Annotated in this window: 36 protein-coding genes, 1 pseudogene and 1 riboswitch; of the genes and pseudogenes, 23 read left to right on the top strand and 14 right to left on the bottom strand. The window is 74.4% G+C overall.

From position 1 onward, the window contains the following. From HCN52_RS04635 to HCN52_RS04685, 11 genes are all read left to right on the top strand, one after another. Positions 1-878, top strand: an 878-nt coding sequence (locus HCN52_RS04635) for a CehA/McbA family metallohydrolase (RefSeq protein ID WP_168087074.1), incomplete at its 5' end; no start/stop codon positions are given. Further along, entirely contained in the window at positions 869-1,759 is an 891-nt protein-coding gene (locus tag HCN52_RS04640; protein ID WP_312876534.1) for a TIM barrel protein, read from the top strand. The genes HCN52_RS04635 and HCN52_RS04640, both read left to right, overlap by 10 nt. After that, on the top strand, positions 1,756-2,958 hold the full coding sequence (locus HCN52_RS04645; protein WP_312876535.1) for a Gfo/Idh/MocA family protein: 1,203 nt from the start codon (positions 1,756-1,758) through the stop codon (positions 2,956-2,958). The genes HCN52_RS04640 and HCN52_RS04645 overlap by 4 nt, the downstream gene beginning before the upstream one ends. Continuing rightward, positions 2,951-5,602, top strand: a complete 2,652-nt coding sequence (locus HCN52_RS04650; RefSeq protein ID WP_168087075.1) for a glycoside hydrolase family 38 N-terminal domain-containing protein — start codon at positions 2,951-2,953, stop codon at positions 5,600-5,602. The genes HCN52_RS04645 and HCN52_RS04650 overlap by 8 nt, the downstream gene beginning before the upstream one ends. A 101-nt stretch (positions 5,603-5,703) precedes the next feature. Continuing rightward, positions 5,704-6,711: a 5-dehydro-2-deoxygluconokinase gene (gene iolC, locus HCN52_RS04655; RefSeq protein WP_168087103.1), complete on the top strand. Its 1,008-nt coding sequence runs from the start codon at positions 5,704-5,706 to the stop codon at positions 6,709-6,711. Continuing rightward, a complete protein-coding gene (locus HCN52_RS04660) occupies positions 6,708-7,589 on the top strand; it encodes a Cgl0159 family (beta/alpha)8-fold protein (protein ID WP_168087076.1) in 882 nt (293 codons plus the stop codon). Before iolC ends, HCN52_RS04660 begins: the two co-directional genes overlap by 4 nt. Positions 7,590-7,899: 310 nt before the next feature. Continuing rightward, positions 7,900-8,886: a 5-deoxy-glucuronate isomerase gene (gene iolB / locus HCN52_RS04665; protein WP_168087077.1), complete on the top strand. Its 987-nt coding sequence runs from the start codon at positions 7,900-7,902 to the stop codon at positions 8,884-8,886. Next, positions 8,883-10,775 carry a 3D-(3,5/4)-trihydroxycyclohexane-1,2-dione acylhydrolase (decyclizing) gene (gene iolD, locus HCN52_RS04670; protein ID WP_168087078.1) on the top strand — a complete coding sequence of 631 codons (1,893 nt, stop codon included), beginning with the start codon at positions 8,883-8,885 and terminating at the stop codon, positions 10,773-10,775. The genes iolB and iolD overlap by 4 nt, the downstream gene beginning before the upstream one ends. Positions 10,776-10,812: 37 nt before the next feature. Further along, positions 10,813-12,309 (top strand): CoA-acylating methylmalonate-semialdehyde dehydrogenase, encoded by a 1,497-nt coding sequence (locus tag HCN52_RS04675; protein WP_168087079.1) that lies wholly within the window; start codon positions 10,813-10,815, stop codon positions 12,307-12,309. A 273-nt stretch (positions 12,310-12,582) separates the two neighbouring features. Further along, positions 12,583-12,783: a MerR family transcriptional regulator gene (locus HCN52_RS04680; RefSeq protein WP_168087080.1), complete on the top strand. Its 201-nt coding sequence runs from the start codon at positions 12,583-12,585 to the stop codon at positions 12,781-12,783. Positions 12,784-13,007: 224 nt separating this feature from the next. Beyond that, complete coding sequence (locus HCN52_RS04685) at positions 13,008-13,220, top strand: heavy-metal-associated domain-containing protein (protein WP_168087081.1); 213 nt, start codon at positions 13,008-13,010, stop codon at positions 13,218-13,220. Between the two features lie 593 nt (positions 13,221-13,813). Here the strand turns inward: HCN52_RS04685 and HCN52_RS04690 are convergent. From HCN52_RS04690 to HCN52_RS04700, 3 genes are all read right to left on the bottom strand, one after another. Beyond that, positions 13,814-15,118 carry a citrate synthase gene (locus HCN52_RS04690; protein ID WP_168087082.1) on the bottom strand — a complete coding sequence of 435 codons (1,305 nt, stop codon included), beginning with the start codon at positions 15,116-15,118 and terminating at the stop codon, positions 13,814-13,816. A gap of 218 nt (positions 15,119-15,336) precedes the next feature. Next, entirely contained in the window at positions 15,337-17,607 is a 2,271-nt protein-coding gene (gene recD2 / locus HCN52_RS04695) for an SF1B family DNA helicase RecD2 (protein WP_168087083.1), read from the bottom strand. 309 nt (positions 17,608-17,916) lie between these two features. Next, positions 17,917-18,291 (bottom strand): VOC family protein, encoded by a 375-nt coding sequence (locus tag HCN52_RS04700; RefSeq protein ID WP_168087084.1) that lies wholly within the window; start codon positions 18,289-18,291, stop codon positions 17,917-17,919. 150 nt (positions 18,292-18,441) lie between these two features. Here HCN52_RS04700 and HCN52_RS04705 point away from each other — a divergent pair, with 150 nt between their 5' ends. Then, positions 18,442-18,987 (top strand): CGNR zinc finger domain-containing protein, encoded by a 546-nt coding sequence (locus tag HCN52_RS04705; protein ID WP_168087085.1) that lies wholly within the window; start codon positions 18,442-18,444, stop codon positions 18,985-18,987. 94 nt (positions 18,988-19,081) lie between these two features. Here the strand turns inward: HCN52_RS04705 and HCN52_RS04710 are convergent, their stop codons facing one another. The 3 genes from HCN52_RS04710 to HCN52_RS04720 form a co-directional block, all read right to left on the bottom strand. After that, positions 19,082-19,690, bottom strand: coding sequence for a TetR/AcrR family transcriptional regulator (locus HCN52_RS04710; RefSeq protein ID WP_168087086.1), 609 nt, complete (start codon positions 19,688-19,690; stop codon positions 19,082-19,084). 77 nt (positions 19,691-19,767) lie between these two features. Beyond that, complete coding sequence (locus HCN52_RS04715) at positions 19,768-20,238, bottom strand: nuclear transport factor 2 family protein (protein ID WP_168087087.1); 471 nt, start codon at positions 20,236-20,238, stop codon at positions 19,768-19,770. Between the two features lie 467 nt (positions 20,239-20,705). Then, entirely contained in the window at positions 20,706-22,046 is a 1,341-nt protein-coding gene (locus tag HCN52_RS04720; protein ID WP_168087088.1) for a UDP-glucose dehydrogenase family protein, read from the bottom strand. 223 nt (positions 22,047-22,269) lie between these two features. Between HCN52_RS04720 and HCN52_RS04725 the strand changes: the two genes are divergently transcribed. Further along, positions 22,270-23,430 carry an acyl-CoA dehydrogenase family protein gene (locus HCN52_RS04725; RefSeq protein ID WP_168087089.1) on the top strand — a complete coding sequence of 387 codons (1,161 nt, stop codon included), beginning with the start codon at positions 22,270-22,272 and terminating at the stop codon, positions 23,428-23,430. A 90-nt stretch (positions 23,431-23,520) separates the two neighbouring features. Here HCN52_RS04725 and HCN52_RS04730 read toward each other — a convergent pair whose 3' ends face one another. Next, positions 23,521-24,954 carry an aminotransferase-like domain-containing protein gene (locus HCN52_RS04730; protein ID WP_168087090.1) on the bottom strand — a complete coding sequence of 478 codons (1,434 nt, stop codon included), beginning with the start codon at positions 24,952-24,954 and terminating at the stop codon, positions 23,521-23,523. On the opposite strand from HCN52_RS04730, the pseudogene HCN52_RS26345 reads away from it, so the two are divergent. Continuing rightward, positions 24,953-25,120: pseudogene (locus tag HCN52_RS26345) on the top strand (hypothetical protein); the annotation flags it as partial. The gene HCN52_RS04730 and the pseudogene HCN52_RS26345 sit on opposite strands and share 2 nt — an antisense overlap. A 316-nt stretch (positions 25,121-25,436) precedes the next feature. After that, positions 25,437-25,778 carry a DMT family transporter gene (locus tag HCN52_RS25195; RefSeq protein WP_312876537.1) on the top strand — a complete coding sequence of 114 codons (342 nt, stop codon included), beginning with the start codon at positions 25,437-25,439 and terminating at the stop codon, positions 25,776-25,778. A 112-nt stretch (positions 25,779-25,890) separates the two neighbouring features. Here HCN52_RS25195 and HCN52_RS04740 read toward each other — a convergent pair whose 3' ends face one another. Together HCN52_RS04740 and HCN52_RS04745 are read right to left on the bottom strand one after the other, a co-directional pair. After that, positions 25,891-26,835, bottom strand: coding sequence for a M23 family metallopeptidase (locus HCN52_RS04740; protein ID WP_168087091.1), 945 nt, complete (start codon positions 26,833-26,835; stop codon positions 25,891-25,893). A gap of 3 nt (positions 26,836-26,838) precedes the next feature. Beyond that, a riboswitch (cyclic di-AMP (ydaO/yuaA leader) is annotated at positions 26,839-27,021 on the bottom strand. 466 nt (positions 27,022-27,487) lie between these two features. Beyond that, positions 27,488-28,666 carry a dipeptidase gene (locus tag HCN52_RS04745; RefSeq protein ID WP_168087105.1) on the bottom strand — a complete coding sequence of 393 codons (1,179 nt, stop codon included), beginning with the start codon at positions 28,664-28,666 and terminating at the stop codon, positions 27,488-27,490. A 200-nt stretch (positions 28,667-28,866) separates the two neighbouring features. On the opposite strand from HCN52_RS04745, the gene HCN52_RS04750 reads away from it, so the two are divergent. Together HCN52_RS04750 and HCN52_RS04755 are read left to right on the top strand one after the other, a co-directional pair. Then, entirely contained in the window at positions 28,867-29,517 is a 651-nt protein-coding gene (locus HCN52_RS04750; protein WP_168087092.1) for a DUF1707 SHOCT-like domain-containing protein, read from the top strand. A 453-nt stretch (positions 29,518-29,970) separates the two neighbouring features. Beyond that, positions 29,971-30,303 carry a WhiB family transcriptional regulator gene (locus tag HCN52_RS04755; protein WP_312876538.1) on the top strand — a complete coding sequence of 111 codons (333 nt, stop codon included), beginning with the start codon at positions 29,971-29,973 and terminating at the stop codon, positions 30,301-30,303. Between the two features lie 109 nt (positions 30,304-30,412). Here the strand turns inward: HCN52_RS04755 and glpX are convergent, their stop codons facing one another. Beyond that, positions 30,413-31,444: a class II fructose-bisphosphatase gene (glpX, locus tag HCN52_RS04760; RefSeq protein WP_168087093.1), complete on the bottom strand. Its 1,032-nt coding sequence runs from the start codon at positions 31,442-31,444 to the stop codon at positions 30,413-30,415. A 169-nt stretch (positions 31,445-31,613) separates the two neighbouring features. Between glpX and HCN52_RS04765 the strand changes: the two genes are divergently transcribed. After that, the gene (locus HCN52_RS04765) at positions 31,614-32,312 is read left to right on the top strand and encodes a DUF4245 domain-containing protein (protein ID WP_312876539.1); all 699 of its coding nucleotides are present in this window, start codon (positions 31,614-31,616) and stop codon (positions 32,310-32,312) included. A 154-nt stretch (positions 32,313-32,466) separates the two neighbouring features. Here the strand turns inward: HCN52_RS04765 and HCN52_RS04770 are convergent, their stop codons facing one another. Both HCN52_RS04770 and xseA read right to left on the bottom strand, forming a co-directional pair. Continuing rightward, positions 32,467-32,715, bottom strand: a complete 249-nt coding sequence (locus HCN52_RS04770) for an exodeoxyribonuclease VII small subunit (RefSeq protein ID WP_168087094.1) — start codon at positions 32,713-32,715, stop codon at positions 32,467-32,469. Between the two features lie 10 nt (positions 32,716-32,725). Further along, positions 32,726-33,952: an exodeoxyribonuclease VII large subunit gene (xseA, locus tag HCN52_RS04775; RefSeq protein ID WP_168087095.1), complete on the bottom strand. Its 1,227-nt coding sequence runs from the start codon at positions 33,950-33,952 to the stop codon at positions 32,726-32,728. Between the two features lie 87 nt (positions 33,953-34,039). On the opposite strand from xseA, the gene HCN52_RS04780 reads away from it, so the two are divergent. Then, positions 34,040-35,035: a 4-hydroxy-3-methylbut-2-enyl diphosphate reductase gene (locus HCN52_RS04780; RefSeq protein ID WP_168087096.1), complete on the top strand. Its 996-nt coding sequence runs from the start codon at positions 34,040-34,042 to the stop codon at positions 35,033-35,035. A 173-nt stretch (positions 35,036-35,208) separates the two neighbouring features. Here HCN52_RS04780 and HCN52_RS04785 read toward each other — a convergent pair whose 3' ends face one another. Further along, the gene (locus HCN52_RS04785; protein WP_245174868.1) at positions 35,209-35,787 is read right to left on the bottom strand and encodes a DUF6542 domain-containing protein; all 579 of its coding nucleotides are present in this window, start codon (positions 35,785-35,787) and stop codon (positions 35,209-35,211) included. Between the two features lie 165 nt (positions 35,788-35,952). Between HCN52_RS04785 and ychF the strand changes: the two genes are divergently transcribed. Next, entirely contained in the window at positions 35,953-37,044 is a 1,092-nt protein-coding gene (ychF, locus tag HCN52_RS04790; protein ID WP_168087097.1) for a redox-regulated ATPase YchF, read from the top strand. Between the two features lie 100 nt (positions 37,045-37,144). Here the strand turns inward: ychF and HCN52_RS04795 are convergent, their stop codons facing one another. Beyond that, positions 37,145-38,182: a DMT family transporter gene (locus tag HCN52_RS04795; protein WP_168087098.1), complete on the bottom strand. Its 1,038-nt coding sequence runs from the start codon at positions 38,180-38,182 to the stop codon at positions 37,145-37,147. Positions 38,183-38,476: 294 nt separating this feature from the next. On the opposite strand from HCN52_RS04795, the gene HCN52_RS04800 reads away from it, so the two are divergent. From HCN52_RS04800 to HCN52_RS04810, 3 genes are all read left to right on the top strand, one after another. After that, positions 38,477-39,145 (top strand): ScbR family autoregulator-binding transcription factor, encoded by a 669-nt coding sequence (locus tag HCN52_RS04800; RefSeq protein ID WP_168087099.1) that lies wholly within the window; start codon positions 38,477-38,479, stop codon positions 39,143-39,145. 285 nt (positions 39,146-39,430) lie between these two features. After that, positions 39,431-39,622 carry a lysine biosynthesis protein LysW gene (locus tag HCN52_RS04805; protein WP_168087100.1) on the top strand — a complete coding sequence of 64 codons (192 nt, stop codon included), beginning with the start codon at positions 39,431-39,433 and terminating at the stop codon, positions 39,620-39,622. Beyond that, positions 39,619-40,503, top strand: a complete 885-nt coding sequence (locus tag HCN52_RS04810) for a RimK family alpha-L-glutamate ligase (protein ID WP_168087101.1) — start codon at positions 39,619-39,621, stop codon at positions 40,501-40,503. Before HCN52_RS04805 ends, HCN52_RS04810 begins: the two co-directional genes overlap by 4 nt. Positions 40,504-40,849 lie beyond the last annotated feature (346 nt).

The raw sequence follows: 40,849 nt of genomic DNA on the forward strand, positions 1-40,849 counted from the left end.
CGCCGAAGACGTTGGCGTGCCCGTCGTCCCGGGTCACCTCCTGCCCGGGGACCAGCACGATGCCGTGCCGGGCGCCCGCGGCGGGCGGGGAGCTCCGCTGGTACGCGGGGGACTTCCACGCCCACACCGTGCACAGCGACGGCGCGCTGACCATCGACCACCTGGCGTCGCTCGCCGCCGGCCAGGGGCTGGACTTCCTCGCCGTCACCGACCACAACACCACCAGCCACCATCCCCACCTGCCCGCCGCGGGCGCCCGGCACGGCATCGTGCTGGTCCCCGGGCAGGAGGTGACCCGGGACGACGGGCACGCCAACGTCTTCGGCGACACCGGCTTCGTCGACTTCCGCCGGCCGGCCGACGACTGGTACCGCGCCGCGCGGGAAGGCGGAGGGGTGATGTCGGTCAACCACCCGCTCAGCGGGGACTGCGCGTGGCGCCTGCCCGTCGAGGACCGGCCCCGCCACGCCGAGCTGTGGCATTCCAGCTGGACGGACCGCCGGTGGGGCGCGCCGCTGTCGTGGGGGCGCGCCTGGCGCCCCGACACGGTGGCCGTCGGCGGCAGTGACTTCCACCGCCCCGGGGAGGGCAAGACCCCCGGCGCCCCCACCACCTGGGTCCTGGCCGAGGACGCCTCCCCCGCCGCGGTGGTCGCGGCGCTGGCGGCCGGACGCACCGCGGTCAGCGCCGGTCCCGGCGCCCCGCTGCTGCTGCGCCTCGGCGACGAACTGCTCGCGCGGGACGCGGACGGCCTCGTCCTCGTCCGCCCCGACGGGACCCGCACCGTGGTGCGCGGCGACCGCGCCACCGCGCCGGCCGACGCCGGTCCCCACCGTCTGGAGACCTACGAGAACGAGGTGATCGCACTGTGTCAGTGACCATCCGGGTGGCCAACGCCCCCGTCAACTTCGGCATCTACCAGCCGGACAGCGCGCCGTTCACCGCCCCGGAGCTCCTCGCGGCACTCGCCGACGCCGGGTACGCGGGCGTCGACTCCGGCCCGATCGGCTACCTCGACACCGGCGACACGCTGCGCGCACGGCTCGCGGAGACCTCCCTGCACCTGGCCGGCGGCTGGGTGGACCTGCGGTTCACCGACGAGGACGGCTGGAGTGAGGACCTCGCCGGCCTCGACGCGGCCCTCGACGTCTTCACCGCCGCGGAGGTGGACGACCCCCGCTTCGCGCCCCGGCCCACCCTCTCGCTTCCCGCCGACCCGGAGCGGTTCGCCCGTCCGGGGCTGGCCCTGGGCGGCATCGAGGACTGGCACGGCTTCGCGCGGCGGTTGCAGGCCACCGCGGACCGCTGCCGGGACCGGGGGCTGGAGGCCGTCTACCACCACCACCTGGGGACGCTGGTGGAGAGCGAGGCCGAGGTGGACCGCGTCCTGGACTCCACCGACGTCTCGCTGTGCCTGGACACCGGGCACCTGTACCTCGCCGGCGGTGAACCGCTGGCCGCGCTGCGCCGTTGGGCGCCCCGGGTCAAGCAGGTCCACATCAAGGACGGTTCCCGCGCGCTGACCGAGCGCTCGCGCGACGCCGGGCTGGACTTCGACCGGCTCGTCGCGGCGGGCGGCTTCAGCGTCCTGGGCGAGGGCGACCTCGCCCCGGCCGAGACCGTCGCCGTGCTGCGCGAGATCGGCTACACCGGCTGGGTCGTGGTCGAGCAGGACGCGCCGGCCACCGGGCGCGCCCCGGCCGCGCTCCTCGCCGACCAGCGCACCAACCGCGAGGTGCTCCGGAAGGCCGGCCTGTGACGGCCCCCGCCACCGCCGCCGACCCCGCCGACGGCATCCGTCCGGGCCGGGTGCGGGTCGCCGTCGCGGGACTGGGCACCGTCGCGCAGACCGTCCACCTGCCGCTGCTGGAGAGGCTCGCCGACCGGTTCACCGTCGCCGCGCTCGCCGACCTCTCCCCCGGACTCCTGCGGCAGACCGGGGAGCGCCTCGGTGTCCCCGAGGCGCAGCGGTTCACCGAGGTCGGCACGATGCTGGACCACGGCGGGTTCGACGCGGTGATGCTGCTGACCTCCGGTTCGCACGTGCCGGACGCGCTGGACGCGCTGCGCCGGGGCCACACCGTGCTGGCGGAGAAGCCGCTCGGCTACGCCCACGGCGAGCTGGCCGGCCTGCTCGCCGCCGACGGCCCCGACGCGGGGCTGGCCGACCGGCTGATGGTCGGCTACATGAAGCAGTACGACCCGGCGACCCGGCGCCTCGTCGAGCTGCTGGCCGCGGCCGGCGGCCCGGAGGCGGTCCACAGCGTCGAGGTGACGGTCCTCCACCCCTCCGCCGAGGCGCAGTTGGCGTTCGCCCGGCTTCCCGCGCCGCCCGGCGACGTGGACCCCGCGACGCTGGCGGCGCTGGCCACCGCGCAGCAGCTGCCGCTGACCGCGGCGCTCGGTGCCGAGGCGGCTCCGGAGGTGCGGACCCTCTACGGCATCACCATGAACAGCGTCTGCCACGAGCTGTCGCTGATCCGGCTGCTGGCGGGGGCGCCGGCCGGCGTCGACCACGCGGCGCTCTGGCGCGCGCCCTCCGCCGGGGAGGGCGACCCGCCGTCGGTCGAGCTCGCCGGGACCCTCGCCCACGGCGGCCGGTTCGGCATCCGCTGGCTGTACCAACCCGACTACCCGGCCTACCGGGAGACGGTGACCGTGCACCACGCCACCGGCTCGCTGGAGCTGGTCTTCCCCTCGCCGTACCGGCTGAACGTCCCCACCACGCTCACCGTGACCGGGGGCGGCGAGGAGTCCGAGCACCGCACCGTCCACACCTCCCCCAGCGGGGGGTTCGAGGCCGAGCTCGTGGCGTTCCACGAGCTGGCCACCCGGGGCACGCCCCCGCTGTCCGGCGTCGACGAGGCCGCCGCCGACATCACGTTCGCCCAACAGGCCGTCGCGCGGCTCGCCGCCGTGCACGGCCACGCACTGACCGGGGAAGCCGCCCATGCGTGATCTCGTCATCGTTCCGCACACCCACTGGGACCGGGAGTGGTACCTGCCGTTCCAGCGTTTCCGGCTCCAACTGGTCAACCTGTTGGACGAGTTGCTGGATACGATGGAGAGGGACGACCGGCACCGGTTCACCCTGGACGGCCAACTCGCCGCCGTCGACGACTACCTGGAGGTGCGGCCCGAGGCTCGGGAGCGGATCGTCTCCCTGGTGAAGGCCGGCCGGCTGGCGATCGGGCCGTGGGACATCCTCATGGACGAGTTCCTCTGCTCGGGTGAGCAGATGGTCCGCAACCTGGAGCGCGGCATCCGCCGCTCCACGGAGCTGGGCGGCGTGATGCCGGTCGGCTACCTGCCGGACATGTTCGGCCACATCGCGCAGATGCCGCAGATCCTGCATCGCGCGGGACTGCGTCACGCCTGCGTCCACCGGGGTGTGCCGACCTCGGTCACCACCGACTCCTTCGCGTGGACGGCACCGGACGGCACCGCCGTGCGGACCCGGTACCTCGCCGCGGGCGGCTACGGCAACGCGGCCGGGCTGCTGGCCGACGCCGACTCCGTTGCGGAGCGGGTCGCCGAGCTGTCGCAGCGGATGACGCCCTGGGCGCTGCCCGGCACCAGCACGCCGCTGCTGGGGATGCTCGGCTCGGACCACACCGCGCCCGCCCCGCAGGCCCCGGACCAGTTGGCGGCGGCGACCGCCCTCACCGGGGTCCCGACCCGGCTGGAGACCCTGGCGGCGTTCTTCGCGGAGCTGCCGGAGTCGGTGGAGGGGTTGCCGGCGGTCCACGGCGAGCTGCGCTCGCACGCCCGCGCCAACATCCTGCCGGGGGTCAACTCGGTCCGGCCGCAGCTGAAGCGGGCGATGAGCCTCGCCGAGCGCGCCGTGGAGCGGTACGCGGAGCCGCTGGCCGCGCTGTACGGCGACGGCGGCGAGCAGCGGTTCCTCGACATGGCGTGGCAGCGGCTCATCGCGGTCTCCGGCCACGACTCGGTCACCGGGTGCGGCTGCGACGAGACGGCGGTGCAGGTCGCCGCGCGCATGGCGGAGGCCGAGCAACTGGGCCAGGCCGTCTGCGACATGATCGGCCGGCGGCTGGCCGCCGACGTGCCGCAGGACGCGGTGCTGGTGGTGAACCCCTCGCCGCACCCGCGCTCCGGCGTGGTGATGGTGGCGGCCGAGCGCGACGGCGGCGAGGTGCTGGCGGACGACCGCGTCCCCGGCGCGGTGGCGCTGGCGCGGGTGCACGGCACCGAGCTGTACGGGCGGCACATCACCGCCTGGGACATCACCGGCGACACCCTCACCTTCCGCGTCGCGCGCCACACCTCGCTGCCGTTCGACGTCTCCGAGGTGCGCGAGGCCTTGGTGCGGCGCGGCGGTGACTGGCGGGGCGACCCGGTCCGGGTGCGGATCCTGGCGCTGCCCGAGGAGGAGGTGCCGGTCTGGGTGGAGGTGCCGCCGCTGGGCCACGCGGCGGTGCGCGCCCCGGCCGCGGGTACGGTGCCGGTGCTGCCGCCGCACGACGTCCGGGCCGACGGCCGCACGCTGGACAACGGACTGCTCCGGGTGGAGGTGGCGTCCGACGGCACCCTGACGCTGGAGGCCGACGGCGTCCGCACCACGGGGGTCGGCACGCTCCAGGACGGCGGTGACCTCGGCGACACCTACAACTACGCGCCGCCGCAGGCGGACCTGCTGGTCGAGCAGCCCGACGAGGTCCGGGTCTCCGCGCTGCGCCGCTCGCCGCTGACCTCGGCGCTGCGGATCGAGCGCGACTACCGCTGGCCGGCGACGGGCGACTTCGCCACCGGCGGCCGCAGCGCGCGGACCGAGCCGGTCACCGTGGTCACCGAGGTGGAGCTGCGGGCGGGTGAGCGGTACGTGCGGCTGGCGGTGCGGTTCGACAACCGGTGCGAGGACCACCGGTTGCGGCTGCGGCTGCCGCTGCCGCGCCGTGCGCATTCCTCGTTCGCCGAGGGCCAGTTCGCCGTGGTGGAGCGGGGGCTCACCGCCGAGGGCGGCGGTGGCGAGGAGCCCGTCGCGACCTTCCCGGCCGCCGGGTTCGTCGCCGCCGGCGGGCTGGCGGTGCTGCTCCAGGAGTACAGCGAGTACGAACTCGTCGACGACGGAGACGAGTTGGCACTGACGCTGCTGCGGGCGGTGGGCAGCATCTCCCGCAACCGCCATGTGTACCGCGACGAGCCGGCCGGTCCGCAGGTCCCGACACCGGGCGCCCAGGTGCGCGGCGAGCGCGTCGTCACCCTCGCACTCGCGCCGTACGCGGGCGACTGGCAGGACGGCGACGTCCTGCGCTCCGCCGAGGAGTTCCGCCACGGGCTGTACGGCGTCCCGGGCCGCGCCCCGCGGGGCGGACGGCTGCCCGAGCCCGTCTCCGGGCTGTCGGTCACCGGGCCCGGCGTGGTGCTGACCGCGGTCCGCGCCCGGGACGAGGGGTGGACCGAGGTGCGGTTCGTCGCCGAGGCCGGGGCCGCGACCCGGGCCCGGATCACCGGCGACTTCACCCGCGCCCGCCGCACCGATCTGCTGGGACGTCCGGAAGAGGACCTGCCCGTCACCGACGGGGTGCTGACCGTCCCGGTCGGCGCGTGGGAGATCGCGACCGTGCAGCTGGCCCGGTGAGCGGGCCGGTGCCGGCGTCGGAAGGAGAAGCGGTGGGAGCACCACGGACCGACGGCGCCGGCCCCCGGCCGGCGGACGCCACCCGGTACGAGCTGATCACCATGGGACGCATCGGGGTGGACATCTACCCCTTGCAGACCGGGGTGTCGCTCGCGCGGGTGGAGACCTTCGCCAAGTACCTGGGCGGCTCCGCCACCAACGTGGCGGTGGCCGCCGCCCGGCTGGGCCGCCGCACCGCGGTGGTGAGCCGGACCGGCCGCGACCCGTTCGGGGCCTACTGCCGCCAGGCGCTGGCCGAGTTCGGGGTGGACGGCCGCTGGGTGACCGAGGTTCCCGACTACCCCACCCCGGTCACCTTCTGCGAGATCTTCCCGCCGGACCACTTCCCGCTGTACTTCTACCGGGAGCCGAAGGCGCCGGACCTGGAGATCCACGCGGCGGAGCTGGACCGGGCGGCGATCCGGGAGGCGGCGGTGTTCTGGATGACCGGCACCGGCCTCTGCGCGGAACCCAGCCGGGCCGCCACCCTGGCAGCGCTGGAGACCCGGCGCGCCGACCGGTCGGGGCAGGTCGCCACCGTCTTCGACCTGGACTGGCGGCCGATGTTCTGGGAGGCGGGCCCCGACGGCGCCCGGACCCACTACGAGCAGGCGCTCGCACACGCCACCGTCGCCGTGGGCAATCTGGAGGAGTGCGAGGTCGCCACCGGGGAGCGCGAACCGGAGGCCTGCGCCCAGGCGTTGCTGGAGCGCGGCGTGGAACTCGCCGTGGTCAAGCAGGGCCCGCGCGGGGTGCTGGCCGTGCACCGCGACGGCGAGCGCGCCGAGGTGCCACCGCACCCGGTGGAGGTGGTCAACGGCCTCGGCGCCGGCGACGCCTTCGGCGGCGCCCTCTGCCACGGCCTGCTGGCCGGCTGGGAGCTGGAGCGCACGATCCGCCACGCCAACGCGGCGGGCGCCCTGGTCGCCTCCCGGCTGTCCTGTTCCGCCGCGATGCCCACCGCCGAGGAGGTCGCCGCCCTGCTCGACGCGGACGGCCGCGGGGCACCCGGGGACGGCGCGGTTCCCGGCGCCCCCGCCGCGCACGACTCGAAGGGGGAGTCCCCGTGACCATCACCATCGCCGACCTGCCGCGCGTGCGCGCCCGCACCCCGGAGGCCATCGAGGAGGCCGCGCGCGGCCGGGCACGCCGCCCGCTGCTCGGGGAGAGCGGACGGCTGATGATCGTCGCCGCGGACCACCCCGCGCGGGGCGCGCTCGCCGCCGGCGGCCGGCCGCTGGCCATGGCCGACCGGGGCGAGCTGCTGCGCCGGCTGGTGCTGGCCCTCTCCCGCCCGGGGGTCGACGGGGTCCTGGCGACCGCGGACATCCTGGAGGACCTGCTGCTCCTCGGCGCCCTGGAGGGCAAGGTGGCGCTGGGGTCGATGAACCGCGGCGGCCTCGCCGGCTCGGCGTTCGAAGCGGACGACCGGTTCACCGGGCACCGCGCCGAGGACCTGGCGCGGATGCGGTTCGACGGCGGCAAACTGCTGCTGCGCATCGACCCCGGCGACCCCGGCTCGCTGAGCACGCTGCACGCCGCCGCGCGCGCGGTGGACGCGATGGCCGAGCGGCGGCTGCCGCTGTTCGTCGAGCCGTTCCTCTCGCGCCGGGACGACCGGGGACGGCTGGTCAACGACGTCTCCCCGGCGGCGGTGACCACCTCCGTCGCGATCGCCTCCGGGCTCGGCGGCACCTCCGCCTACACCTGGCTGAAGGTCCCGGTCACCGCAGACCCCGACGCGATGGGGCCGGTGCTGGAGACATCGACGCTGCCGGCCGTGCTGCTCGGCGGCGACCTGGGACCCGACCCGGGCGAGGTGTTCCACCGGTGGCGGCACGCGCTGCGGCTGCCGACCGTGCAGGGGCTGGTCGCGGGCCGGTCGCTGCTCTATCCGGCCGACGACGACGTGGCCCGTGCCGTGGACACGGCGGTCGGACTGCTGTGAGAGCGCGTTCGAGACCCCGCGTCGGATCGGCTCGCGGCGTCGGATGCGGTCAGCTGCACGGCGGAGGGGCGGCCTCGTACCGGGCGGTATGCGGGCGTCTTTCGACAACGCGGCAGATGGCCGTAGCCGGCGTCGCGGACCCGGCGTCGGGTCTCGAACACGCTCTGAGGTCCTCGCGCGGCGGCCGCGCCGCGGAGACAGTGGAGTGGGCCGGTACCCGCACCGGGACCGGCCCGGGTACCGGCGGGCGCCGGCGAGGCACCGGCGGAGCCGGTCCCCACCGGGAGCGCGCCAACGAGGAGAGCGGGCCATGACCTACCACCTTCCGGCGGGAACCACCGCCACCGGGCCGTACCACCTGGACATCAGCCCCGAGCGGGCCGGTTGGGCACACAGCGCGCTGCGCGTGCTCCACCTGGACGCCGGGGGCTCCCACACCTTCCGAACAGCCGACAGCGAGTGGATCGTGCTGCCGCTCGCCGGTGGCGCGACCGTCACCGCCGAGGGGCAGCGCCTGGAGCTGCGGGGCCGGCCGTCGGTCTTCGCCGGACCGTCCGACTTCGCCTACGTGCCGCGCGACACCGAGGTCACCCTCGTCTCGCCGGGCGGCGCCCGCCTGGCGCTGGCCGGCGCGCGCTGCGAGCGGCGGCTGCCGCTGCGGCTGGGCCGGGCGGAGGACGTCCCGGTGGAGCTGCGCGGCGGTGGCGTCTGCTCCCGGCAGGTCCACAACTTCGCGGCCGCCGACGTCTTCGAGGCGGACCGGCTGATCGCGGTGGAGGTCTTCACGCCGGGCGGCAACTGGTCGTCCTACCCGCCGCACAAGCACGACGAGGACCGGCCCGGCGAGGAGTCGGCGCTGGAGGAGATCTACTACTACGAGTTCACCGCCGACGACACCGCGGGCACCCCGCCGGGGACCCCGGGCTTCGGCTACCAGCGGGTGTCGTCCTCGGGGCACGGCCGGGGCACGGAGGTGCTGGCGGAGGTCCGGGACGGCGACGCCGTCGTCATCCCCGACGGCTGGCACGGCCCGTCCGTCGCGGCGCCCGGCCACCACATGTACTACCTGAACGTGATGGCCGGCCCGGGTCCGGAGCGGTCCTGGCTGATCAGCGACCACCCCGACCACACCTGGGTGCGTGCCACCTGGCCGGCGACGCCGGTCGACTTCCGACTGCCGCTGCCCACCGCGCCGGACGCGGGCGGGGACATGGGCGAGGGCGGGACCGGGGTCGGGACCGACAGCGGGGACGCGGCGGGCGACGGGCCCGCCGGGGAAGGGACGCGTGAGCCATGAGTGAGCTGTCACCCGGCACCGGCCCGGCCGTGGAGCGGCTGACGGTCGCCCAGGCACTGGTGCGTTTCCTCGCGGCGCAGTACACCGAACGGGACAGTGTGCGGCGCCGGTTCGTCGAGTCGATGTGGGGCGTCTTCGGCCACGGCAACGTCGCCGGGGTGGGGCAGGCCCTGGTGGAGTACCGCGATCGGATGCGGTACCTCCAGGGGCGGAACGAGCAGGCGATGGTGCACGCCGCCGTCGGGTTCGCCCGCCACTCCGGGCGGTTGCGCGCCCAGGCGGTCACCACCTCGATCGGGCCGGGCGCCACCAACCTGGTGACGGGCGCGGCGCTGGCGACGATCAACCGCATCCCGGTGCTGCTGCTGCCGGGCGACGTCTTCGCCACGCGGCCCGCCGACCCGGTGCTCCAGCAGCTGGAGCACCCGTCCGGCGGCGACGTCTCCGTCAACGACGCGCTGCGGCCCGTCAGCCGCTGGTTCGACCGGATCTCCCGGCCCGAGCAGCTGATCCCCGCCGCGCTCCAGGCGATGCGGGTGCTGACCGACCCGGCCGAGACCGGCGCGGTCACGCTGGCGCTGCCGCAGGACGTGCAGGCCGAGGCGCACGACTGGCCGGTGGAGTTCTTCGCCGAGCGGGTGTGGCGGGTCGGTCGGCCGGCGCCGGACCCCGACGCCCTGGCCGCGGCCGCGGCGGCGGTGCGGGCGGCGCGGCGGCCGCTGATCGTGGCGGGCGGCGGGGTGCACCACAGCGAGGCGCACGACGCGCTGCGGGAGCTGGTGGACGACACCGGCATCCCGGTGGCCGTCACCCAGGCCGGGACGGGCGCGCTGCGGCACGACCACACCTCGGAGACCGGCGGCATCGGGCACACCGGGACCGCCGTCGCCAACTCGCTGGCCCGGCACGCGGATCTGGTCATCGGTGTCGGCACCCGCTACACGGACTTCACCACCGCCTCCGGCACGCTGTTCGCCGCGGAGGACGTGCGGTTCCTCAACCTGAACATCACCTCCCACGACGCCCACAAGCTGGCGGCGCTGCCGCTGGTGGCCGACGCGCGCGCCGGGCTGGTCGCGCTGCGCGCCGCGTTGGAAGGCCACCACGTGGAGCCGGCCTACGAGGCGGAGTACGCCGCGGGCCGGGCCGACTGGGAGGCGGTCGCCGGCGCGGCGCTCGCGACCCCAGAGGACGCCTCCCGGCCCACCCAGGCGCAGGTCATCGGGTTGCTCGCGCAGACGGTGGGCGACGAGGACGTCGTCGTCAACGCCGCCGGGTCGCTCCCCGGGGACCTGCACAAGCTGTGGCGGCCCCGGTCGCCGCGCCAGTACCACCTGGAGTACGGCTACTCCTGCATGGGATACGAGATCCCCGCGGCGATCGGGGTCCGGCTGGCCGCGCCCGACACCCCGGTGTGGGCGCTCGTCGGCGACGGCACCTACCTGATGATGCCCACCGAGCTGGTGACCGCCGTGCAGGAGCGGCTGCCGGTCACGGTGGTGCTGGTGCAGAACCACGGCTACGCCTCGATCGGCGGGCTGTCGGAGGCCACCGGCGGCGAGCGGCTGGGCACCGCGTTCCGGTACCGGGCCCCCGACGGCACGTTCACCGGGGACCCGCTGCCCGTCGACCTGGCGGCCAACGCCGCCTCCCTGGGCCTGGCCGTGGAACGCGCCTCCACCGTGGGCGAGTTGCGGGCCGCGCTGGCGTGGGCGCGGACGGCGAAGGGGCCGACGTGCGTGTACGTGGAGACCGATCCGGAGCCGACCGTCCCGGCCGCGCAGGCGTGGTGGGACGTGCCGGTGGCCGAGGTCTCGCGCCGGCCCGCCGCCCGGGCGGCGGCGGCGGAGTACCGCCAGCTGCGGTCGACGCGCCGCCACCACCTGTGAACCGGGTCCGACCCGTCGAGAGAGAGGCCAACCGAGGATGACGCAGACCATCGGTCACTGGATCGACGGGGCCGCCGTACCCGGCGCCCCCGGCCGGACCCTGACGGTGCACGACCCGGCGACGGGTGCGCGGACCGCGCGGCTGGCCGTCGCCTCCGACGAGGAGGTCGACCGCGCGGTGGCCGCCGCCCGCGGGGCGCTGCCGGGGTGGGCGGGCAGCTCGCTGGCGCGGCGCAGCGCGGTGCTGTTCGCCTACCGGGCGCTGCTCGACGCCCGGCGGGAGGAGCTGGCGCGGCTGATCACGGCCGAGCACGGCAAGGTGTTCTCCGACGCGCTGGGCGAGGTGGCGCGCGGTCTGGAGATCGTGGACCTCGCCTGCGGGGTGCCGCAGCTGCTGAAGGGCGAGCTGTCCACGGAGGCGTCCGCCCGGGTCGACGTGGCCTCGCTGCGGCAGCCGGTCGGCGTCGTCGCCGGCGTGACGCCGTTCAACTTCCCGGCGATGGTGCCGCTGTGGATGTTCCCGCTCGCCGTCGCCTGCGGCAACACCTTCGTGCTGAAGCCGAGCGAGAAGGACCCGTCGGCGGCGATGCTGCTGGCGTCGCTGGCCTCCGAGGCCGGGCTGCCGGCCGGGGTGCTGAACGTCGTCAACGGCGACCGCGGGGCGGTGGAGCGCCTGCTGGACCACCCGGACGTGGCGGCCGTCTCCTTCGTGGGCTCCACGCCCGTGGCGCGTGAGGTGCAGCGCCGGGCCGTCGCCGCGGGGAAGCGGGTGCAGGCGCTGGGCGGGGCGAAGAACCACATGGTGGTGCTGCCCGACGCCGACCTGGACCTGGCGGCCGACGGCGCCGTCAACGCGGCGTACGGCTCGGCGGGTGAGCGGTGCATGGCCGTCTCCGTCGTCGTGGCCGTGGGCTCGATCGGGGACGACCTGGTGGCGCGGATCGCGGAGCGCGCACGGGCGGTCCGGGTGGGCCCGGGCGACGATCCGGCGTCGGAGATGGGGCCGCTGATCACCGCGGAGCACCGCGCGCGGGTGGCCGGGTACGTGGAGCGGGCGGCGGCCCAGGGCGCGGAGGTCGTGGTCGACGGCACCGGGCTGCGCGTGCCCGGCCACGAGCGGGGTTTCTTCCTCGGGGTCTCGCTGCTGGACCGGGTCCCGACGGAGTGCGACGCCTACCGGGACGAGATCTTCGGGCCGGTGCTGTGCGTGGTCCGCGCCGACAGCTACGAGGAGGCGATCGCGCTGGTCAACGCCTCGCCGTGGGGCAACGGCGCGGCGGTCTTCACCCGGGACGGCGGCGCGGCGCGCCGGTTCCAGCTGGAGGTGGAGGCGGGCATGGTCGGGGTCAACGTGCCGGTCCCGGTGCCGGTCGGCCACCACTCCTTCGGCGGGTGGAAGGACTCGCTCTTCGGCGACCACCACGTCTACGGGACGGAGGGCGTGCGGTTCTGCACCCGCGGCAAGGTGGTGACGACGCGTTGGCCGGACCCGGCGGACGCCGGCATCGACCTGGGGTTCCCCGGCAACCGCTGACCGCGGCACCGCACCGGTCGGCGCCTCGTGCGGACTCCCCGTCACCCGAAGCGGTGGGAGTCCGCACACCCGTCCCGCCACCTTGTGTGACAGCGCGGTCACCATTGTCACCGGATCACCGGCCGTGGGTCACAGAGCGACGACACGGCCGGGTCCGGCGCGAGCCGCACGCCGGGCCGCGGGTGAGGCTCTCGGACCACGAGCAGCCGCCGCCCGCGGCCCCCGGGCGGCCCCCACCCCCCGACGCGGCGCGGGGCGGGAGGTGGAACGACGTTGACGCATCGCCGCGAACTCTGGTCCTACCGCGAGATCGCCGCGCACATCGGGGTGCGACCGGACACCGTGCGCTCCTACCGCAAGCACGCGCTGCTGCCGGAGCCCGACGTGGTGGAGCGCGGGCGGCCCCTCTGGTACCCGGAGACGATCCGGGAATGGGTGAGCCGCCGCCCCGGTCACGGCTGGCGCCGCGGATAGCTCCACGAGGCCCCGGCAGCCCGCCGCGAGGCCCCGGGCGCGCCGGCCGACCGCGACACCTAGGCGGCGGATGCCGCCCTTGTCGCGCCCTCGAGGGAGGATACCCCGCGGGGGTATCATGAGCCCGCGGTGCCGCACCCTCGCCCACCGCCGAGCGGCCCCGCCCCCGGCCCGCCCCGCCCGCAACCGGGGGTGACCGGAGGCGCACACCCCGAAGGAGAGCCATGAGCACCATCACCTACCAGGTCACCGGAATGAGCTGCGGCCACTGCGAGAAGGCCGTCTCCGAGGAGCTGTCCGCCCTTCCCGGCGTCTCCGCGGTGATCGCGAAGGCCGACACCGGCCTGGTCACCGTGGAGTCGAGCGAGCCGCTCAGCGACGAGGCGGTACGGGCGGCCGTGGACGAGGCCGGGTACGAGGTCACCGGCCGGGCCTGACGAACCCCGACCGCCACCCGACGGCAGTCGCGGCACCCCCGCCGCCCACCCCAGGAGCACCGCGCCGCCCCGACCGCCCCGCGGCCCGCCCCGGACACCCCGGAGGCGGGCCGCGGCTGTACACGAGGGGGTGAACTGTCCGACGACAAGCGGCACATTCGGTGAACGAGCGTTTCCGCAGCCGGACATCGGGCAGACGCACCCATGGAGGCGATCGGCCCCTTGCACCGCGAGCGCGGACCGGGTCCGACTCACCCCCACCGAGACGGCGGGAGGCTTCCCGCGCGCGGCACGGCGGCGCCTCGACTCTGCCCGGACCCCTCCCCGGGCAAAGCGAAGCGCCCCGTGCCGGGTCCCCCCACAGGGCCCGACGCGAGGCGCTTCTGTGCCGTCTGTGCAGAGTGTCCCCCCACGGGACCCCGGCCACGACGGCCATCGTCACGGATCCAGCCGAAACCGCGACGATGTCACTCCATAAGACCTCTCCGCGAGCAAAAAGTTGCTCCCCCGCACGTGTGACCTGCGTCACATTTACGGGGGAGCGGTGAAGATCCTTCACCCGGTCGGCACCCCGAGGGGTGCCGACGGAGGAATCAGCGCTGCTCGACGGGGAGGTAGTCCCGCTCGACGACGCCGGTGTAGACCTGGCGCGGACGGCCGATCCGGGAGCCGGGCTCCTTGATCATCTCGTGCCACTGGGCGACCCAGCCGGGCAGCCGACCGAGCGCGAAGAGCACGGTGAACATGGAGTTCGGGAAGCCCATCGCCCGGTAGATGAGACCGGTGTAGAAGTCCACGTTCGGGTAGAGGTTGCGCGAGACGAAGTAGTCGTCGTTGAGCGCGCGCTCCTCCAGCGCCAGCGCGATGTCGAGCAGCTCGTCGGACTTGCCGAGCGCCGACAGCACGTCGTGCGCCGCCTCCTTGATGATCTTGGCGCGCGGGTCGAAGCTCTTGTACACCCGGTGGCCGAAGCCCATCAGGCGTACGCCGTCCTCCTTGTTCTTCACCTTGCGGATGAAGGTGTCCACGTCGCCGCCGGACTGCTGGATCTGCTCCAGCATCTCCAGCACGGCCTGGTTGGCGCCACCGTGGAGCGGACCCCACAGCGCGTTGATGCCGGCCGAGATGGAGGCGAAGAGGTTGGCCTGCGAGGAGCCCACCAGTCGCACGGTGGAGGTCGAACAGTTCTGCTCGTGGTCCGCGTGCAGGATGAGCAGCTTGTCCAGCGCGGCCACGACGACCGGGTCCGGTACGTACTCCTCCGCCGGGACGGAGAAGGTCATGCGGAGGAAGTTCTCCACGTAGCCGAGGTCGTTGCTGGGGTAGACCACGGGGTGGCCGACCGACTTCTTGTACGCGTACGCCGCGATCGTCGGCAGCTTGGCCAGCAGCCGGATCGTCGAGATGTGGCGCTGCCGCTCGTCGAACGGGTTGTGGCTGTCCTGGTAGAAGGTGGACAGCGCGCTCACGACCGAGGACAGCATGGCCATCGGGTGGGCGTCCCGGGGGAACCCGTCGTAGAAACGCTTCACGTCCTCGTGGAGGAGGGTGTGCTGCGTGATCTCGCCGCGGAACCCGGAGAGCTCGTCCGCCGAGGGCAGCTCACCGTTGATCAGCAGGTACGCCGTCTCCAGGAAGGTGCCGTGCTCGGCCAGCTGCTCGATCGGGTACCCGCGGTAGCGCAGGATGCCCTGTTCGCCGTCGAGATAGGTGACCCCCGACTTGTACGCGGCGGTGTTGCCGTAACCGGAGTCCAGGGTCACCAGACCGGTCTCGGCACGCAGCTTGCCGATGTCGAAACCACGGTCACCGACCGTCGAGTCCACCAGCGGGTAGCGGTACTCGCTGCCGGAGTACTTGACCACTACTGCGTCATCACTTGCGCGGTGTTCGCTCACGTCTATCCCTCACCGACGTCGTGCCTCTTCTTCGAGGTGCCCTGACTGTTTCCACTGTCCCCCATCAGAGGCCACTTAGTGCACTCGGGGTCGGCCGAACCCAAAAAATCTGGCACGCCGTGCCGGACAGTAGTACACAACCACGGGCATAGCGCTCACGTGCCCGGCCGTGAGTACCGTCACGTCCGCCACCCGGTGCCGGATGCACGCGGCGACATTCAGCCGATCGGCCCGCCCGCGGGGCCGCTGGCACCGGCGGGCGGACGGTCACCCGGACGGCCCACCAGCCGGCCGTCCAGCCGCGCGTCCAGCGCGGTGAACCGGCGCCCCGCGGAGACGGTGCGGACCGCCTGGCCCAGCGCGCGGCGCGAGCCGACGAGGACCACGAGCCGCTTCGCCCGGGTCACGGCGGTGTAGAGCAGGTTCCGCTGGAGCATCATCCAGGCGCTCGTCGTCACCGGCACCACCACGCACGGGTACTCGCTCCCCTGCGAGCGGTGGATGGTCACCGCGTAGGCGTGCGACAGCTCGTCCAGCTCGGTGAAGTCGTACCCGACCTCCTCGTCCTCCTCGGTCAGCACGGTCAGCCGCTGCTCGTCGAGGTCGAGAGCCGTCACCGTCCCGCCGGTGCCGTTGAAGACGCCGTTGGCGCCCTTGTCGTAGTTGTTGCGGATCTGGGTGACCTTGTCACCGACGCGGAAGATGCGGCCGCCGACGCGCTTCTCCGGCAGACCGGGCCGGGCGGGCGAGACCGCCTCCTGGAGGAGCCCGTTGAGGGCGCCCGCGCCGGCCGGGCCGCGGTGCATCGGCGTCAGCACCTGGATGTCGCGGCGCGGATCGAGCCCGAAGCGCCGAGGGATGCGCCGGGCGACGACGTCGACGGTCAGCAGCCCGGCCGCCTCCGCGTCGTCCTCCGCGAAGAGGAAGAAGTCGTCCAGCCCCCGGGTCAGCGGGTGCTCGCCGGCGTTGATCCGGTGCGCGTTGGTGACCACCCCGGACTGCTGCGCCTGCCGGAAGATCCGGGTCAGCCGCACCGCCGGGACCGGGCCGGGCTCGGCGAGCAGGTCGCGCAGCACCTCCCCGGCGCCGACGGACGGCAACTGGTCGACGTCCCCCACCAGCAGCAGGTGGGCGCCGGGCGCCACGGCCTTGGCCAGCTTGTTGGCCAGCAGCACGTCGAGCATGGACGCCTCGTCCACCACCACCAGGTCCGCGTCCAGCGGGCGGTCGCGGTCGTAGGCGGCGTCGCCACCGGGCTTGAGCTCCAACAGCCGGTGGACGGTGGACGCCTCCGCACCCGTCAGCTCCGCGAGGCGCTTGGCGGCACGCCCCGTGGGCGCGGCCAGTACCACCTTCGCCCGCTTGGCGCGGGCGAGCTCGACCACCGACCGCACGGTGAAGGACTTGCCGCAGCCGGGCCCGCCCGTCAGCACCGCGACCTTCCGGGTGAGCGCCAGCCGGACGGCGTCGCGCTGCTCAGCGGCCAGCTCCGCGCCGGTGCGGAGCGCCAACCAGCCCAGCGCCGCCTCCCAGTCGACGCCCTCGAACGCCGCCAGACGGTCGTCGGGGGCGCGCAGCAGCCGGGTCAGCTGCGCGGCGAGGGAGACCTCGGCCCGGTGGAACGGCGTCAGGTACACCACCGTCAACTCGTCGCCCGGGTCCTCGGGGTGCGGAACCTTCTCGCGGACCACGGCCTCGCCCTCCGCCGCCAGTTCGCCGAGGCACTCGATGACCAGCCCGGTGTCCACCTGGAGCAGCTTGACCGCGTCGGCGATCAGCCGCTCCTCGGGCAGGAAGCAGTGCCCCTGGTCGGTCGACTGCGACAGGGCGTGGCTCAGCCCGGCCTTGACCCGCTCGGGGCTGTCGTGGGGGATCCCGACGGCGCGGGCGATGCGGTCGGCGGTGAGGAAGCCGATGCCCCAGACGTCGGCCGCCAGCCGGTAGGGCTGGTCGCGGACGACCGCGATCGAGTCGTCGCCGTACTTCTTGTAGATGCGCACCGCGATGGAGGTGGAGACCTCCACGCTCTGCAGGAAGACCATGACCTCCTTGATCGCCTTCTGCTCCACCCACGCCTCGGCGATCCGCGCGGTGCGCTTGGGGCCGAGCCCGGGGACGGCGATCAGCTGCTTCGCGTCCTCCTCGATGACGTCGAGGGTGTCCGTACCGAAGTGGTCCACGATGCGTTCGGCGGTCTTCGGCCCGATGCCCTTGATCAGACCGGAGCCCAGGTAGCGGCGGATGCCCTGCACGGTCGCGGGGAGCACGGTGGTGTAGTTCTCGACGACGAACTGCTTGCCGTAGGTGGGGTGCGATCCCCACCTCCCCTCCAGCCGCAGGGACTCCCCAACCTGGGCGCCGAGCAGCGCGCCGACGACGGTGAGGAGGTCGCCACCGCGGCCGGTGTCGACCCGGGCGACCGTCCAGCCGTTCTCCTCGTTGGCGTAGGTGATCCGCTCCAGGACCGCTTCGACGACCGCGCGTGACATGTCTCGACGGTAGCGGGACGGACCGACAGGTCACCCCGGGGTTCGTCCTGGCCGGTTCGTCCTGGCGGTTCACCCTCGCCACGGCAGGCCCCGGCGGCGGCGAGGGCTGGGCCGGGAAACACCGAAGGGCCCGGTTCACGGGCCCTTCGATCCCCTCCTGCGTTCCCCCACTCACGGCCTAAGACACGAACGGGGCCGCGGCGGTTGCACCCCGAGACCGATTCGTTGCCGAAGTGACCGAGCGGGCACCGAGCGGGCCCGACGGGCCCGGGTCGGGCCGTCGTGCGGGCAGGCGGGCGCGTGCGGCCGTCAGCAGACGCAGAGGCAGAAGGGGTGCCCGGCGGGGTCGGCGTAGACCCGGAAGGTGCTGGTGGGCGTGGCGTTGCCCGCGAGCAGGACGGCGCCGAGTTCGATCACCCGGCGCTCCGCCTCGTCCGCGGTCCCCTGGGGGATCTCGAGGTCGAGATGGAACTGCTGCGGGTGCGCGGGGTCGGGCCACCGCGGCGGGCGGTGGTCCTCGACGCGCTGGAAGCCGAGGCGGCGGTCGTGGGGGCCGACGATCTCGACCCAGTCGTCGTCGCTGCCCGGGTCCTCGGGCCAGCCGAGGACGGCGGTGTAGAACGCCGCCAGGCCGCGGGGATCGGGGCAGTCCAGGACGACCGGACCCAGGGTGGCTACCGCCATGTCGACTCTCCGTCTGTCGTGGGTGGGTGGGCGCGGGCTCGGCAGGCGGGACCACCCGCAGCGTTACCCCTGCCCTGCGCGAACAAGTAACAGAGGTTACCCCTTCAAGGCAGTAAGAGGTAACGTCCGGCGCGGGTTACGGTTGCGGACGTGAGTGAGAGCGACGCCCCGGGGGAACTGGGGCTGGTCCAGCGGCTGGTCAACACCCTCGACGTGGAGACCGGCGAGGACCGGCTGACCGCCCCCGGCGGCGTGGCCCGCTTCGCCGACGCCAACGGAGTGGAGCTGCCGGGCGTCACGGCGTCGCAGCTCGGGGAGTTGCGCGAAGCGCTGCGCGCCGTGCTGCTGTGCCACGCGGGGGCCGAACCGCCTCCCGGCGGACTCGCGGACCTCACCCGGATGCTGCGGGAGGCACCCCTGGTGGTGCGACCGGCACCGGACGGCCGGGTGGAGCTGGTGCCGGCCCCCGGCGTCCGCGGCGTCGCCGCGCTCACGGCGCGCGTGGCGGCGGCGGTGGCGGTGGGCGAGGTGTCCGGGCAGTGGCGCCGCCTCAAGGCGTGCCACGCGACGGAGTGCGCCTGGGCGTACTACGACCGCAGCCCGGCGGGACGCCGTCGCTGGTGCTCGATGAGCGTGTGCGGGAGCCGCGCCAAGATGCGCAGCTACCGCGACCGGCGGCGCGCGGCCGGGGAATGAGTGCCGGCCCGGCGAGCACCCGGGGCGGCGGGGCGACCGGACGCGCCGCGCCCACCCGCCCCGTGGGGCCGGGTGGGCGCGGGGCGGGCTGCGACTACCCGCGGTGGGCCAGGGACGCGAGGACGACCTCCCGGGTCGCCCGGACCGTCTCCGTGAAGGCGGCCGGATCGCGGCTGACGCGCTCGGCACCCGCGCGGACGACACCGGACAGGAGCTCGACCGTCAGCGGTACGTCGTCGACCCGGCGGAACTCCCCCCGGGCGCTTCCCTCCGCGACCACCCGCTGCACGTCCGCCACGATCTCGCGGAACGGGTTCTCCGGCCCGTCGGGCATCTCCGTCACCGGCGGACCGCCTCCGGGCCGGAAGATCAGCTGCATGGCCTGGTCGGTCGACATCCCCAGGACGATGCCGATGATCTCCTCCAGCCGCGCCGCGGCCGGCTCCCCGGAGCGATCGGCGACCGCCGTCACCCGGGCCACGGTGGGCCGCGTCGCCCGGTGGGTCAGCGCCAGTACCAGCGCGTCCTTGTCGGCGGCGTAGTTGTACAGGGTGTTGCGTGCGAGACCCGCCCGTGCGGCGATGTGCCCCATGGTGATGGCCCCGTAGTCCTGCTCCGCCAGCAGCTCTCGCAGTGCGCCGGCGAGATCGGACCACACCAGGGCGTGGTGCTCCTCCAGGCTGGCACCCCTGATGCGCGGCATGACCCCTGTCCCTTCGTCGTGGCGCCCCGCCCCACCGGGGAAAGTCGCCGCGCCGTCGGCGGGCGACCTCGACCGCCTCAGGCGGTCGCCCCCGCGGGGAGGACGGCGCTCAGCAGGTGCGCGTTCTCCTGGTACGCCGCGGTGAGCTTCACCCGGCTCAGCCGCCAGCCCTCCGGGGTGCGCACGGCCTCATTGTCGTAGAAGCCGACGACCAACCAGCAGTTGGGGCCGTCGCCGACCGCCTCCGACGGGAACCAGTGCTCGGCGCGGACGTGCGCGGACACCGTCGCGCGATCGCCGTCGATCCGCACGAGGTGCCCGGTGATGGCGTGGTGCGTGGCCGCGAACGGGGCGAAGGTCTCCTGCAGGGTCTCCCCGTACGCGGCGACGGGCACCTCCATGACCGGGGTGCCGGCCACCGAGCTGAAGTCGAGGGTGACCGGGTCGGTGAAGACGCGGTGCGGCAGCTCGGCGAACCGCCGTCGGTCCGGTATGTCGGCATAGCTGCTCATCAGCTCGATGATCTCGGCGCGATCGGTGGCAGTCATCGTCAACAGTCCTGCTCTCCTCGCCTCTGGCACCGCCAGAGGTGTGCACTGCCGCTCTCGCGAACGGGGCGTCGCAGTTTTTGCGACTACCTGTCGTAAACGTTACGACAGGTAGTCGCAAAAAGACAGCCGCTGCGGGCCCGGCGGGGAGACAACGGCGACGCGGCCGGTCCGGAGCGGGGCCGAGCCGGAGCAGGGCCGGGCCGGAGCGGGGCCGGGCCGGAGCGGGTGGGGGCAAAAACACGCTCGGCGGCGACGGAACCGGGGCGAGGCGCCGGCGGGCAAGGAGCCGGGCGACGGGGCACGCCGACGGCCGGCCGGGCCCGGTGGCGCTTCGGCTCACGGCCCACTCGCCCTACGCGCCTCGCGGGGTCGGGTGTCCGGGGACGCGGAAAGCCGGCCCGGCGGGCGCCGGGCCGGCGAAGCGGAGGAGTGCGGGAGAGATCAGCTCAGGGACGGGGCAGCGCTCAGAGCGTGGGGCGGCCCAGCGCGCGGTAGGTCCAGCCGGCCTTGCGCCACGCCACCGGGTCGAGCGCGTTGCGGCCGTCCAGGATGTGGCGGCGCCCGACCTGCTCGCCCAGGACGGTCGGGTCCAGCTCGCGGAACTCGGCCCACTCCGTCAGGTGCAGCACCACGTCCGCGCCGCGGACGGCCTCCGCGGCGGACGCGGCGTACCCGAGCGTCGGGAAGATCCGGCGGGCGTTCTCGTTGCCCTTGGGGTCGTAGACGGTGACCTGGGCGCCCTGGAGGTGCAGTTGCCCGGCGACGTTGAGCGCCGGCGAGTCGCGCACGTCGTCGGAGTCGGGCTTGAAGCTCGCCCCCAGCACCCCGACCCGGCGCCCGAGCAGCACGCCGCCCAGCGCGTCCCGGGTGAGCTCGACCATGTGGCCCCGGCGGCGCATGTTGATGGAGTCGACCTCGCGCAGGAAGGTCAGCGCCTGGTCTGCGCCCAACTCCCCGGCGCGGGCCATGAACGCGCGGATGTCCTTGGGGAGGCAGCCGCCGCCGAAGCCGATGCCGGCGCGCAGGAACTTCCGCCCGATGCGGTCGTCGTAGCCGATCGCCTCGGCCAGCTTCACCACGTCGCCGCCGGCGGCCTCGCAGACCTCGGCCATGGCGTTGATGAAGGAGATCTTGGTGGCGAGGAAGGAGTTGGCCGAGGTCTTCACCAGTTCGGCGGTGGCGAAGTCGGTGACGACGAAGGGCGAGCCCTCGGCGATCGGCGTGGCGTACACCTCGCGCAGCACGGCCTCGTGGCGCTCGTCGCGGACACCGACGACGATGCGGTCCGGGTGCAGGGTGTCCTGGACGGCGAACCCCTCCCGGAGGAACTCCGGGTTCCAGGCCAGCGCCGCCTCCTCACCGGCGGGGGCGAGTTCGGCGATCCGCGCCGCCAGCCGCTCCGCGCTGCCGACCGGGACGGTGGACTTGCCGACCACGAGGCAGGGGCGGTCGAGGTGGACCGCGAGGCTCTCCACGGCGGCGTCGACGTACGACATGTCGCAGGCGTACTCGCCGTGCTTCTGCGGGGTGTTGACGCAGACGAAGTGGACGTCGCCGAAGGCGGCGACCTCGGCCCAGTCCAGGGTGAACCGCAGCCGGCCCGTGGAGCCCGGCAGTCCGGCGACGTGCCGCCGCAGCAGCTCGGCGAGGCCGGGCTCGTACATCGGGATCTCGCCCCGCCCGAGCAGTTCCACCTTCTCGGGGACCACGTCCAGCCCCAGCACCTCGAACCCCAGCTCCGCCATGGCGGCGGCGTGGGTGGCCCCGAGGTAGCCGGTACCGATAACAGTGATCTTGGGCGCCATGCGGGCTCCTGTGACGGGCGGCGGTGAGCGGGTCGAGCATAGCCGCGCCGGGCCCGGCCGCCGCGCGCCGGGGCGTGCCGCCGAACGGGGCCGCCGCGCGGGCGTCCACGGGGCGCCGCGGCGCGCAACCTGGTCGGCCCGCTCACTTCCGGGGGTGGGGTCCGGGCTCCTAGAATCAGGTTACTTAACGGTCACTAAGCAAGCTGTGGGAGTGGTGAGAACCGTGGCACGAGCCGCCGATTTCGACCTGTACCGCCCGGCGGAGGAGCACGAGATGCTCCGGGAGTCCGTGCGCGCGCTCGCCGAGGCGAAGATCGCCCCGCACGCCGCCGCGGTGGACGAGGAGGGCCGCTTCCCGCAGGAGGCGAGGGACGCGCTCACCGGCAACGACCTCCACGCCGTCCACGTCCCGGAGGAGTTCGGCGGCAACGGCGCGGACGCGCTGGCGACGGTGATCGTCATCGAGGAGATCGCGCGGGTGTGCGCCTCCTCCTCGCTGATCCCGGCCGTCAACAAGCTGGGCTCCCTGCCGGTGCAGCTCGCCGGCTCCACGGAACTGCAGGCCCGCTACCTCACGCCGCTGGCCCGCGGCGAGGCGATGTTCTCCTACTGCCTCTCGGAGCCGGACGCCGGCTCCGACGCCGGGGGCATGAAGACCACGGCGGTGCGCGACGGCGACCACTACGTGCTGAACGGCGTCAAGCGCTGGATCACCAACGCCGGCGTCTCCGAGTACTACACGGTGCTCGCCGTGACCGACACCGAGAAGCGGACCCGCGGCGGCATCTCCGCGTTCGTGGTGGAGAAGGCCGACGAGGGGGTCTCGTTCGGGGCGCCGGAGAAGAAGCTCGGCATCAAGGGCTCCCCCACCCGCGAGGTCTACTTCGACAACGTCCGCATCCCCGCGGACCGCATGATCGGCGAGGAGGGCACCGGCTTCACCACCGCGATGAAGACCCTCGACCACACCCGGATCACCATCGCCGCCCAGGCGCTCGGCATCGCGCAGGGCGCGCTGGACTACGCCAAGGGGTACGTCCGGGAGCGCAAGCAGTTCGGCAAGCCGGTGGGCGACTTCCAGGGCGTGCAGTTCATGCTCGCCGACATGGCGATGAAGATCGAGGCCGCGCGCCAGCTCACCTACGCGGCCGCCGCCCGTTCGGAGCGGCTGGACAGCGATCTGACGTTCTTCGGCGCGGCGGCGAAGTGCTTCGCCTCGGACGCGGCGATGGAGGTCACCACCGACGCGGTGCAGCTGCTCGGCGGGTACGGCTACACGCGGGACTACCCGGTGGAGCGGATGATGCGCGACGCGAAGATCACCCAGATCTACGAGGGCACCAACCAGGTGCAGCGCATCGTGATGGCGCGCAACCTCCCCTGACGGACGGGAGCAATTCCCGGCGGCGCCCCTCGTGCGGAGGCACGGCGGGCGCCCCCGCGTCCCGGTGCCCGCCCGGACCCCGCGGGCGGGTCAGTCGCGGGCGGCGGGGTCGGCGTGCTGCGCGGCCAGCGCGGCCCCGATGAGCCGGGCGCCCTCGGGAAAGGCCGCCGGGCGGGGGCCCGAGTAGTTGAGCCGCAGGTGGGGGCCGGTGGGTTCGGCAGGGAACCACTCGTCACCGGCGGGCACCGCGACGCCGGCCGCCTCGCAGTCGGCGACCAGCCGCGGCAGGTCGGTGGTGTCGGGCAGTCGCAGCCACAGCGCGAGCCCGCCGGCGGGGGCGGTGACCTCCGCCTGCGGGAGGTGCTCGCGCACCGCGCCGAGCAGCAGGTCCCGCCGGGTGCGGAGCTGGCGGCCCAGGCCGCGCAGGTGGGTGCGGAACGCCGGCTGGGTGACGACGTCCAGCGCGGCCGCCTGGAGCAGGCCGCTGACGTACATGGCCCCGGCGCGGGCGTCGGCGAGGATGCGTTCCCGCGCCGGCCCCCGGGCCACGACCCCGGCCACCCGCACCGCCGGGGAGACGCTCTTGGTCAGCGACCGGAGGTGGACGACGTGGCCGCCGTCGTCGAACGCCGCGAGCGGCGCGGGTGGCCGGACGCCCTCGATCGCGAAGTCCCGGGCCCAGTCGTCCTCCACGAGGAACGCGCCGTGGCGGCGGACCACGTCCAGCACATCGGCGGCGCGGGTCGGTGACCAGCAGGCCCCGGTCGGGTTGGCGAAGGTCGGCTGCGCGTAGAAGGCCCGGGCGCCGGTGCGGGTGAACGCCCGGTCCAGTTCCTCCGGGTCCGGGCCGTCGGCCCCGCTGGGCACCGGGTCGAGCCGCACGCCCGACCGGTGGGCCGCCAGCATCGCGCCCCAGTAGGTGGGCGACTCCACCAGCAGGGGCCGGCCGGGACCGACCAGCGACCGGAAGACGGTGCCGAGCCCGCTCTGGCTGCCGGGGAAGACGACGACGTCGCGCGCGGCGGGCGGGACCGACCCCGCCGGGGTGGCGCCGGCCAGCTCCCCGGCGAACCACTCCTGGAGCTCCGGCAGCCCGGCGGACGGGGGTCGGCCGACCGCTCCCCCGCCGCGGGCGGCGCGGGCGAAGGCGGCTCGCACCAGCCGCTCCGGCAGCAGTTCGCGGTCGGGGTAGCCGGAGTGGAGGGCGATGACGTCGTTCGGCACGGTCCGCAGCGCGGTCGAGACCGGGGTCGCCGGGTAGGGCGCGGCGCCGAGCGCCGCGGTCTGCCAGCCGTAGTCCTCGGGGCGGGTGGCGCGGACGGCCCGCACGAACGTACCGACGCCGGGCCGGCTCTCGACCAGGCCGCGCGCGGCGAGGGTGCGCAGCGCCCGCTGCACGGTCACCGGGCCGGCGCCGTACCGTGCCACGAGCGCCCGGGTGGGGGGCAGCTGGGCGCCGGGCGGGGCGGTCGCGATCCAGGCGGCGAGCTCCGCCGCGATCCGCCCACTGCTATCGTCGTTCATGAAGAGACAGAGTAGCGCTACCGGCCGTGCACTCCTTCCGCTACCGCCGGACTCCGCCGCACGCACCATCGGCTCCCCGCCCCCGGCCGCCGGGCCGGGCCCGGCGGCCGGCCTCGGGTGGGGGCTGCTCGGCGTCGCGGCGTTCTCGCTGACCGTGCCGCTGACCCGGATCGCCGTGGAGGGGCTGCCGCCGTTGTTCGTCGGCGCCGGGCGTGCGGTGGTGGCGGCGCTGCTCGCCGCCGTCGCCCTCGCCGCCACCCGTTCGCCGCTCCCCCGCGGCCGCCAGTGGGTGCGGCTCGCGGTGGTCGCCGCCGGCATCGTGCTCGGCTTCCCGCTGCTGACCTCGGCGGCGCTGACGACCGCGCCGGCCGGTCACAGTGCGGTGGTCATCGCCCTGCTGCCCGCGGCGACCGCCGCCGTGGCGGCCGTGCGGTGCGGCGAGCGGCCACCGGGCCGCGCTGGTCCTCGCGGCCCCCGTCACTGTGCCGCTGACCGCCGCCGCGGCCCTTCCGCAACCGCCGTCGGCCACGCCGGGGCAGTGGGCGGCCTTCGCCTACCTGGGGATGGTGAGCATGTTCCTGGGCTTCTTCGCCTGGTACCGGGGGTTGGCACTGGGGCCCATGACCCGCGTCAGCCAGGTGCAACTGGTGCAGCCGGTGCTCACGGTCGCGTGGGCGGCGCTGCTGCTGCGGGAGCCGTTCGACGCCACGGTCGTGGCGGGTGCCGTCGCCGTGGTCCTCTGCGCCGGGGCGGCGGTCCGCAGCCGCCGCCCGGCGGGGTCGACCGTCGTCACGGCCTCCGGTCACGGCCCACCGGCGCCGTGACCGCGGGCGGCCGCGGACCCGGAACGGCCCTGGGGGCCACCACGGTCGTGGTGGCCCCCAGGGGCGCGGTACCGCTCCGGCCGTGCCGGTGGCGGGGTGCTCAGGGCAGGGCTCAGATGGAGACGCCGAGACCGCGGAGGTAGCCCAGCGGGTCGATGTCGGAGCCGTAGGACGGGCCGGTCCGGATCTCGAAGTGCAGGTGCGGGCCGGTGCTGTTGCCGGTGGAGCCGACGTTGCCGATCTGGTCGCCCGCGCCGACCGACTGGCCGTTGCTGACGGAGAGCGAGGAGAGGTGGGCGTACTGGCTGTAGCGACCGTCCTCGTGGCGGATGACGACCTCGTTGCCGTAGGCGCCGCCCCAACCGGCGGAGACGACGGTGCCCGGGGCGACCGACTTCACCGGGGTGCCGGAGGAGGCGGAGAAGTCGACACCGGTGTGGTAACCGCTGCCCCACATCGCGCCGGAGGCGCGGTAGGGGGTGCTGGGCGCGGCGTCGACGGGGGCGGACGCGCCGACCGACGGGGCGGGGGCCTCCTCGACCGGAGCGGTCTCGGCCACCGGGGCCTCCTCGACCGGGGCGGCTTCCTCGACCGGAGCCTCCTCGGCGGGGGCGGAGCGCTCCGCGCTGCGGTCGGCGCGCTGCTCCACGTCCGCCTCGGGGGCGGCCTCGGCCGCGGTGCCGTCGAGCGACAGTTCCTGGCCGGGGAAGATCAGGTTGGGGTTGTCGCCGATGACGTCGCGGTTGGCGTCGTAGACGGTGACCCAGCCGCCGTCCACGTCGTGGGCGTCGGCGATGCGGGACAGGGTGTCGCCGGTCACGACGGTGTAGTCGGTGACCTCGTCGGCGGCGTCGGCGGCGGCCTCGGCCGCCACGGCGGCGCGCTCGGCCACCTGTGCGGAGAATGCGGCGGGTGCGGCGGTCTCGGCCGGGGTGGCCGAGGCGGTGCCGGCGCCTATGAGCGGCAGGGCGACACCGGCGGAGCCGGCGGTGATCGCGAGAGAGATACGGGCGAGGCGGCTGGCGCGCTGGTGACGGTGACGTCCGCGTCCGGGCATGGCGGTGCTCCTCTCCGACGCCTACGAGGTGAGCTGTCGGGTTCGGGCCGGAAAGTGCCCGGCCGCAGGCGGCTCCCGTGCTCTGACGAGGTCACGGGATCCGGCAGGCGGCTTCACCCCAAGCCGGCGTTGACCGGCACAAGATTGGGTCCCCCGCTCCTGTCGTGCGGAAAGTACTCACGTTGATCCCTCACCGGTGACAGGACTCGGCGTCCGGCAGGGCCGCCCCGCGTGGTGCGGCGCGAGCAGCACGGTAGGCACAGCGGTTTCGGCAGCACAAGAAAGGCGAAGCGGGGTGGGAGTGGCCGAGAACACCAAAAGTCGGACACCGTGACCCGGGGTTGACCGCAGGCAGGCGGGGAGTGACCGGCGGGCAGCGCGCCGATGGTCTCCAACTGACCCACGGATAACAGAAGTTGGGCAGCCCGCGCCCACGGGCCGCACGGCGGGGCGGAAGGGGCGCACGGGTCACGCGTGACCTCGGTCACCCGCCCCGAGCCCCCGCCCGAAGCATCCGCAGAAGCCCTATTAGGGACCAAAGACCACCGGCCGATATCGGGCACATGGCGGACACTTCGGCACCGGGCGTCGTCGTGCATCCGCCGAGGCGGGTGGGGCGCGGCGGGAGAACGGGCGGCCCCGCCGCCGCCGGTCAGCCGGTCGGGCGGTCCGGCGTCGCCAGCGAGGGGCCGCGGCGGCGACGCAGCTCGGCCGCGGCGTCCTCGGCGTCCCCCAGCACCCGCACCGCGTTCCGCCAGGTCAGCTTGGCGAGGTCCTGCGCGGACCAGCCGCGTCCCAGCAGCTCCGCGATCAGGTTCGGGTACCCGGCGACGGTGTCCAGCCCCTCGGGAAGGAAGGAGGTGCCGTCGAAGTCGCCCCCGATCCCGATGTGGTCGATCCCCGCGACCTCCCGCATGTGGTCGAGGTGGTCCGCCACCGTCGCCGGGGTCGCCACCGGCCGGGGGTTGTCCGCCTCGAACGCCGCGAGGACGCGGCGCCCCGCGTCGGACCCGTCCAGCGCGTGCAGCCCGGCCGCCACCAGGGCCTCCTCACTGCGCCGGGTCCACTCCACCGCCTCGGGCAGCACGAACTTCGGCACGAAGGTCGCCATCGCCACGCCGCCGTTGCCCGCCAGCCGCTCCAGCACGTCGTCGGGGACGTTGCGCGGGTGGTCGCAGACGGCGCGGGCGGAGGAGTGCGAGAAGATCACCGGCGCCTCCGTGACCCGCAGCGCGTCGCGCATCGTGGTCGCGGCGACGTGCGAGAGATCCACCAGCATCCCGAGCCGGTTCATCTCCCGCACCACCTCCTCGCCGAACGGGCTGAGGCCGTCGTGGCGGGGCTCGTCGGTCGCGGAGTCCGCCCAGTCGATGGTGTCGTTGTGGGTGAGCGTCATGTACCGCACGCCCAACTCGTACAGGCCGCGGAGGGTGCCCATCGAGTTGTTGATGGAGTGCCCGCCCTCGGCGCCCATCAGCGAGGCGATGCGCCCCTCGCGGCGAGCGGCCTCCATCCCGGCGGCGGTCGTCGTCGGCGCGAGCTCCTCGGGATAGCGGTCCTGCATGGCCCGGACCACGTCGATCTGCTCCAGGCAGGAGCTGACCGCGGCATCGCCGGTGAGGTCGGTCCGCACGTACACCGACCAGAACTGCGCCCCGACACCGCCGGCGCGCAGCCGCGGCAGGTCGGTGTGGAGGTGTTCGCTCTGGTCGCGCGAGACGTCGCGGCGGTCCAGGTCGTACCCCACCTGCTCGCGCAGCGCCCAGGGGAGGTCGTTGTGCCCGTCCACGACCGGGTGCTCGGCGAGCAGCTCCAGCGCGCGGGCGAGCAGCCCGGGGTCCTTCGCGGCGGCACCGACGGGGGTGAGCGGCGCGACGCCGTCGGCGGACTCCGCGGGCCCGGTGGGCGCGGCGGCGTCGCGGGCCGGCGGGCCAGGGTCTCCCTGAGGCGGCCCTGACGGAGCCCTGAGTTCGACCCCGAACCCTCGCGGTGACCCTGGTGGCACCGGCGCGCCGTCGGTAGCCTGGCGACGTGACCACCGACAAGCCGCCCGCCGTGTCCCTCGGCAAGGCCGCCCCGCCCCCCGCCGTCCGCGCCTCCGACGCGGACCGGGACCGCGTGGCGGACATCCTGCGCGAGGCGCTGGCCGAAGGCCGCCTCCAGGCCGACGAGCACGCCGAGCGCATCGAGGTCCTCTACGCCGCCAAGACCGTGCCCGAGCTGGAGAAGCTGATCGACGACCTGCCCGCCGGGCAGCGCACGGAGGCACCGCCGCGGCTCACGCCGCGGGAGAGGGCGGCGCGCCCGTCCGGTCCCCGCAACGTCGTCGCCGTCCTCGGCGGCGCGGACCGCGGGGGTAGCTTCCGCGTCGGGTCCGCGATCAACGCCGTCGCCGTCTGCGGCGGGGTCGACATCGACCTCACCGAGGCGATCTTCGACCACCCCGAGGTGGTCATCACCGCCACCGCGATCTGCGGCGGGGTCTGCATCAAGGTCCCCGAGAACGTCACGCTGGTCTGCGAGGGCAGCGGGATCATGGGCGCCTTCGACGCCCGGGAGATGGTCGCCACCGACCCGGGTGCGCCGGTGGTGCGCCTGCGGGGCGTCGCCATCTGGGGCGCCGTCGAGGCGGCGGCCGTGGAGGGCAAGCGGATCCAGAACCTCCGCGACGGCGAGAGCTGACCGCGCCCCCTTGCGTCGCCGGCGCCCCGCCGGCACAGCGGCCCGCACGGTGCGGCAGCCGTCCCGCCGCGTCCCGCCGCGTCCGAGCCCGTCCCGGACGCGGCGTTCCGCTGTCCGGGGCCGGGCCGCCCGGAACCCGGCGACGGCCTGCGGCGCGACCTGCCGCTGAGAGCGCGGGCCGTCGTGCAACGGGTCGCCTTCAGTCGGGCACGCAGCGAACACACGGGCTGCCCACCACGTCGCGACACGGACACGCTGCGGATGCGCGACGTCACGTCACGTTCCCCTGTTTGGCTCTCCGTGCATAAGCGTGTGCGCAGCGGGTAGGGCAGGGAGGACCGTCACTCGTATGGCCGATCAGCGGCGCCCTGCCGCGGTCGGTCACCCAGGCCTGCGGGTGGTGGTCAGTCAGCCCAGCAGAGCGACCCCGTACGCCGTCGTCAGGAGTTGACCGTGCTGCAAACGCCTCACGAGCCACAGTGGTCCACCGCCGTGCCGTCCCCGCGGCTACGGAGAGACCTCGCCGGCCCGTGGCATTCCGAGGCCGCCTGTCGGCGGGACGAGGCGGGGCTCTTCTTCGCGCCCTCGCAGGAGCCGACGGCCGCGCGGCTCTCCCGGGAGGCGGCGGCCAAGTCGGTCTGCGCCCGCTGCCCCGTGCTGCTGGAGTGCCGGGAGCACGCGCTGCTGCAGCCGGAGCCCTACGGCGTCTGGGGCGGCCTCACCGCCGCCGAGCGGCGCGTGGTGCTCGGCAGGCGGCGTCGGCGGCAGTCCGCCGAGGCCGCCTGAGGGGCGCCGCCCGGGGCCGGGGGCGCCGCGACCCCGGTCCCCGTCGGTCGCGACTGCTGCCCCGACGCCCCTGTGGTCCCTGTGGCTCCCTCGTCGTCGCGGCGACGGCTCAGCGCGGCTGGTCGAAGTTGACGGCGCTGTAGGCGCGCAGCTTCGAGAGCCGGTGGGTGGAGTCGATCTGCCGGATCGTGCCGGACTTGGACCGCATCACCAGCGACTGCGTGGTGGCGGTCTCCGCGCGGTAGCGCACGCCGCGCAGCAGGTCGCCGTCGGTGATGCCGGTGGCGACGAAGAACACGTTCTCGCCGGAGACCAGGTCGTCCGTGTGCAGCACCCGGTCCAGGTCGTGCCCGGCGTCCAGCGCCTGGCGGCGCTCGGCGTCGTCCTGCGGCCAGAGCTTCCCCTGGATGGTGCCGCCCAGGCACTTGATGGCGCAGGCGGCGATGATCCCCTCCGGTGTGCCGCCGATGCCGAGCAGCAGGTCCACGCCGGTGCCGTCGCGGACGGCGGCGATGGCCCCGGCGACGTCGCCGTCGGAGATGAACCGGATGCGGGCGCCGGCCTCGCGGATCTCGCGGACGAGGTCCTGGTGGCGGGGGCGGTCCAGCACGCAGACGGTGACGTCCTCCGGGGTGCCGCCCTTCGCCTTGGCGACCCGCCGGATGTTCACCGCGACCGGGGCGTCGATGTCGACGAACTCGGCCGCCTCGGGCCCGGTGACCAGCTTGTCCATGTAGAAGACCGCGCTGGGGTCGAACATCGCCCCCCGGTCGGCCACCGCCAGCACGGAGACGGCGTTGCTCATGCCCTTGGCGGTCAGCGTGGTGCCGTCGACCGGGTCCACGGCGACGTCGCACTCCGGTCCGGTGCCGTCGCCGACGCGCTCGCCGTTGAACAGCATCGGCGCCTCGTCCTTCTCGCCCTCGCCGATGACGACCACGCCGTTCATCGAGACGGTCGAGACCAGGGTGCGCATCGCGCGGACGGCGGCACCGTCCGCGCCGTTCTTGTCGCCGCGGCCGACCCAGCGACCCGAGGCCATCGCGCCGGCCTCGGTGACGCGGACCAGCTCCAGGGCGAGGTTGCGGTCGGGAGCCTCGGGGCTGACCTCGAGCGGGGACGGGAGATGGTGGTCGGACATGGGCACACAACCTTTCGCGCGGGCGGGCCGGTACGCGCGCCGGGACCGTGGAGTTCGGGGACCTCTCGACTCTAGCCGCCGCCCGGACAACTGAGCATGTCGGCCCACGGATGAGCAGCGAGGGGGTGGTGGGGGAGCAGCACCCGGCATACGGGACGATGGGGGTGTGGTGAGAGAGAACAACACTCCGTCCCAGCAGCCCGTCGGCGCGGCCGGCGACCCGGACCGCGACAGCGACGGGATCACCGCGCGCGAGGAGGGGGCGACCGCCCCGGCGACACCCCCGCAGGGCACCGCGTCCGCCGCGGCGCAGGGCGGGGCGGACCGGGGCGGGGCGAAGCAGCCGCGCAAGCTCAAGACCGTGCGGGACATGCTGCTCTCGATGGCGGTCATCACCGTCGGCGCGCTGTTCTTCTACGTCGTCCAGCCCACCGACACCGGACAGGACCCCGTCCGGGCGGTCGACTACGCCGTCGAGGCGAGCACCGCGTCCCGCGCCGCACCCTACGAGCTGGTCGTCCCCGAGGACCTGGACGAGGGGTGGCGCGCGACCTCGGTGCGGTACCGGCAGAGCTCCGACCACGGCGCCCTGTGGCGCATCGGCTTCATGGACCCCGACAACGAGTACGTCGCCCTGGGGCAGGCCGACGGACCGGCCCGGGCCTTCGTCCACGACTTCTCCCAGGGCGCCCAGGACACCGGCGAGACCGTGACCGTCGACGGCCGCGAGTGGGCCGTCCACGCCGGCAGCAAGTACGACGCCCTCGTGTCGGAGGAGGGCGACGTCACCACCGTCGTCACCGGCACCGCCGGCGCCGCGCAGCTGGAGGCGTTCGCCGCCGCGCTCGCGCCGCACCCCAACCAGTAAGAGGGAGCGCCCGGCCGCCGGACCGGCGGCCGGCACGGCACCGCCGCGCGCGGTGAGCCGCCCGGTGCCGCGGCCGTCGTACGGCTCGCGGGACAGCCGGGCAGCGGGCGCGCCGCGGCCGAGCCGCCGCGCCGAACCCGGCCCTCGGAAGGGCTCAGCCGTCGCCCTCACCCGGACGCGGCGTGCCACTCCCGGCGCCGTCCTCGGGCCGCGCCGCGTCCAGCCGGGCCCGGGCACCCTCCAGCCAGTGGCGGCAGATGCGGGCCAGCTCCTCGCCGCGCTCCCACAGCGCCAGCGACTCCTCCAGGGTGGCGCCGCCGGCCTCCAGCCGCCGCACCACCTCGACCAGCTCGTCGCGGGCCTGTTCGTAGCCGAGCGCGGTCTCGGCGTCCGTTTCCGTCATGGGCGCCAGCCTAAGCGGGAGGGCTGACAGCGCCGCGGGCCACCACCGACAGCTCGCCCTCGGCCAGCCGTGCGTGCAGCTCCTCCTCCGGTGCCACCGCCGCGGCGTCCCGGATCACCGTGCCGTCGGGTCGCCGCAGCACCGCGTAGCCGCGCTCCAGCGTCGCCGCCGGGGACAGCGCCCGCACCCGCGCCAGGGTGTGCCGCAGGTCGTCCGCCGCCCGGTCCAGTCCGTGCGACAGCGAGCGTCGGGCCCGCAGCCGCAGCTCCGCCAGCCGCTCCTGCTGCGCGTCGAGCACCCGGTGCGGCTCGGCCATCGCGGGCCGCGACAGCGCGTTGGCCAGCCCGCGCTCCTCCCGGTCGAGGAAGGTCTCCATCGCGCGCCGCGCCCGGTCCCCGAGCTGCGTCACCCGCGTCAACTCCTCGTTGACGTCGGGGACGGTGCGCTTGGCGGCGTCCGTCGGCGTCGAGGCGCGGACGTCCGCGACCAGGTCCAGCAGCGGCGAGTCCGGCTCGTGGCCGATCGCCGAGACCACCGGCGTCACGCACTGCGCGACGGTGCGCACCAGCCGCTCGTCGGAGAACGGCAGCAGGTCCTCGACGCTGCCGCCGCCGCGCGCCACCACGATCACGTCGACCGCCGGGTCGGCGTCCAGCGCCCGCACCGCCTCCACCACCTGCGCCACCGCGTGCACGCCCTGCACCGCGACGTTGCGGACGTCGAAGCTTACGGCGGGCCAGCGCAGCCGCGCGTTCTCCAGCACGTCCCGCTCCGCCGCCGACGCCCGGCCCGTCACCAGGCCGATCCGGCGCGGTAGGAACGGCAGCGGCCGCTTGCGGTCGGCGGCGAACAGTCCCTCGGCGGCCAGCGCCCGCTTCAGCCGCTCCAACCGGACCAGCAGATCGCCGACGCCCACCGGGCGGATCTCCGCGGCGCGCAGCGACAGCTGCCCGCGGGGGGCGTACCACTCCGGCTTGCCGTGCACCACGACCCGCGCGCCCTCGGACACCACGTCCGCGACCTGGTCGAACACCCCGCGGAAGCAGGTGACGGTGAGGGAGATCTCCTGGGAGGGGTCCCGGAGCGTGAAGAACACCACTCCCGCGCCGGGGCGGCGGCTGAGCTGGGTGATCTGCCCCTCCACCCACACCCCGCCGAGGCGGTCGATCCATTCGCCGATGAGCCGCGAGATCCTGGCGACCGGTACCGGGTCGTCGGCGGAGGTCTGTAGAGCCATGACGCCAGGCTAGCGGGGCCCGCCGACAACCCCCGGGGGCGTGAAAGCGGAGACCGGGCCCGGGGTTCGCCCCCGACGGGCCCTACCATGGGGGCCATGAGCGCTTCCGCCCCACGCCGTGTCCTGCTCGCCGCCCCCCGTGGTTACTGCGCGGGTGTGGACCGCGCCGTCATCGCTGTCGAGCAGGCGCTGGAGCAGTACGGTCCGCCCATCTACGTCCGGCACGAGATCGTGCACAACAAGTACGTCGTGAAGACGCTGGAGAAGAAGGGCGCGATCTTCGTCGAGCAGACCGACGAGGTCCCGCAGGGCGAGATCGTCATCTTCTCCGCCCACGGCGTCGCCCCCGAGGTGCACCGCGAGGCCGAGCGCGGCAAGCTCGCCACGATCGACGCGACCTGCCCGCTGGTCACCAAGGTCCACAAGGAAGCCATCCGCTTCGCCAAGGACGACTACGACATCCTCCTCATCGGCCACGAGGGCCACGAGGAGGTCATCGGCACCTCCGGCGAGGCCCCCGAGCACATCCAGCTGGTCGACGGCCCCGGCGACGTCGCGGGCGTCGAGGTCCGGGACGAGTCCAAGGTGGTCTGGCTCTCCCAGACGACCCTCTCCGTGGACGAGACCATGGAGACGGTCGGGGCGCTGAAGGAGAAGTTCCCGAACCTGATCAGCCCGCCCAGCGACGACATCTGCTACGCCACGCAGAACCGGCAGACCGCCATCAAGCAGATCGCCGCCGACTCCGACCTGGTGCTGGTCGTCGGGTCGAAGAACAGCTCCAACTCGGTGCGGATGGTCGAGGTGGCGCTGGGCGCCGGTGCCGGCGCGGGTCACCTGGTCGACAACGCGGGCGAGATCGACGAGAGCTGGCTGGAGGGGGTCACCACCGTCGGCCTCTCCTCCGGTGCCTCCGTGCCCGACGTGCTGGTCGAGGGTGTGCTGGAGTGGCTCGCCGAGCGCGGCTTCGGCGACGTCGAGGTCGTGCAGCCGATGCAGGAGTCGATCCAGTTCTCGCTCCCGAAGGAGCTGCGCCGCGACCTGCGCGCCGAGGCCGCCGAGAAGGTCCGCGACAGCGCCTGAGCCACGGCCGGCCGCCGCCCGCGTCACAGCGCGCCGCCGCAGCAACGCACCGCCCCGTGCCGGGGAACGGCACGGGGCGGTGCGCTGCTGCGGGAGGGGTGGCCGCTGCCTGCCGCGGGCGTGCTCGCGGTGACTGCGCAGGGCGGCCGGCGGCCGCGGGCGCGGTGCCGGGATCAGCCCCGCTGCTGCTGCGCAGCGGCGGCGGCGCGGGCGGCGTTCTCCCGACGGCGCCTGATACGCCCCGCCATGACGGTGACCTGGCGTCCCAGGGTGATCCCCACCGCGGCCAGGGTGCCCGCGAAGAGCCAGGGGGCGCCCACGGCCAGCTCGGTGAACAGCTCGTAGAGTCCGCCGCTGACGATCAGCCCCGCCGCGTAGGCGATCGGGACCGCCACCGGCGCGCAGATCAGGTCCACCGGCCGCACCCAGGCGGCCACGGCGACCGAGACCAGCACGAAGAGCAGCCCGTACAGCACGGGGGCGCCGCCCAGGATCCGGCTGAACCAGCCGCCGACCAGCATCGAGCCGATCGCGATCACACCGCACCCCAGACCCGTCAGCTTCGGGCGGGGGAGACGCGCGAGTGCGTCGAGCAGGGGCGGCCGGGGGCGCGCGGTTCCCTCGCGTGCGCGGGGGGCGGGGCGGCCGCGCTGCGGGTCCGGCGTCTTCGCCCGGGCGGGCCGGGGCACGCCGGCCGCCCCGGCGGCCGGGCGCGGCAGGGGCGGGCGGGTGGTGCTGGTGCTGTACTCCACGGGCACCAACGTACGGGCCGGGCCGCCCGCGATGGCGCAATGGCGCGCCCTTTTCATCCCATTTGCCGATGAGTCGACAGAAGGACGAGGTGGGAGGTGTCGGGAGCCGCCCCCCTAGAATGGGCGACCGGCCCTGTCAGCAACCACCCGAACGGGAAGTCCCACGTGTCCCTCACGATCGGAATCGTCGGACTGCCGAACGTCGGCAAGTCGACTCTCTTCAACGCCCTCACGAAGAACGACGTGCTGGCGGCCAACTACCCGTTCGCGACGATCGAGCCCAACGTCGGCGTCGTCGGTGTCCCCGACGCCCGCCTGACCAGGCTCGCCGAGATCTTCGGCAGCGAGCGGGTGCTGCCCGCCACCGTCGACTTCGTCGACATCGCCGGGATCGTGCGGGGTGCCAGCGAGGGCGAGGGGCTGGGCAACAAGTTCCTGGCGAACATCCGCGAGTCGGACGCCATCTGCCAGGTGATCCGGGCCTTCAAGGACGAGAACGTCGTCCACGTCGACGGCAAGGTGTCGCCCAAGAGCGACATCGAGACCATCAACACCGAGCTGATCCTCGCCGACCTCCAGACGGTCGAGAAGGTGCTGCCGAAGCTCCAGAAGGAGTCCCGGATCCGCAAGGACCGGCTGCCGGTGGTCAAGGCCGTCGAGGAGGCCAAGGAGATCCTGGAGGAGGGCCGCACCCTCTTCTCCGCCGGCATCCGCCAGGGCACCGAGCGCGCCGAACCGCTGCACGAGCTGCACCTGCTGACCGTCAAGCCCTTCCTCTACGTCTTCAACGTGGACGAGGAGGAGCTGACCGACGACGCCTTCAAGGCCGAGCAGCGCGCGCTCATCGCCCCGGCAGAGGCCGTCTTCCTCAACGCCAAGCTGGAGGCCGACCTCGGCGAGCTGGACGACGAGGCGGAGGCGCTGGAGCTGCTCCAGTCCGTCGGTCAGGAGGAGCCCGGCCTCGCCACCCTGGCCCGTGTCGGCTTCGAGACCCTCGGCCTCCAGACCTACCTGACGGCCGGCCCCAAGGAGTCCCGGGCCTGGACCATCAACAAGGGCGACACCGCCCCCGAGGCGGCCGGTGTGATCCACACCGACTTCCAGAAGGGCTTCATCAAGGCCGAGGTCATCTCCTTCGACGACCTCGTCGAGGCCGGCTCCGTCGCCGAGGCCCGCGCCAAGGGCAAGGCCCGCATGGAGGGCAAGGACTACGTCATGCGCGACGGCGACGTGGTGGAGTTCCGCTTCAACGTCTGACGCGTCCGACGAGAGGCCGTCCGACCTGCCGTGGAGCGGGTCGGGCGGCCGTTCGCCGTCCGTGCGACGAAGCGGGTGCGCCGCCTCGTCGGCCTGCGGCTCAGGGGGTGCCTCGGCCGGAGAGCAGTGCGCCGTCGCTGGGGGAGTCCGGGCCGTCCGGGCCGTCCGGGGAGTCCGGGACCGCGGGGGCGGCCGCGTCCTCCGCCGCCGGGAGGTCGCCGGCGCCCGCCTCCGCCGGTGGCGTCGCACCGCGCGCGGGGAAGCGGCGGGTGAGTGCGACGCCGACGAGGACGACGGCCATGCCGATCAGCAGCCGGGGATGGAGCTGCTCCCCGAGGACGGTGACGCCGAGCAGCACGGAGACGACGGGGAGCAGGTAGCCGACGACCGCGGCGTTGGTGGCGCCCTCGTCGTTGATGATGCGGTAGGTGAGGTGGAAGGTCAGCGCGGTGCAGAGGACGGCGAGGACGAGAGCGGCGACGACGACCGTGGGGGTGGGGTCGAAGGGGGCGAGTCCGCCGCCGAGCGGCATGGCGGTCGCGGTGAGGCCGGCGGCGGCGAGGAGTTGGGCGGCGGAGAGCGAGAGGGTGGGGGTGCCGCGCCGCACCAGGGTGCGGCCCATGTAGGTGAAGGCGACGGCGTAGCTGGCGGCGGCCCCCAGGATCGCCAGGGTGCCCCACCCGGCGGCACCGGTGGCCTGCCAGGGGGCGAACAGCACGACGGTGCCCGCGAACCCGAGGAGGAGCCCGACCGACCGCCCCGCGTGGGGGGCGCGTTCGGCGCCGAGTACGAGGGCGAGGGCGATCGTCCACAGCGGGGTGGTCGCGTTGAGGGCGCCGGCCATGCCGGAGTCGACAGTCTGCTGTCCGAGGCTGAACAGCGCGAACGGCAGGGCGTTGCAGAAGAACGCGGCGACGACGAGGTGGCGCCAGGTCCCGCGGCCGCGCGGGAGGCGGTGCCCGGCGAGCCGGCACGCCGCGAGCAGTACCAGGGAGCCGACCGCGCAGCGGGCGAACGTCACCTGCAGCGGCGAGAGGCCGCGCAGCGCCAGGTCGATCCAGAGGAAGGTCGAGCCCCACAGCAGGGCGAGCACGACCACCCGTGCCACGCCGCGCAGGGAGGATGCACCGCGGTCCATGTCGTCTCCAGGTGTCGAGGGTGGGGCTGCGCCGTTCGGGGTGGTCGGCGGGCCGACCGGTCATGGGGCGGGGCCGCGCCGGCGCGCCGGATGCCGTGCCCGGCCGTGCGCGTGCGTGCGGGTGTGGCGGGTGGGCCCGTGGTCGTCACCGGCAGGACCGATGCGGTACGCGGGGCCCGCTCGGGGCATCGGGTGCGTGCGGTCGGCGCGTGGTGCTCCATCTGTCGCGACGTGGTGCGTGGAATAACATAGAGGTTGTTCTCTTTTTTTGTCCACGGTGCAGGGGGCCGGTCGATGGCACGGGTTCGGCAGGAGCGCGCGGAGCGGACGCGCAGGGCACTGATCACCGCGGCCGCCGAGCTGTTCGACCAGCACGGCTACCACGGGGTCGGGCTCAACGCGATCCTCCGGCGGGCAGGGGTGACGACGGGCGCGATGTACTTCCATTTCGCGTCCAAGGACGATCTCGCGCGAGCGGTGATCGTCGGTCAGGCCGACGGACTGGAGCTGGAGATCGGCACGCGGGGACTCCAGCACCTGGTGGACCTCTGCCGGCACATCGCCGTCACCATGCGCTCGGACGTGCTGCTGCGCGCCGGGGTACGGCTGGCCGTGGAGCAGAGCGAGGCCAACCTCCTCGACTACTCGATCTACGGCTGGTGGTCCTCCCGCTTCGCGGACTGCCTGGAGACCGCCCGGGAGATGGGCCAGCTGCGTCCCGGGGTGGACGTGGACACCTTCGCGCGGGTGATCGTCGCCGCCTTCACGGGAACCCAGACCATGTCGCGGCTCGCGGACAGCTGGTCCGACCTGCCCGAGCGCATCGAGGAGATGCTGCGCTGCCTGCTCCCTGCGCTCGCTCCCGACGACGTCCTCGCGACCCTGACGATCCCGGGCGCCCCCGTCACCGAGGCGGCGTCCCGCACCACGACTGCGGGGTCGGTGGCGGAGGACCCTTCCTAGATCCTGTCGCGCCGCGGTCGGGTGCCGAGCGCCCCGACTCGGCGCCCGGCGGGGGAGCTCGGCGCCGCCAGCACCCCGGTGCAGCGGTGCCGACCCGGGCCGCGGCGGATTGCCCACCCCCTCCCACCTGCGGCTTCGTCGCGGGATTCGTGTTTCCGTAGTGCGCCCTCCCGGTCGCCGAGCGTAACTTCGTGAGTGCCGCAGGGAAGAGCGGTCCGGGAGCCACCGGGCCGGGACGACCGGCGGAGTACGTCGCCACCTGAAACCGAACGGAAGGGCTGATCCATGTCGACCACCGTCACAACGGCCGCGGTGTGCCTCGTCTGCGACAGCGAGCTCGCCATCGAGGGCGGCTCCGAGAAGGGGGAGATCGTGGAGTGCGGCACCTGCGGTCAGGAGCACGAGCTGACCGCCGCCTCCGACGCCGGCTACGAGGTCTCCCTGGCCCCCGAGGTCGAGGAGGACTGGGGCGAATGACGACCGCAGCCACCGACGTCCTGCTGTCGGTGACCGTGCTGCGCCCCGACGAGCGTCGACTCCTGGACGCCCTGCGCGACCAGGGGTTGACGGCCCGTCCGGTCCTCCAACCGGACATGGCCGAGGTGCTCTCGGAACGCGGCGAACGGCCCCGACTGGCGGTGCTGCGCAACCTCTCGCACCGGGAGGCCATCGGCACCGCCCGCCGGCTGGACCAGGCCGGGGTCGCCACCCTCAACACCCCCACGGCGATCGAGACTTGCAACGACAAGGGCCTGCAGGCCCTGATGTTCGCCCGGCACGGCATCGCCCACCCCGACACCCGTCACGCCTACACCTACGAGCAGGTGCAGGAGGCGGCGCACGAGTTCGGCTGGCCCGTGGTGGTCAAGCCGGTCTCGGGCTCCTGGGGGCGCGGGGTCACCCGTCTCTCCACCGAGCAGGAACTGGAGGCATGGACCGGCGGCCGGGAGTCCGCCGACGCGGCGGGGAAGCTCTTCCCCGTCCTGGTGCAGCGGTACGTCGACAAACCGGGGCACGACCTGCGGATCGTCGTCGTCGGGGCGCAACCCGTCGTCGCCATCCGCCGGGCCTCGGAGAGCTGGCGCACCAACACCCACCTCGGCGCGCGGGTCGAACGCGTCGAGATCTCCGACACCATGCGGGCGCTGTGCGACCGGGTCGTCGCCGCGCTCGGCCCCGGCTTCTACGGCGTGGACCTCATGGAGGACCGCCACACCGGCGAGACCACCGTCATCGAGGTCAACGCCAACCCGGAGTTCGCCCGCTCCTCCGAGACCCACGGGGTCGACATCGCCGGGATCTACGCCCGGTACGTCGTGGACCTGCTGGCAGCGGACCGGGCCGTCCTCGCCCCCTGAGACGAGGCAGCCCCGGCGCCGGCCGCCCCGCGGCCCCGGCACCCCGGCACCACCCCCCCCGGTCGCAGCGTCCTCCTCAAGATCCTCTCCCGCTGCACCCGACGCGGGGCACGCACCGCCGGACCCGGGGCCGGCCACCGCGGCAACCACCGTCGGCCACCACCCACCACCCACCACCCACCCCCGCCACCCATCGCCCACCCCCGCCGTCCCCCCACCCACGACACACCGTCATCGCCGCCCGCCACCACGGCCGTCCGGCGACCGCCCCGGCGCCGTCCCGCCGGTGCTTCTTCCGCAGTCCGGCCCCGCCCGCACCCGGCGCAGGTGACCGACCCGGCCACCC

Origin of the sequence: Streptomyces bohaiensis (genome assembly GCF_012033785.1) — a bacterium.
Taxonomy (GTDB): Bacteria; Actinomycetota; Actinomycetes; order Streptomycetales; family Streptomycetaceae; genus Streptomyces; species Streptomyces bohaiensis.

What these genes read in the sequence shown, in the direction of transcription:
- HCN52_RS04650 (WP_168087075.1), top strand. Translation starts at nt 2,951, where the DNA reads ATGCGTGATCTCGTCATCGTTCCGCACACCCACTGGGACCGGGAGTGG.
- iolC (WP_168087103.1), top strand. Translation starts at nt 5,704, where the DNA reads ATGGGACGCATCGGGGTGGACATCTACCCCTTGCAGACCGGGGTGTCG.
- iolB (WP_168087077.1), top strand. Translation starts at nt 7,900, where the DNA reads ATGACCTACCACCTTCCGGCGGGAACCACCGCCACCGGGCCGTACCAC.
- iolD (WP_168087078.1), top strand. Translation starts at nt 8,883, where the DNA reads ATGAGTGAGCTGTCACCCGGCACCGGCCCGGCCGTGGAGCGGCTGACG.
- HCN52_RS04675 (WP_168087079.1), top strand. Translation starts at nt 10,813, where the DNA reads ATGACGCAGACCATCGGTCACTGGATCGACGGGGCCGCCGTACCCGGC.
- HCN52_RS04685 (WP_168087081.1), top strand. Translation starts at nt 13,008, where the DNA reads ATGAGCACCATCACCTACCAGGTCACCGGAATGAGCTGCGGCCACTGC.
- recD2 (WP_168087083.1), bottom strand. Translation starts at nt 17,607, where the DNA reads ATGTCACGCGCGGTCGTCGAAGCGGTCCTGGAGCGGATCACCTACGCC.
- HCN52_RS04700 (WP_168087084.1), bottom strand. Translation starts at nt 18,291, where the DNA reads ATGGCGGTAGCCACCCTGGGTCCGGTCGTCCTGGACTGCCCCGATCCC.
- HCN52_RS04710 (WP_168087086.1), bottom strand. Translation starts at nt 19,690, where the DNA reads ATGCCGCGCATCAGGGGTGCCAGCCTGGAGGAGCACCACGCCCTGGTG.
- HCN52_RS04715 (WP_168087087.1), bottom strand. Translation starts at nt 20,238, where the DNA reads ATGACTGCCACCGATCGCGCCGAGATCATCGAGCTGATGAGCAGCTAT.
- HCN52_RS04720 (WP_168087088.1), bottom strand. Translation starts at nt 22,046, where the DNA reads ATGGCGCCCAAGATCACTGTTATCGGTACCGGCTACCTCGGGGCCACC.
- HCN52_RS04730 (WP_168087090.1), bottom strand. Translation starts at nt 24,954, where the DNA reads ATGAACGACGATAGCAGTGGGCGGATCGCGGCGGAGCTCGCCGCCTGG.
- HCN52_RS04740 (WP_168087091.1), bottom strand. Translation starts at nt 26,835, where the DNA reads ATGCCCGGACGCGGACGTCACCGTCACCAGCGCGCCAGCCGCCTCGCC.
- glpX (WP_168087093.1), bottom strand. Translation starts at nt 31,444, where the DNA reads ATGTCCGACCACCATCTCCCGTCCCCGCTCGAGGTCAGCCCCGAGGCT.
- HCN52_RS04770 (WP_168087094.1), bottom strand. Translation starts at nt 32,715, where the DNA reads ATGACGGAAACGGACGCCGAGACCGCGCTCGGCTACGAACAGGCCCGC.
- xseA (WP_168087095.1), bottom strand. Translation starts at nt 33,952, where the DNA reads ATGGCTCTACAGACCTCCGCCGACGACCCGGTACCGGTCGCCAGGATC.
- HCN52_RS04780 (WP_168087096.1), top strand. Translation starts at nt 34,040, where the DNA reads ATGGGGGCCATGAGCGCTTCCGCCCCACGCCGTGTCCTGCTCGCCGCC.
- HCN52_RS04795 (WP_168087098.1), bottom strand. Translation starts at nt 38,182, where the DNA reads ATGGACCGCGGTGCATCCTCCCTGCGCGGCGTGGCACGGGTGGTCGTG.
- HCN52_RS04800 (WP_168087099.1), top strand. Translation starts at nt 38,477, where the DNA reads ATGGCACGGGTTCGGCAGGAGCGCGCGGAGCGGACGCGCAGGGCACTG.
- HCN52_RS04805 (WP_168087100.1), top strand. Translation starts at nt 39,431, where the DNA reads ATGTCGACCACCGTCACAACGGCCGCGGTGTGCCTCGTCTGCGACAGC.
- HCN52_RS04810 (WP_168087101.1), top strand. Translation starts at nt 39,619, where the DNA reads ATGACGACCGCAGCCACCGACGTCCTGCTGTCGGTGACCGTGCTGCGC.